Source organism: Prosthecobacter sp., from assembly GCF_020439865.1.
Lineage (GTDB): Bacteria > Verrucomicrobiota > Verrucomicrobiia > Verrucomicrobiales > Verrucomicrobiaceae > Prosthecobacter.
Genome location: NZ_JAGRPF010000102.1, coordinates 1 through 57,671 on the forward strand (window position 1 = coordinate 1; position 57,671 = coordinate 57,671).

42 protein-coding genes and 1 tRNA gene (1 of these 43 running past the window's edge) are annotated in these 57,671 nt (G+C 59.3%); 21 read left to right on the forward strand and 22 right to left on the reverse strand.

The features are described from left to right. The 7 genes from KDL09_RS10805 to prmC form a co-directional block, all read right to left on the reverse strand. Positions 1-391 (reverse strand): hypothetical protein (locus tag KDL09_RS10805; protein ID WP_294384668.1); only part of this gene is annotated, 391 nt, incomplete at its 3' end. Between the two features lie 143 nt (positions 392-534). Continuing rightward, on the reverse strand, positions 535-747 hold the full coding sequence (locus KDL09_RS10810) for a hypothetical protein (RefSeq protein WP_294384670.1): 213 nt from the start codon (positions 745-747) through the stop codon (positions 535-537). 306 nt (positions 748-1,053) lie between these two features. Then, positions 1,054-1,130 (reverse strand) — tRNA-Arg (locus KDL09_RS10815). Between the two features lie 88 nt (positions 1,131-1,218). Beyond that, entirely contained in the window at positions 1,219-2,664 is a 1,446-nt protein-coding gene (gene gatA / locus KDL09_RS10820; RefSeq protein WP_294384672.1) for an Asp-tRNA(Asn)/Glu-tRNA(Gln) amidotransferase subunit GatA, read from the reverse strand. A gap of 25 nt (positions 2,665-2,689) precedes the next feature. After that, complete coding sequence (gene gatC, locus KDL09_RS10825; RefSeq protein WP_294384674.1) at positions 2,690-2,980, reverse strand: Asp-tRNA(Asn)/Glu-tRNA(Gln) amidotransferase subunit GatC; 291 nt, start codon at positions 2,978-2,980, stop codon at positions 2,690-2,692. 95 nt (positions 2,981-3,075) lie between these two features. Then, positions 3,076-3,498 carry an exosortase system-associated protein, TIGR04073 family gene (locus KDL09_RS10830; protein WP_294384675.1) on the reverse strand — a complete coding sequence of 141 codons (423 nt, stop codon included), beginning with the start codon at positions 3,496-3,498 and terminating at the stop codon, positions 3,076-3,078. 169 nt (positions 3,499-3,667) lie between these two features. Beyond that, positions 3,668-4,510, reverse strand: coding sequence for a peptide chain release factor N(5)-glutamine methyltransferase (prmC, locus tag KDL09_RS10835; protein WP_294384676.1), 843 nt, complete (start codon positions 4,508-4,510; stop codon positions 3,668-3,670). A 71-nt stretch (positions 4,511-4,581) separates the two neighbouring features. On the opposite strand from prmC, the gene KDL09_RS10840 reads away from it, so the two are divergent. Further along, positions 4,582-4,926 (forward strand): hypothetical protein, encoded by a 345-nt coding sequence (locus KDL09_RS10840; protein WP_294384678.1) that lies wholly within the window; start codon positions 4,582-4,584, stop codon positions 4,924-4,926. A 239-nt stretch (positions 4,927-5,165) separates the two neighbouring features. Here the strand turns inward: KDL09_RS10840 and KDL09_RS10845 are convergent, their stop codons facing one another. From KDL09_RS10845 to KDL09_RS10855, 3 genes are read right to left on the reverse strand one after another with little or no spacing between them, the layout of a single operon-like run. Then, complete coding sequence (locus tag KDL09_RS10845; RefSeq protein ID WP_294384679.1) at positions 5,166-6,401, reverse strand: 2-oxo acid dehydrogenase subunit E2; 1,236 nt, start codon at positions 6,399-6,401, stop codon at positions 5,166-5,168. A 38-nt stretch (positions 6,402-6,439) separates the two neighbouring features. Continuing rightward, positions 6,440-7,405 (reverse strand): alpha-ketoacid dehydrogenase subunit beta, encoded by a 966-nt coding sequence (locus KDL09_RS10850; RefSeq protein WP_294384680.1) that lies wholly within the window; start codon positions 7,403-7,405, stop codon positions 6,440-6,442. Beyond that, positions 7,402-8,448: a thiamine pyrophosphate-dependent dehydrogenase E1 component subunit alpha gene (locus KDL09_RS10855; protein WP_294384681.1), complete on the reverse strand. Its 1,047-nt coding sequence runs from the start codon at positions 8,446-8,448 to the stop codon at positions 7,402-7,404. Before KDL09_RS10855 ends, KDL09_RS10850 begins: the two co-directional genes overlap by 4 nt. Before the next feature lie 225 nt (positions 8,449-8,673). Here KDL09_RS10855 and KDL09_RS10860 point away from each other — a divergent pair, with 225 nt between their 5' ends. The 11 genes from KDL09_RS10860 (at position 8,674) to cimA (ending at position 18,483) form a co-directional block, all read left to right on the forward strand. Next, positions 8,674-9,234, forward strand: a complete 561-nt coding sequence (locus KDL09_RS10860; RefSeq protein WP_294384683.1) for a hypothetical protein — start codon at positions 8,674-8,676, stop codon at positions 9,232-9,234. A 48-nt stretch (positions 9,235-9,282) separates the two neighbouring features. Beyond that, positions 9,283-10,287, forward strand: a complete 1,005-nt coding sequence (gene rfaD, locus KDL09_RS10865; protein WP_294384685.1) for an ADP-glyceromanno-heptose 6-epimerase — start codon at positions 9,283-9,285, stop codon at positions 10,285-10,287. Positions 10,288-10,333: 46 nt separating this feature from the next. Then, positions 10,334-11,146 (forward strand): tryptophan synthase subunit alpha, encoded by an 813-nt coding sequence (gene trpA, locus KDL09_RS10870; protein ID WP_294384687.1) that lies wholly within the window; start codon positions 10,334-10,336, stop codon positions 11,144-11,146. Between the two features lie 8 nt (positions 11,147-11,154). Continuing rightward, on the forward strand, positions 11,155-11,967 hold the full coding sequence (gene dapF, locus KDL09_RS10875) for a diaminopimelate epimerase (protein ID WP_294384689.1): 813 nt from the start codon (positions 11,155-11,157) through the stop codon (positions 11,965-11,967). 28 nt (positions 11,968-11,995) lie between these two features. Further along, positions 11,996-12,877 (forward strand): 4-hydroxy-tetrahydrodipicolinate synthase, encoded by an 882-nt coding sequence (gene dapA, locus KDL09_RS10880; protein ID WP_294384690.1) that lies wholly within the window; start codon positions 11,996-11,998, stop codon positions 12,875-12,877. A gap of 9 nt (positions 12,878-12,886) precedes the next feature. Continuing rightward, positions 12,887-13,510 (forward strand): hypothetical protein, encoded by a 624-nt coding sequence (locus KDL09_RS10885; RefSeq protein WP_294384692.1) that lies wholly within the window; start codon positions 12,887-12,889, stop codon positions 13,508-13,510. Next, the gene (gene glp / locus KDL09_RS10890) at positions 13,507-14,703 is read left to right on the forward strand and encodes a gephyrin-like molybdotransferase Glp (RefSeq protein ID WP_294384694.1); all 1,197 of its coding nucleotides are present in this window, start codon (positions 13,507-13,509) and stop codon (positions 14,701-14,703) included. The genes KDL09_RS10885 and glp overlap by 4 nt, the downstream gene beginning before the upstream one ends. 47 nt (positions 14,704-14,750) lie before the next feature. Continuing rightward, complete coding sequence (locus tag KDL09_RS10895; protein ID WP_294384696.1) at positions 14,751-15,371, forward strand: hypothetical protein; 621 nt, start codon at positions 14,751-14,753, stop codon at positions 15,369-15,371. A gap of 47 nt (positions 15,372-15,418) precedes the next feature. Further along, positions 15,419-16,063, forward strand: a complete 645-nt coding sequence (locus KDL09_RS10900; RefSeq protein ID WP_294384698.1) for a sigma-70 family RNA polymerase sigma factor — start codon at positions 15,419-15,421, stop codon at positions 16,061-16,063. A gap of 45 nt (positions 16,064-16,108) precedes the next feature. Further along, positions 16,109-16,633 (forward strand): hypothetical protein, encoded by a 525-nt coding sequence (locus KDL09_RS10905; protein WP_294384699.1) that lies wholly within the window; start codon positions 16,109-16,111, stop codon positions 16,631-16,633. Positions 16,634-16,917: 284 nt separating this feature from the next. Next, the gene (gene cimA / locus KDL09_RS10910) at positions 16,918-18,483 is read left to right on the forward strand and encodes a citramalate synthase (protein ID WP_294384700.1); all 1,566 of its coding nucleotides are present in this window, start codon (positions 16,918-16,920) and stop codon (positions 18,481-18,483) included. Here the strand turns inward: cimA and KDL09_RS10915 are convergent. Then, positions 18,480-19,202 carry an RluA family pseudouridine synthase gene (locus KDL09_RS10915; RefSeq protein WP_294384701.1) on the reverse strand — a complete coding sequence of 241 codons (723 nt, stop codon included), beginning with the start codon at positions 19,200-19,202 and terminating at the stop codon, positions 18,480-18,482. The two genes, cimA and KDL09_RS10915, sit on opposite strands and share 4 nt — an antisense overlap. Before the next feature lie 14 nt (positions 19,203-19,216). Continuing rightward, positions 19,217-20,101: a dTDP-4-dehydrorhamnose reductase gene (rfbD, locus tag KDL09_RS10920; protein WP_294384702.1), complete on the reverse strand. Its 885-nt coding sequence runs from the start codon at positions 20,099-20,101 to the stop codon at positions 19,217-19,219. A 5-nt stretch (positions 20,102-20,106) separates the two neighbouring features. Between rfbD and KDL09_RS10925 the strand changes: the two genes are divergently transcribed. Then, positions 20,107-21,447 (forward strand): NAD(P)/FAD-dependent oxidoreductase, encoded by a 1,341-nt coding sequence (locus tag KDL09_RS10925; protein WP_294384704.1) that lies wholly within the window; start codon positions 20,107-20,109, stop codon positions 21,445-21,447. On the opposite strand, the gene KDL09_RS10930 is transcribed toward KDL09_RS10925, so the two are convergent. From KDL09_RS10930 to KDL09_RS10940, 3 genes are read right to left on the reverse strand one after another with little or no spacing between them, the layout of a single operon-like run. Then, a complete protein-coding gene (locus KDL09_RS10930) occupies positions 21,386-21,853 on the reverse strand; it encodes a hypothetical protein (protein ID WP_294384708.1) in 468 nt (155 codons plus the stop codon). The genes KDL09_RS10925 and KDL09_RS10930 overlap by 62 nt on opposite strands. Next, entirely contained in the window at positions 21,850-23,064 is a 1,215-nt protein-coding gene (locus tag KDL09_RS10935) for a DUF5009 domain-containing protein (protein ID WP_294384710.1), read from the reverse strand. Before KDL09_RS10935 ends, KDL09_RS10930 begins: the two co-directional genes overlap by 4 nt. A 58-nt stretch (positions 23,065-23,122) precedes the next feature. Beyond that, entirely contained in the window at positions 23,123-23,569 is a 447-nt protein-coding gene (locus KDL09_RS10940; RefSeq protein WP_294384711.1) for a hypothetical protein, read from the reverse strand. A gap of 113 nt (positions 23,570-23,682) precedes the next feature. Between KDL09_RS10940 and KDL09_RS10945 the strand changes: the two genes are divergently transcribed. The 3 genes from KDL09_RS10945 to rpsU all read left to right on the forward strand — a co-directional run bounded on the left by KDL09_RS10945 (position 23,683) and on the right by rpsU (position 25,911). Then, the gene (locus tag KDL09_RS10945) at positions 23,683-24,186 is read left to right on the forward strand and encodes an FHA domain-containing protein (protein ID WP_294384712.1); all 504 of its coding nucleotides are present in this window, start codon (positions 23,683-23,685) and stop codon (positions 24,184-24,186) included. A gap of 141 nt (positions 24,187-24,327) precedes the next feature. Further along, entirely contained in the window at positions 24,328-25,599 is a 1,272-nt protein-coding gene (locus KDL09_RS10950) for an adenylosuccinate synthase (RefSeq protein WP_294384714.1), read from the forward strand. A gap of 78 nt (positions 25,600-25,677) precedes the next feature. Beyond that, positions 25,678-25,911: a 30S ribosomal protein S21 gene (rpsU, locus tag KDL09_RS10955; protein WP_294384715.1), complete on the forward strand. Its 234-nt coding sequence runs from the start codon at positions 25,678-25,680 to the stop codon at positions 25,909-25,911. 62 nt (positions 25,912-25,973) lie between these two features. Here rpsU and KDL09_RS10960 read toward each other — a convergent pair whose 3' ends face one another. The 3 genes from KDL09_RS10960 to KDL09_RS10970 all read right to left on the reverse strand — a co-directional run bounded on the left by KDL09_RS10960 (position 25,974) and on the right by KDL09_RS10970 (position 33,057). Further along, on the reverse strand, positions 25,974-28,394 hold the full coding sequence (locus tag KDL09_RS10960; protein WP_294384716.1) for a heavy metal translocating P-type ATPase metal-binding domain-containing protein: 2,421 nt from the start codon (positions 28,392-28,394) through the stop codon (positions 25,974-25,976). Positions 28,395-28,465: 71 nt separating this feature from the next. Further along, positions 28,466-31,552, reverse strand: coding sequence for a PVC-type heme-binding CxxCH protein (locus KDL09_RS10965; protein WP_294384717.1), 3,087 nt, complete (start codon positions 31,550-31,552; stop codon positions 28,466-28,468). 80 nt (positions 31,553-31,632) lie between these two features. Next, positions 31,633-33,057 carry a LamG-like jellyroll fold domain-containing protein gene (locus tag KDL09_RS10970; RefSeq protein ID WP_294384719.1) on the reverse strand — a complete coding sequence of 475 codons (1,425 nt, stop codon included), beginning with the start codon at positions 33,055-33,057 and terminating at the stop codon, positions 31,633-31,635. A 131-nt stretch (positions 33,058-33,188) separates the two neighbouring features. Between KDL09_RS10970 and KDL09_RS10975 the strand changes: the two genes are divergently transcribed. Beyond that, positions 33,189-34,073, forward strand: coding sequence for a polyphosphate kinase 2 family protein (locus KDL09_RS10975; protein ID WP_294384720.1), 885 nt, complete (start codon positions 33,189-33,191; stop codon positions 34,071-34,073). A 54-nt stretch (positions 34,074-34,127) separates the two neighbouring features. Here KDL09_RS10975 and KDL09_RS10980 read toward each other — a convergent pair whose 3' ends face one another. Next, positions 34,128-37,067, reverse strand: coding sequence for a PVC-type heme-binding CxxCH protein (locus tag KDL09_RS10980; protein WP_294384721.1), 2,940 nt, complete (start codon positions 37,065-37,067; stop codon positions 34,128-34,130). Between the two features lie 91 nt (positions 37,068-37,158). On the opposite strand from KDL09_RS10980, the gene KDL09_RS10985 reads away from it, so the two are divergent. Beyond that, positions 37,159-37,692, forward strand: a complete 534-nt coding sequence (locus KDL09_RS10985) for a hypothetical protein (RefSeq protein ID WP_294384722.1) — start codon at positions 37,159-37,161, stop codon at positions 37,690-37,692. A gap of 10 nt (positions 37,693-37,702) precedes the next feature. On the opposite strand, the gene KDL09_RS10990 is transcribed toward KDL09_RS10985, so the two are convergent. Beyond that, entirely contained in the window at positions 37,703-39,097 is a 1,395-nt protein-coding gene (locus KDL09_RS10990) for a hypothetical protein (RefSeq protein ID WP_294384723.1), read from the reverse strand. Positions 39,098-39,137: 40 nt separating this feature from the next. Next, positions 39,138-40,562 (reverse strand): Gfo/Idh/MocA family oxidoreductase, encoded by a 1,425-nt coding sequence (locus KDL09_RS10995; protein WP_294384724.1) that lies wholly within the window; start codon positions 40,560-40,562, stop codon positions 39,138-39,140. Positions 40,563-40,662: 100 nt separating this feature from the next. On the opposite strand from KDL09_RS10995, the gene KDL09_RS11000 reads away from it, so the two are divergent. The 3 genes from KDL09_RS11000 to KDL09_RS11010 all read left to right on the forward strand — a co-directional run bounded on the left by KDL09_RS11000 (position 40,663) and on the right by KDL09_RS11010 (position 43,755). Beyond that, on the forward strand, positions 40,663-41,664 hold the full coding sequence (locus tag KDL09_RS11000; RefSeq protein ID WP_294384725.1) for an ABC transporter substrate-binding protein: 1,002 nt from the start codon (positions 40,663-40,665) through the stop codon (positions 41,662-41,664). 212 nt (positions 41,665-41,876) lie between these two features. Continuing rightward, entirely contained in the window at positions 41,877-43,127 is a 1,251-nt protein-coding gene (locus KDL09_RS11005) for a histidine kinase (protein ID WP_294384726.1), read from the forward strand. Then, on the forward strand, positions 43,078-43,755 hold the full coding sequence (locus tag KDL09_RS11010; RefSeq protein WP_294384727.1) for a response regulator transcription factor: 678 nt from the start codon (positions 43,078-43,080) through the stop codon (positions 43,753-43,755). Before KDL09_RS11005 ends, KDL09_RS11010 begins: the two co-directional genes overlap by 50 nt. A gap of 93 nt (positions 43,756-43,848) precedes the next feature. On the opposite strand, the gene KDL09_RS11015 is transcribed toward KDL09_RS11010, so the two are convergent. Then, positions 43,849-57,671: the 3' portion of an autotransporter-associated beta strand repeat-containing protein gene (locus KDL09_RS11015; RefSeq protein WP_294384728.1), read on the reverse strand. Its footprint extends 6,148 nt past the window's final position; only the last 13,823 of its 19,971 coding nucleotides appear in the window; its start codon lies beyond the right edge, outside the window; the stop codon is at positions 43,849-43,851.

A 57,671-nucleotide genomic window follows, 5' to 3' on the forward strand; every position in this document is an offset into this window, starting at 1 on the left:
AGAGCTGCTGGGACAGGTCCTCGACCTCCTGCTTGTCGATCTTGTGATCGCTGATGATGCGCAGGATGAAGCCGCGCTGACCGTCGGTGCAGTTCCAGCGCTCGGCGGCAGGATGCGGCGTGTAACCACCTCGCGTGCCATTGCCGTTGGAGCGTGGTTGGGCGCGGCCGTTGTGGTGAACACTGCCGTTCCCGTTGGAACCGGGGATGAACCCGGCGTGCTGGATTTCCTGGTCGACGGACTGCTGCAAAAGCCCGTAAAGCTTCTGCACTTCGGCTTCGACCTGGCTGATGTCATTGAGTTCGACCTCGACCGAGGCGCTGAAGCTGTGGCTGCTGTACTGCGGCAGCCCGAGTTTTTTGCTGTAGTTGGCGCTGAGTTTGATGGCCATGATGATGTCCTCCTTGGATGGATGAGTTGGGTTATGGGTGGTGTTGAAGAAGCCGTCACGACGCCCGGACACAAAAACACCCGGCCCCTCGAAGGAGGGACCGGGTGTGATGCGGACGGGAATGCGGTGACAGCGTGGTGCGGCTAGCCCTTGCTGGCTGCCTGCGGTGTGTTGCCCTGAGCCGGGATGTTCATCTGCTTGGTGGCAATGCTCCAGCTCTCCGTGTCACGCAGACAGGAGGTGAGCAGTTCGTTGACCAGCGTGGTCATGGGACGACGCAGGCGCCGGCCTTCATGATAAAGCGCGCAGATGATAACCCGGTCGATGCAGGGCGAATAATGGGTTCGCCGTGGCATGGTGGGTGATGAGCAAGCCGGAGATAAGCCCCCGGTCGCTCATGTATTTATAACGCGGAGGAGGGGGGAATTGCAGACGCTCGCCCAGCCACATCGTGATGACACGAGTAACTGGAACTCAATGTGATACTGCGTTCCCGGTTAATGCAATTGCACCGTCCAAATGTGGAACCAAAGCCCACGCTCAGTTTTAACCCGAGTCACTTGGTCCAAGGCCGCCCAATGATAAACTCAAAAAGTGTCCGAATAGTGTCCGAGTCGGATTTTGACTCCATCCACCAAAATTCCTAACTCATTGATTATGGGTGGCGCACCCGTCAGGATTCGAACCTGAAACCTTCTGATCCGTAGTCAGATGCTCTAATCCGTTGAGCTACGGGTGCGTTTGGCCTTTGCCAGTCACGCTGTCTCTGAAACAGCGGGCCACGAGACTAGACCAGCGATGAGTTTTGTCAAACTCCGTGGAGCATTTTATTCTACCACCAAGGAGCCAATTTTACACGACTGTTCGTAGGCGTGCGCCACGCGCAGCACGCTGGCTTCATCAAGCGCCTTGCCAACGATTTGCAGGCCGACGGGAAGCGCTTTCCCCTCCACCTCGACCTTGCCACAAGGAACACTGATGCCCGGCAGGCCGGCCAGGTTGACAGGAATCGTGAACACATCCTCGAGATAGGCCGCAAGGGGATTGTCTTTGAGTTCGCCCAGTTTATGAGCGGGCGTGGGGCTGGTGGGCGAAATGATCACATCAACCTTTTTAAAGGCTTTCTCGAAATCATTTCGAATCAACGTGCGGGCCTTCTGAGCGCGGATGTAATAGGCGTCGTAGTATCCGGAACTGAGCATGTAGGTCCCCAATAGGATACGCCTCTTCACCTCCGGCCCGAAACCTTCCGCACGTGAACGCGTGTATTGCTCCATCAGGTCCCCTGCACTGCCGCTGCGGTGACCGTAGCGTACCCCATCGAATCGGGCGAGGTTGGCGGAAGCCTCCGCGGGCGCCAGCACATAGTACGTCGCCACACCAAGCTCAGTGTGAGGCAGACTGATCTCTTCAACAACAGCCCCCAAGGACTCGAGCTGTCGGATCGCAGCCTGAACATTAGCAGCCACACCTTCATGGATGCCCTTGATGTAATATTCCTTGGGCAGGCCGATGCGCAGCCCTTTGATGTCCTGACCGATTGCCTCTGTGAAATCAGGCACCTCGACATTCAATGACGTGGAGTCGTGCGAATCGTATCCACAAAGATGATTCAGCAGCAACGCAGCATCCTCCACGGTTTTGGTTACCGGACCGATTTGATCGAGCGATGAGGCGAATGCGACGAGCCCGAAACGCGAGACCCGGCCATAGGTGGGCTTGATTCCCACGCAGCCGCACAAAGCCGCAGGCTGACGAATGGAACCGCCGGTGTCCGAGCCCAAGGCCGCGATGGCGAGATCTCCCGCAACCGCAGCCGCACTGCCGCCGCTGGATCCTCCTGGCACGCGGGCGAGATCGTGTGGATTACGAGTCGTGCCGAGCGCTGAGTTCTCCGTGCTCGATCCCATGGCAAACTCATCCATGTTCAAACGGCCGAACGGAATCCCTCCGGCAGTTCTAAGGCGCTGAATCGCGCCCGCATCATACGGAGCGACGTAGTTCTCGTTCAGAATTCGTGAGCCGCAGGTGCAGGGCTGTCCGATCACATTCATGTTGTCCTTCACCGCGATCGGAATCCCCCCCAACGGCTTCGATGTATCTACACGATCCGCTTCCGCGAGCGCCGTTTCCACATCCCACGACAGATAGGCTCCGAGGTCGGGATTGCGGGATTCGATGGCTCTGGCGACATCCAAAACAATGTCCCGCGGCGTGATCTCGCCGGAAGAGATCGATTTACGCAACGCGGTGAGGGAAGAAGAGGCAAGCATACGACTATAGGCTGCTGTGAAGCGGTTATTCGATCACCTTCGGAATCTGGAACTGGTCCTTGATCCGTTTTGGTGCGTTGCCGAGAGCCGCATCCTGGCTTAAGCCCGTTCTAGGTTCGTCCGCACGCAGAACATCGTAGACTGGCATCGCATGAGCCGTCGGTTCCACGCCGTCCAGATCGTAGCGCGTCAGAGTGTCGATATACGAGAGAATGCCATCGAGCTGGGCCCCATAATGGCCAGCCTCCTCTTCGGTAAGGTCGAGGCGAGCCAGCTTCGCTACGTGATAAATGTCGATCTGATGAGCTTCAGGCATGATCAAAGCCGCCTTTCTTGCCAGCGGGTGGCGTGCTTTGCAAACAAAAGGCGCAGACTGTTTCCAGTCTGCGCCTCGAAATCCCTCAGGGAGAATTACCAGCCCTGTGAACTTGATGAGTATGGCATTTCCGAACGGAACCCGAATTCTGGGGCAAATTCGGTGTATCCCCACCAGTTGTCCAACGCCTCCTTGTGGTGGTACGGCGCGCGATAAGTGCGCTTCCAGCTCGGCACTGGGAAAGTGATGGTTTCATAGAAACCGAAACCTGCTCGGATCAGAGTGCGCTTCGTTCCCTCCACCAAGAAGTCAGAGGCCGCAGCGATGGCCCCCTCCGACTTGTTGGTCTTGCGCCATGCAGAGGGGTATTCCAACCACCCAAACATCAAGTTGCCCACACCACGACTCAGCTTGCGGCTCCAAGTGTTGTGGTGCCCAGGGGGAGACTGGATGTCCCCAAAAACGGTGCTCGAGAGACCCAGAGAGGTGATGGCCAAGATTAGAAACAGTTTTTTCATGTGACTTTGATATGATTAACAAAACTCGGTGCCGTTTGGCAACCATTATATTGAGCTTTTTGGAGCCGGATATCGTCACACCACGTTCCCTCCCAGTAAAGCGGGCGCACATTTTCCTCGTTTGCGAGGCAATCGCATTAACAAACCGGGGCTGTCCTTTTGAGAACCATCACTCAAAGGCGGACGCCTGGGCAAAGACAAAACGATGGATGCCAGGCAGGTCTGGAGCACTGCAAGCATTGCCGTAGCCGAGTTCCAAGCAACGTCCGACCACGGTGGCACCTTGGTCATGTCCTACTTCAAGGGCCACGAAAGCATTTGCACTCAGGTAAGCCAAAGCGTCGGAAAGGAAACACTCGACGATGCGGAGGCCGTCGGTGCCTCCATCGAGAGCGAGGACAGGGTCCCGTTTGACCTCGGGGCTGAGAGTCTGAATTTCAGCGGTGGGGATATAGGGAAGGTTGGCAACAATTAGATCAAAGGTGCCGGTGACTTTTTCGAAGAGGTCGCTGCGCAAGAGCTTGACGTTGGCGCTGAGGCGCGAAGCGTTGAGGCGAGCGAGATCGAGAGCGTCCTCGCTGATGTCGGCAAGGACGACCTCGCTATTCGGCCAAGCTTTGGCGAGGCTGAGGCCGATACAGCCGGAGCCGGTGGCCATGTCGAGCACCCGTGCCGGGGGCTTGGCGAGTTTTTTGAGAACGAGTTCGACGAGTGTTTCGGTTTCGGGACGCGGGATCAGGGCGCGGTGGTCACTGACAAACTCATGACCACAGAACTCAACGGTGCCGAGCAGGTGCTGAAGCGGCTCCCCTTCCCCACGGCGGCGCAGGAGATCTCGAAGAGCAACGAGGTCGGCCTCGGGAACAGTTTCACTGAAGCGGAGGTAAAGATCGAGACGACGGCAGCCTAAGACGTGGGCGAGGAGGTGCTCCATGTTCAGCCGGGCTTCATCGATCTTTTTCTTCTCCAGGTAGGCGGTGCCGGATTGGAGGATTTCGAGAAGGGGCTTCATGAGGAGTAACGACTGCTGGACCACTAATGGGACGATGACGCATCAATCAAACCGGATTCGGTGATGAGTTGATGAACCCGCTGATCATGGGATTCGGCAGGGATCTGGTCAATGATCTGACAGTCGAAAGCAACCGCGACGCACTGGGCACGAAAGGTCGGGTGAGCGAGCAAACGGTCGTAATAGCCACCACCACGACCGAGACGCACGCCGTCTCGGGTAAAGGCGAGACCGGGAACGAGGACGACGTCGAGCGCGGTGATGTCGAGGGCCGGACAGTGATCTCTGGGCTCCCATACATTCATATGGCCACGCTGAAGATCATCAGGCGCGTGAACCTGCCGAGGCTGGAGAAAATGCTGTTCGATGTGGAAAAAACAGGCCCCAGCCCCCACTGCGTCGAGCTCGGGCAATAGATGCGAAACGAGATCTGGTTCATTTTTCAGACCGCCGAACAGGGCGACGTGACATCCCGCGTTCAGACGAACGTTTCCTTCGAGATGGTGCAGAATGTGTGCGGCGATTCGCCGGCTGGCCTCAGTCATGAACGCGGGACTGAGGGCACGAAGTCGCTCGCGCATGTGCTGCCGAAGCGTGGATTTGTCGTGCATGCGCTTCTGGGATTGAAGCGGACAGGGGTGTCCGCGCAGTCTGCTCAGAGCAGTTCGGGTTTTTGCAGAAGTTCGGCGACGCGTTTGAGGAGACGACCGGCGCCGCCGCCATCGAGAACGCGGTGGTCGAAGCTGAGAGTAAGTTCGGCTTCGGTAACGGGGATGAACTGCTTCACTTCGTCGCTCCAATGCGGCACTTTGCTGCCCGCTCCGAGGCCAAGAACGAGGTTCTGCTCGGGCAACGGAATGGGCGTGGCCCAGACGATGCCGAAGGTGCCGAAGTTGGTGACCGTGGCGATGCCGGGGCGATTGACATCGTTGGGAAGACGCCGCGCGCGCGCCTGCTCGACGAGCTTGTTGTAAGTGGGCACCAATTTGACGAGAGGGGTCTTTTCGACCTCTCGTAGCGTGGGCACCATGACGCCATCATCGACTTCGACAGCGAATCCGATGTCGATGGCCAGCGGGTGAACAATGCGGTTACCGACCAAGCGTCCCGCAAAGGCGGTGTTTTCGGCGAGAGCCAGTGCTAACGCCCGAATGGCATAGAGAGCAGGACCGGGTTTGGGATCGGCTTTTTTGCGGTGCGCGAGCAATGCATCCAGCATCACGGGACTGCCGACAGTTGCAAGTGGACGAGTCCAACTGCGACGCATGGAATCCGCAACGGCGATGCGCATCGGCGATGCGGGGGTCATGCGATGCTGCTCCAACGCGCGAAGGAAGGCCTCAAAATCTTCGACCGTGACACGACCTCCCGCACCAGTGCCGGGGACGCCGGCAAGGTCAGACGCATTGAGGCCGAGTTCGAGCATACGGGCACGCATGCGCGGGGAAATGTAGCTGGCACCCGTAGCACCGGCCGGCACTGGCAACCCCCCGACAACAGGCTCGACGGTGGGCTGACGCGTGGAGATAACGTCATTGTCGTCGATCTTGAAATGAAGGTTTTCGACCTGCGCGTTGCCTGTTCTGGGCGCGGCGGAGGCTTCTGGCTTCTGTGCTTCGGCACCAAGCCCCAGGGATTGTGCGTTTTCCTCGGTAACCTCAAAGGCGGCGAGTGTGGAACCCACCGCGTAGCTGGTCTGCGTGGTCGCCACGATGTGCCCGATGGTTCCAGCACAGGGCGCTGTGACGGCCATGGCAGCCTTGTTGGTCTCGACCTCAAAAAGGTCAGAACCAGCCTCCACCGCCTGTCCGGGTTTGACCAGGATGCGAAGAATCGTGGCTTCGGCGATGGACTCGCCGAGCTGGGGCATCAGGATGGGGATGGTGCGCATCTCGAGAAGGTTGAGTGACGGTATGACGAATGCCAATTCTAATAGCGCAGCAGGCGTCGAAGAGCGGCGGCAATGGTGGAGGTGGTGGGCCGATGCGATTTCCAAAGATTGGGATGATACGGGATCGGCGTGTCCTTTGAGTTCAAACGCATCGGCGGAGCGTCAAGCAAATGGAAGCCCTCGCTGGTGACTCGAGCAATGACTTCAGCGGTGACACCGCCCCAAGGGAAGGCCTCCCCGAGCGCAAGCAGCCGACCGGTGCGAGCGACGGAGGCCAGGATGGTGTCGGTGTCCATCGGCTTCACGGAGCGCAGATCGACGACCTCGATTTGATATCCGTCGAGCTGCAGTTCCTCGGCGGCACGCAGTGCCTCATGCACCATGGCGCTGTAGGTGACGATGGTGGCATGACGTCCCGGACGTGCAATGCGCGCCTTCCCGATGGGCAGCTCACGATCGCCGATCTGCTCGGCCTTGAGGTGGTAGTAGAGGAACTTGTGCTCGCAGTAAATGACAGGATCGTTGAGCTTGACGCTGTCGAGCAGCATCCAGTAGGCATCCTCGACTGTGGCCGGCGCAACAATGACCAGACCAGGATAATGCGAGTAGATGGCCTCCATCGACTGGCTGTGAAACGGTCCGCTGCCGGCCGTGCCACCGGAAGGCATTCGGATCGTGATGGGACACGGGACATTGGTGCGCCAATAGAGCGTCGCCGCCTGGTTGACGATTTGATTGAAGCCGACCGACGAGAAGTCGGCGAACTGCATTTCGATGATGGGACGCGCCCCTTCCACGGCGGCCCCGATGGCCATGCCGACCATGGCGTCCTCGCTGATAGGGGCGTCAAAGACGCGGTTGGGAAACTCCTTGCTGAGATTCTTCGTGGCCTTGAACGCACCGCCAAAGGTGGCGATGTCCTGGCCGTAAAGGAAGACCGAGGGGTCATGGCGCAGGGCTTCGTATTGCGCCTCACGAATGGCTTCGAGATAGGTAATGCTCATGCCTCGTGCTGCCCCTCCACGAGATCGGCACAGGAAAGGGCCTGCCATTTTTCTTTGAAAGGGTCAGGCGTGGGTTCTTTGGACACTTTGGAGATGGTTAGATCAACGGTTCGACGCACTTCCTCATTAAAATCACGCAGTTCAGCCGAAGACATCCAGCCGTGATCGCGGGCGAAATCTTCCGCCACCTGAAGGCAGTCGCGTGCAGACGGATCCCGGCGTTTTTGATCGGGAATGTAGGAGGCGTCGTCATGCTCGCCATGACCTGCCAGGCGCAGCAGCGTACCAACGATCATCTGGGGACCGCCGCCGGAACGGGCCTGAGCGACGGCGGCACGGAATGCCTTGAGACAGGAAGCCAGGTCCGTGGCATCCACGACCATGCCGCTGACACCGTAGCCGACCGCACGATCCACCAGGTTTTCACAGGCATACTGGCGCGTATTCGGCGTGGAGTAGGCGTATTGATTGTTCGCCACGCTGACGACGATCGGCAGTTTTTCCACCGCCGCCATGTTCAGAGCTTCGTGAAAAGCACCGGTGGAAGTGCCACCGTCTCCGATGCTGGTGGCACCAATGCTGTCCCCCAACGTTCCGGCCAGTCGACGGGCAAAAAGTCCGCCAGCCACCACCGACAGCAAACTGCCCAAATGGCTGATCATGGCCAGGAGCCCTTCTTTGGGGCGTCCGCGATGAATGTTCCCGTCACGACCGCGCATCGGACCTGTGACAGCCCCAAGGTAGGTCCGAACACAATCGAGAATGGGTTCGCCAAAAGCAATGCGCCCGGCCTGATCACGAATGAGGGGACCGTAAATATCCTTCCCCTTCCGAAGCTGCACTCCGAGCGCCGCACTGAACGCCTCCTGCCCTTTTCCGAGATAGACGCCGCCGACGATGCGCCCCCCGGCCCGGTAGAGCGATCCCAATTTCTCCTCCAACACTCGTGCCAGCAGCATGTGCTGATAGCAGAGAAGGAATTGATCGCGAAAATCGGCCGTCAGGTCGGTTTCGACGCAGTTGATCGGTGAAGCAAGTGCCACGAGGCACATTTGGTAATCAAGGGCTACAGATTCGTCAACAGCGTCGCCAACAGGTTTACTTAAAACTCACAGAATTACTGGAGCAGATGGCACTCCTCTCGCTTGAGTCCAAGAGACTTTTTTGAGTTTAGGAGTGACAAAGTGTGTATTATTTGAATAAATTGTTTTGAAATTTCAATAATGTTGTGTAAATATAATAAACAAAGCTGAAATTTTTAGAATTCCATGGAATCACTTCTTGCCACAGCCGCTGCTGATCCTGCGTTCTCAAACTTCCAGGTGCAAAGTTATGGGAGTTTGCTGCTGCCCGACCATCCGATTCGTTTCGGATTCCAAGTCGACATTGTTCCGGATCAATGCCCATCCAGCATCTTGTTTGGCCTCATCAGTCGCGATCCTGTCAACGGAGGCAAGGCAAAAACCTCCGGGTTTGCCGTGCGTGTTGATTTGGAAATGCGTGAGGTCTGGGATGTTCTGAACGGCAGTGGTCTCGTCGGCTGGGTGGAACATCCAGATGGGCTTGCAGGCTTCACGGACGAAGAGCCTCTGCTGCTCGGATGGGAGATCGAATATCATGGTCAAGCATTGATCCCCAAGCTTGTAGTGGCAGATCAACAGTGGCTCTACCCTGCTATCCAGTGTCCTCATCCTGTGGTCATGGAAACTGTGATCGGCTGGCAGGGTGAATGGGGAAACGATCCACGAAACACCTTCCTGCACCCGGCCCTATGGCGCGAGCACCTGCCGGTGTTCAACACTCAGGAGCCTGAGGCCATCGCGGCATAGCCAAGCTCCGGCTTGAATCCGGTCGTATTTCCCGTTACCAACGGGGACATGAACAACACGGAAAGTCGCATCCTCATCACCGGCGGAGCCGGATTCATCGGCAGCGCCCTCGTCTGGGAACTGAACCGCCGCGGCTGCGAAAACATCGTCGTCTGCGACCGCCTGAGCACCGATGAAAAGTGGAAGAACCTCGTCCCACTCAAGTTCGCCGACTACATCGATGGCAACGACCTTCTGCAGAACGTCCTGCACGCGCCCGCCAGGCTCGGTCGATTTGATCTGATCCTGCATCTCGGCGCCTGCTCAGCCACCACCGAGCGCGATGCGGACTACCTCATGCGGAACAACTTCGAGTTCACGAAGCAGCTTTGCCAGTGGGCCCTGCGGGACGGAACGCGCTTTGTTTACGCCTCATCCGCAGCGACTTACGGCGATGGCGCGCACGGCATGAACGATCAGGACCCGGACATCCACAAGCTACGCCCGCTGAACATGTACGGCTACTCGAAGCACCTTTTCGATCTCCACGCCAAACGCGAAGGCTGGCTGCCGAACATCGTCGGCCTCAAGTATTTCAACGTCTACGGCCCCAACGAAGACCACAAGGCCGACATGCGCAGCCTAGTCCACAAAGCCTGCGGCCAGATCCTCGCCACGGACAAGGTGCAGCTCTTCAAATCCCACCGCCCCGACTACAGGCACGGCGAGCAGATGCGCGACTTCCTCTACGTGAAGGACGCCATCCGCATGACCCTCCACCTCGCGGAGACCGGTAGCGCCAGCGGCCTTTTCAACCTCGGTTCAGGCGAGGCTCACACGTGGATCGAACTTGCCACCGCGATCTTCACCGCGCTCGGCAAGAAGCCGAACATCGAGTTCATCGACATGCCGGATCACCTGCAGTCGAAGTATCAGTACTACACCTGCGCCGACATCGCGAAGCTCCGCGCCTCCGGGTTCACCCAGGAAATCACCCCGCTCACTGAGGCGGTGCGCGATTATGTGCAGGGCTATCTCGTGCCCGACAAGCGGCTCGGGGATGAGGTGGCGTAAGGCGGGATTTGCAAAGGTGGCCGCTTCAGGCTAAACACCCCGCCCCATGTCCGCCCCCACCAACCGCATCGACGCCCGTTTTGCCGCCCTTCGTGACGCGAAGAAGAAGGCCTTCGTCGCCTATGTCTGCGCCGGCGATCCCACACTCGATGCCACCATCGACATTGTGCTCGGCCTCGAACGTGCCGGGGTGGACATCGTCGAGCTCGGTGTCCCCTTCTCCGATCCGCTGGCCGATGGCGTGGTGAATCAGATGGCCGCCGACCGTGCTCTGAAGGCCGGTGCCACGACTCCCGGTGTGCTGGAGATGATCCGCCAACTGCGCACGAAGTCGCAGGTGCCGATCGTGCTCTTCACCTACCTGAATCCCATCTACACCTACGGCTACGAGCGCTTCCATCAGGACGCGGCGGCCGCCGGGGCCGATGGTGTGCTCGTGCTCGACCTGCCGCCGGATGAAGCGGCCCAAAACGCCGAGCTGAAGCCCGCACCCGAGTTGCGCCACATCCAGCTCATCGCTCCCACATCGCCTGCCGAGCGCATCGCCAGCATTGCTAAGTCAGCTGAAGGTTTTGTTTATTATGTGAGCCGCCTCGGCGTCACCGGAGCCCAAGCGGAGATCGCCACCGGCATCGCCGAGCAGGTCGCCGTTATCAAAGCGGCCACCGACGTACCCGTGTGCGTCGGCTTCGGCGTCTCGAACCCCGAACAGGCCGCCACCATCGCCAGCAAGGCCGATGGCGTCGTCGTCGGCAGCGCCATCGTAAAACTCATCGAGCAAAACGGCTCCTCATCGGACTGCGCCGCGAAGGTTGAGGCCTTTGTGAAGCCGCTCGTCGATGCCGTCCACGCCCTCTGATTTCCCCCATGACTCTGCAATTCACCAAAATGAACGGCGCCGGCAATGACTTCGTCATGCTGGACAATCGTGACCTCAAGCTCGCTCTCTCCAAGGAGCAGATCGAAAAGCTCTGCGACCGCCATCGCGGCATCGGTGCCGACGGACTGCTCTGCGTCGAACCCGCGACCGAAGGCGGCGACTTCAAAATGCGCTACTACAACGCCGACGGCGGCGAGGCCGAGATGTGCGGCAACGGCGCGCGCTGCTTCGGACGTTTTGTCAATCGTCTGCACGATGACAAGCTGACGAAGATCAACTTCGAAACCCTTGCCGGCATGATCTCCGCCGAGTTCGAGGGCGATCAGGTGCGCATCAACATGAGCGCCCCGCACAATCTTCACCTGTCCCAGCTTCTCACCGTGGCTGGCGCCGGATTGACCGTGCACAGCATCAACACGGGCGTGCCGCATGCCGTGGTCTTCGTCGATGATCTCGAGGATGTCCCCGTCCGTGAATGGGGCGCCGGACTGCGCTACCACGATGCCTTCAGGCCGAAAGGCACGAACGCCAATTTCGCCAAGGTGATCGCACCGGGCAGCATCGCCATCCGCACCTACGAGCGCGGGGTCGAGGACGAAACCCTCGCCTGCGGCACCGGCATGGTCGCCTGCGCACTGATTCATCACGAACTCACCGGAGTCCCCGGTCCCGTCAGTGTCCTCGTCAAAGGCGGCGACACGCTCAAAGTCGGATTTGAGGAACCCTCCCGCAGCGAATACACCAACGTCACGCTCTTCGGCCCCGCAGATTTCGTTTTCCAAGGCACCGTTCAACTCTAAGCTCCGCGCCCTTCGCCCTACGCTTCCCATGTTCGCAGGAACCCACACCGCCATCGTCACCCCTTTCAAAAACGGCCAGATTGATGAGGCCGCGCTCAAATCGCTGATCGATTTCCAGTTCGACAACGGCGTGACCGGCATCGTGCCCTGCGGCACCACGGGAGAGTCGCCCACGCTCGACCACGACGAACACGAGCGCGTCATCAAGCTCAGCGTTGAATTCGCCAAGGGCCGCGGCGGCGTCATGGCCGGCACGGGATCAAATTCCACACGCGAGGCCATCGAACTCACGCAGGAAGCCGAAGCCGCCGGTGCGACCGCATCGCTGCAGGTCGCGCCTTATTACAACAAGCCGACTCCCGAAGGCCTGTATCAACACTTCAAGGCCATCGCCGACAACACCAAACTCCCGATCATGCTTTACAGCATCCCGGGACGCTGCGGCATCGACATCGGGCTCGATGTGCTCGTGCGCCTCGCCGAGAGCTGCCCGAACATCCGCGCCATCAAGGAAGCCGGCGGCAATCCGGAGCGTGTGAGCCAGATGAAGCAGATCCTTCCGGCGGACTTCGAAATCCTCTCCGGCGACGACGGCCTCACCCTGCCCTTCATGTCCGTCGGCGGCTGCGGCATCGTCAGCGTCGCGTCGAATCTCATTCCGAAGCCAATCAGCGAGATGGTGCAACTCGCGCTCAAAGGCGACTACGCCTCCGCGTTGACCATCCACACGAAGTACTACCCGCTCTTCGCCGCCTTCCTGAAACTGGCCACCAATCCCATCCCGATCAAAACCGCGATGGCGCTGGCAGGTCATTGCAGCGATGAACTGCGCCTGCCTCTCGTCGGCATGGAAAAGACCAAGATTGATGAACTGACCGCCACGCTGAAGAAGCTAGGCATCATCAGCTAGAAGCTGGACATGACGGTCCCGATGCGCATCAATGGAGGCATGCGCATTATTCGCATCATCTGCATTCTGCCGCTGCTGGGGCTCTCTGCCTGCACCTATCTAGCGAACAAGGCGGCTGGCCTGCGTTCCTCGTCGAAAAAAAGCCCGGCCGACAATCGCATCCGCGAGGCCAAAGTGATCGGCGTGATCGAACTGGTGAATCCGGAGCAGAACTACGTGCTCATCAACTGCGAGCAGCGGCTGAACATTCCCGTGGGCACTGAGATTGTTACCCAAGGAATCGGAAGCTCCCGGGCGAAGCTCAAGGTCACCCCTGAACGCAAAGGCAACTACATCACCGCGGACATCACGGAAGGCACACCTCAACTGCACGACCTCGTCTTGTATAAGGTCGTGCCGGGAGAAGTCCCCGCCCCTCCACCTGTCACCACCACCGCCAGCGGGGCCGTGGTGCCTCTGACACCGATCATGCAGGCGGACGTGATCCCACCGCTGGACGCCCCCTTCCAACCGATGGCACCAGCCCAACCGGCTCCCTCACCAACACCAGTGCCTGTGCAGCCTCAGCCAGCACCGCCTCCAGAAGCCGAACCCACCGCCGATCCCAGCAAGCTGCCTCCTGTCATCCGATGATCTCCGAAAGCGAAGCGCTGGCGCGCGTTCTGGCGGCCGTGGCATCACTCAAAATAGAAACCGAGACCTTGCTCGCGGCACACGACCGTTTTGCCGCACAGGATGTGACCGCAACCGTGCCGATCCCCGCATTCGATCAGTCGTCCATGGACGGCTACGCTCTGATCGCTTCTGAGAGCACCGACAAGGCCCCGCTGCGTGTCACGGGTGAGCAACCTGCAGGACTGGACCTCGGACTTGAAGTCAAAAAAGGCTGCGCCATTCGCATTTTTACCGGCGCACCGATTCCCAAAGGAGCGGATGCGGTAATCATGCAGGAGGATGTGAAGCGTGACGGCGATCAAATCGTCTGCACGGAGCCTGTGGTTGTCGGAGAAAACATTCGACGTGCGGGAGCGGACCTGTGCCAGGGGCAGTTTGTGATGCGTGTTGGTGACAAATTCACCCCCGGGCGGATGGCCTTGCTGGCCTCTCAAGGACTCGAAAGCATCTATGTTCATACGCTGCCACGTGTCGCCGTGTTAAGCACGGGCGACGAGCTGGTCTCCCCCGGCCAAGGACCGCTGCAAGCCGGACAAATCTACAACACGAACGGCCTGATGTTGCGCGGCATGCTGTCGCGCCTGGGAATTCGCCACAGCAGTCATGTCCATTGCCGCGATGATTTGCAGGCCACCATCGAAACACTCGACAGGTTAATGGACGCAAACGACGTCGTACTAATCAGCGGCGGCGTTTCCGTCGGAGATCACGATCAGATCAAGCCCGCGCTCAAGCAACTCGGTGTCGAACCGGACCTGTGGCGCGTTCGAGTGAAGCCGGGCAAGCCGTTCCTCTTTGCGTCACGACAAAAGCCTCACACCACCCATGTCTTCGGGCTGCCTGGCAATCCAGTTTCGTCATTCGTGACCTTCCTTTTGTTTGTGCGACCTGCGCTGCTCAAGATGATGGGCGCCTCCAAATCCCAACTCATGCCGCGCTTGATTCCTGCGACGGCTGGAACTGCGCTCGAAAATCCCGGGGACAGGCCGCACTATCTGCGTGGCACGCTCACCGACGGCCGGTTCATGCCTTTTGGCCTCCAGCAGAGCCATGCGCTCCTTTCCTTGAGCCGTTCGGATGCCCTCGTGAGATTGGAGGCCGGGCAAAGCCTGCAAGTGGGCGATGCCACGCAGGCGTGGTTGCTGGATTGATTGGTTGCGCGCAACGCACGGCTATCCATTCTGCGCATTCATCAATCATGGAACACGTTCTCGTCATCACCCGCCAGCTCTTCGATCAACTCGGCAGCTTTCAAGGCTTTCAAGCCGACACTCCGCGCTACTTGCATGCAATGCTGGCTCCAGGTGCCAATCATTTCATGGAGCGCCCGGCAGCGGAGAAAGATCCCTCACACAAGCAACTCATCCCCTACACCATTTTTCATCACGCAGGCCGCTATCTGAGCTATACCCGAGGAGGAAGTTCTGGGGAAAAACGACTCGTGGCCAAACGCTCCATTGGCATCGGAGGACATATCAATCCTGTGGACGCCGGGCAGGACGGCCTCGGTGAAACGATGTACTACAACGGCGTCGAACGTGAGATGGCCGAGGAACTCGTCATCGGAGGCACTCACACGCAGAAGGTCATCGGACTCATCAATGATGACGCGACCGAAGTTGGCAGCGTTCATCTTGGCGTTGTGCACTTCTTTGATCTCAGCAGCGATGATGTGCAGTCCAACGAAGACGCCATTCAGGACCTTCGATTCCACACTCTGGAAGAACTGCATGCCATGCACGACCAGTTGGAAACGTGGTCACAAATCTGCGTGGCTCATCTCTGGAGTGTTCAAAAGAAATTGAAATCATCCGCGTAGGAAGAAATGCTTGTCTCTTCGCGCAACGAGTGTTTTTCTTCTTCTAAATGCAAGAATCATCCCTCAGCGCCCCGGCGGCCCCCATCGCTTCGCTGAACGAACCTGCACCCAGCAGCAGCGCGGCCGAAGACCGCATCCTTGTGGACAAAGCCCAGGCGGGAGACACGGGTGCGTTCGATGAACTTGTGCGCAAGTACACCCCGAAGCTCTACGGCCTGATCTACAATATGACCTCGAACCGCGAGGACACCGCCGATCTGCTGCAAGACGTTTTTGCGAAGGCCTACCGCTCCATCAAGCGCTTCATGGGCAAGTCCTCGTTCTACACCTGGATCTATTCGATCTCAGTGAACATGACTTTGAACTTTCTTAAGAAACGAGGAAGGCATCATAAGGTCAGTCTTGACGATGTAGATACCGGAATTGAGAACGACCCGGACTTCATCCGGGTGACCACCGCCAATACGGGCACGCTACGTGAAGTGAACATCCATGAGCTGCAAAAAAGGTTGAACGCAGCCATGATGAAGCTGTCGGAAGATCACCGCACGGTGGTGACTTTGTACGATGTACAGGGGCTCCAGCATGCCGAAATCAGCAAGATATTAGGAGTCTCGGAAGGGACCGTCAGATCACGATTGTTTTACGCACATCGCCTGCTCCAGACATATCTTGAAGATTTCGTGAAATAACCTTGGTCCATGAACGAATTTAGCAAACACGATCCCCAGCACGCCATGAGTGAGTTTGAAAGCATCCAGCGGTTGATTCGATTGAAGCGGTTCGAACAGCCAGGGGAAGGATTCACTGAAGACTTTCTTCGTCAGTTTCATCAGAGGCAGAGAGCGGAGATGCTCAAACAGTCATCTCTCGAACTGTTTTGGGAACGTGCAACCACCTGCTGGGACAACCTGTTTGTGCCTAAGTGGGGAATGGTGGCGGCGGCCGCATGCGTTTGCGCCATGAGCCTCTGGATGTTGTCCCGGCCTGTCCCGGAATCGACACCCGCTGTCACCTCAGTTCCTGCCGTCGCTGAAAAGCCCTTCCTGCTCAAAATGGATCTCAGCGATCTCCCCATGGCACGCATGGCCGAACATGACGACGCCACGATTACAGACATGCTTCTCCGCAAGCATTTGGAGGTGCGGCCGGTCCTTGAGGGAAATGTCTCGCCGCTGCCGGTCAATGGTTGGCAGACGCCTACGCTCCAAAACGCCTTCCCCGCCATTCATGACGGAGTCGAAGGTGGCTTGGGCAAGTAACAGGTCGAAAGACCGGAGCGACCGCAGCGCCAAAACTTCCCTTTGCCTTCAGGGCAGGCCGCGCTTAAACCTTGCGCTGCTCATGGGAAACCGCCCTGACATTCGCCGAATTATCCGAATTAGCTTCGGACTCACCTGCGCCTGACGCTGCCTGGAGGGTCCGTTTTCTCTTGCCCACGCTTCAAGCGCTCCCGGCAACCGGCGTCCCGGAGCTTCTGGCAAACGCCAGCCCGGACCGTTTTCTCATTGCGAACCCCTTTCAATCTCTCCATTTCCACATTCACATGTCTCCAGTTACCATCTATGACACCACCCTGCGTGACGGCACCCAGGGCACCGGCATCTCTTTCAGCACCCTCGACAAAATCCGCGTCGCCGAGAAACTCGACGAATTTGGCGTGCATTACATCGAAGGCGGCTGGCCCGGGTCCAATCCCAAAGATGCCGCCTTCTTCGAAGAAGCCTCCAAGCGCTCATGGAAAAATGCGAAGATCACCGCCTTTGGGATGACACGCCGCGGCAAGATGAAGGTGGAAGACGACCCGCAGGTCCAAATGCTGCTCGACGCCAAAACTCCTGCTGTGACTGTGGTCGGCAAAACTTGGGCGCTGCATGTCACCGAGGTCTTCCAGGTCACTCTTGAGGAAAACCTGGCAATGATCGCCGACACGGTGGCTTACTTGAAGAAGCACGGACGCGAGGTGCTCTACGATGCGGAACACTTTTTCGACAGCTTCAAAGACGACCCAGAATACTCGCTCAAGACCATCAAGGCCGCGTCTGACGCCGGCGCGGATCTGGTGGTGCTTTGCGAGACAAACGGCGGTGCGCTGCCGGAATTCGTCGAAGAGGTCACCCGCAAGGCGATCGCTCATCTCGGCAAACCCGTGGGCATCCACACGCATAACGATGGTGGCGTCGGTGTGGCCAATGCATTGGCCGCCGTGCGGGCAGGAGCCTGCCAGGTGCAAGGCACCATCAACGGCTACGGCGAGCGTGTTGGAAACTGCAACCTCGTCACCGTGATGCCGAATTTGCAGATCAAGATGGGCATCCCACTCGGCATCGACCTCACGCGCCTGCGTGATCTCGCACATTTCGTCGACGAACTCGCCAACGTGACGCATGACATCCGTGCACCCTACGTCGGGCTTGCCGCGTTCACGCACAAAGGCGGCCTTCATGTGCATGCGGTGCAGAAGCTCTCCCGCACCTATGAACACATCGATCCGGCACTCGTCGGAAACGAACGCATCATCACCATCTCCGACATGTCCGGCCAGTCGAACGTGCTCGTGAAGGCTGAGGGCATGGGCTTCAGGTTCGCCAAAGGCGCTCCCGAGGTGCAGAATATCCTTTCTGAGGTCAAAAGGCTCGAAAGCGAAGGCTACGAGTTCGAGGCCGCCGAGGCTTCGTTCGAAATGCTTATCCGCAAGCAACTCGGTCAATACACCCCCTTCTTCAATCTCATCGAATACCACTCGACCCACCGCTTCCACGGCGGTGAGCACGGTTTCGAGACCTGCGAGGCCACCATCAAGATCGAGGTGGGCAGCGACCGAGTTTATACCGTCGATGAAGGCGACGGACCGGTGAACGCGCTCGACAATGCGTTGCGCAAGGCCCTTCTTCCCTTCTTCCCTGCGCTCAAGGACATGCGCCTCGCCGACTACAAGGTTCGCATCATTGACGGTGGCACAGGTACCGCAGCAAAGACACGCGTGCTGATCACCAGCACCGACGGCGAGGACGACTGGAGCACCGTGGGAGTGAGCTGCAACATCATCGACGCAAGCTGGAAGGCCCTTGTCGATGGCATCGAGTACTTCCTGCTCAAACGCGCCGCTTAAGGCGCCTTCAGCCCAGCTGCCTCCAGCACGGCAATCAAGTCGGGAGGCGGCGGTGCTTTCACGCTCAGCATCTGGCCTGAGGCCGGATGTTTGAGCCGCAGTTCGTGTGCATGGAGGAAGAGCCTCTTCGCTCCCAGGCTCTGACGCAGCTTGCGATTGAGGTCGAAGGATCCGTAAACGTCGTCTCCGACAAGCGGGAGACGGCGTGAGGCAGCCTGAACGCGGATCTGATGGGTTTTGCCTGTGATAAGCTCGATTTGAACGAGTGAGAGGCGATGAACTGCGGAATGCTCGATCAAACGGTAGTGAGCCTCGGCATTGGGACGCGGACCATGCCGCACACTGGTGCGCACCTGATGGCGTTCGTGTGATGTGATGAGGTGGTCCAGCCAAACTCCCTCGCTCTTCAGCCCGCCGCCAATGCAAAGCGCCAGATAAGTTTTCCGCACCTGCTCGGCCTCAAATGACTCACGGCAAGCCGCCGCCGTCCTCTCATCCTTGGCTCCGAGCAAAACGCCCGAAGTGTCCTGATCGAGACGGTGGATCAGCCACACGTTGCCTCCGGGCGTTTTGAAGGAGCGCCGATCATGATCATAGCTTCCTTCAAATGCAGCCATCTGCGGCTTTCCCGCCTTTGAATTCGGATGCGAAAGCACGCCGTGAGGCTTGTTCACCACGATGAGAAAACGATCCTCATGAAGGACTTCACAATGGGTCATGGCGGAGGCGGAAATCATTTGGGATGATATTTCTCCACCAAATAGTCTTCCAGTGCATCATGCCAGTTTCGAATTGCCCCTCCCAGCAGGTTCTGCAGTTTCGCATGGCTCATCACAGTCATCAAAGGCCGTTGCGCTTTAAACTGCGTGAGGCTGTCGAGCTTGATCGGCTTTACTTGGGTGGTCTTCACCGGAAGGCCCAGCCTGTGAGCGATTTCCAGTGCGGCTTCCGCCCATGAATGCCAGGATGCCCTCCCCGAGTTGCAGAAATGCATGACGCCGCCTAGCCCAGCATGGTCGTCAATCAGGCGCTCAATCCAGACCGCGATGTCCGTGTTGCTGGTAGGAACGGAGACTTTGTCAGCCACAGCACTGAGTTCATCTGTCTGCAGCGCACGCTGGATGACATTGTCAGGATGGCTCGGCTTGTCTGGACCAAACAACCACGAAACGCGAGCGACGAGCGCCGAAGGACAGGCTCTGAGCACCGCCAACTCACCCTCCCTTTTTGTGCGACCATAGACATTGATCGGAGCAGTCTCGTCCTCCTCCCGCCAAGGCTCATACTGCTGCCCGCTGAAGACGTAGTCGGTGCTGAAGTGAATCATGCGTGCGCCTCGCGCCTCACAGCACTCGGCGATAACCTTCGGCGCTGTCACATTTGCCAGACCGGCCTTTTCCGGATGAACTTCGCAGGCATCCGGACTCGTCATCCCGGCGGCATTGAGCAGGACATCGAAGTCCTGTGCAGCCAGTCTTTCAGGAATGATCTCCGGCTTCTCAAAATCCATGTCAGCGCGCCCCCAGATGGTGGTCGAGTAGCGCGGCGAAAAGTGACGGAACAGCGCACGCCCCAGACCGCCAGTGGCGCCAAGAATGAGGATGCGAGGGGATGGCATGAGGCATGCTTGCCACGCCTCATGCGCTTGCAAAGGCAAAAGGCATGCCCAAAGATGGGCGCACGACTGTTTGGATGAGTGATACGCAGCCCAGGATTGTGATTGTCGGCGCCGGCCTTGCGGGCTTGGCGTGTGCCCGTGTACTGGCGGCTGCGGGCCGTCCGTTTACGATCCTCGAAGCTTCCAACGCTGTCGGCGGTCGTGTGCGCACCGACCTCGTCGACGGATTTTTGCTCGACCGGGGCTTCCAGGTTTTCCTCCCCGCCTACCAGGAAGCCAGGCGGGTGCTGGATTATGAAGCGCTCGACCTGCGGCCGATCTACCGCGGCGCGGACGTCTTCGTCAAAAACCGCTTTCATCGCATGGCCGACCCGTTGGCCCACCCTCTGACGGCGGCAAAAAACTTCCGGGATGAAATCGTCACCCTGCGGGACAAATGGACCATGCTTTTGCTGAGAAAAGAGGTCTTTGGCCTGCGGGCTCCACCGCGTGACGTTGCCGACATGGAGACCGACGACTACCTCCGTGACTTTGGATTCTCCGAAAGCATGATCGACCGCTTCTTCAGACCGTTTTTCGGCGGTGTGTTTTTGGAAAAAGATCTGCGCACCAGCGCACGCATGCTGCTCTTTTTGTTTTCGATGTTTGACCGGGGAAGCAGCGCACTCCCGGCACGAGGCATGCAGTCGATACCAGATCAGCTTGCGATGGCTCTGCCCCCCGGCAGCCTGCGGCTGAATGCACCCGTTTCCTCGGTGCGCGCCGGTGAGGTCACCCTGGACACCGGCGAAGTGCTGCACGCAGATCATGTCATCGTCGCAGCAAGCGAGGAGGTGGCACGCCGTCTTCTACCGCCGACGGATGCCGCACCGCTGCTGCCCAGCCGCTCGGCCACCTGCATGTACTTCGCCTCCAACGAGGCGCCTTCGACGGAACCGATCCTGCATTTGGACGGTGATGGGCGTGGTCCCGTGAACAACATGACCGTTCTCTCGCACATCTCGCCATACTATGCCCCGCCCGGGCAGCATCTCATTTCAACATCCATCATCGGAGCTCCATCAAGCACCGAACTGGAGCAGGTGGTGCGCGAGCAGATGCGAAAGTGGTTCGGTGAAGCGGCAGTCTCCCAGTGGAGGCACCTTCGCACTTATCAGATAAGGCATGCGCAGCCGGAGGGCCGACAGCTAAGGCTGGGCAGCGGCCCGCTGTCTGCCGTAATCGAGCCCGGGCTGTACCGCTGTGGTGACTGGTGTGAAGATGTCTCGATCAACGGGGCTCTTCTCAGCGGCCGTCGATGTGGAGAGGCGGTAATGAAAGCGTTGGGAGAACCGAGCCCGGATTGACTGAACCCGGGTTGCCCTCCGAGGGCATCACAAAAGGATTGATCGTGGCCGGCGCATTGTTGAGGCGGACCTCCACCTTGGTGACACCGAACTTTTCCGGATTCTTTTCAGCAATCGTCCTCAGTTCCTGAGCCACGCCTTCCACGTCGCTACGGTTCTTGAGGTCTTTGATGATCAACGTCGTGAATCCCGCTCCCGCCTGTACATCGATCTTGCTGGCAGGCACACCCATCTTCAGGTGAATCAGTTCCTCCCAAGCGCTGGCATGCCGCAAATCAGGCAGCAGGACGAGCCCGGCCTTATGCAGTCTCTCCTCCTCCTTCAAATCGCGGGCAGGAAGTTCCGGTTTGCTCTGACAGGCGACGAGACCGGCGGCGATGAGGATGAGAGCGAGTCTTGAGATCACAGTTTGAGGAAGGCTCTTTGCTTATACAGCCACCAACAAATCAACCAAAGCACAAAAAGCACGCCGCAACGTTCGATGACAGGCGTCCAATAGGTCGGAAAGGCCGCGTCTGGGAGATGCTTGTGCAAATTATCCCGAATCCATCCGGCACACAGGCTGTGCAACAGGTAAATCGTGATGCTGTTCATGCCGACGACCACCAACGGAAACACCAACCGCCGCATGCCGACGATCTCCACCAGCCAGTAAAAGATCGAAAGCAGGATGAGCACCCAGCCACCGCTCAGGATGGCCCACGAGGGCGTCCAGATGCGCTTCACCACCGGCAGCACCGTGTACTGCTCGAACTGAGTCCCGACCACGGGAAGCACCTTTAGATCGAGTCCCGTGCCCACCAGCACCAGCACGATGCCTGTGATCAGCAACGACAGACACCTGCGCTTTTCCGTCTGCAGGCTGCGCATGAGATAGTGGCCTGTCAATGCACCACCAAGCATCGTCGCAAGGGCAGGAACAAAGTTCAGTGTCTGGTAGCCGCCAGGGTTGTACTCAAACGGCTTTGCCTGCGGCAGCAGGTTCAAAAACCAACGATCAAATGCTGCGGCGGCATTGGTGTGAATGTTCCAGTGAGCGGAAAATCCCGGCAGGATCGCGTGCTCGGTTCCCTTCATGCCCGCAATGGCCGCCAGATCCTGCGCCGAGGGCAGTGGATGATTGATGAAGAACCACGAGTACCCGACCAGGATCAGAATGATCCCCGACACCACGAATTCCCAGCCCAGACGCGAGAGTAGAAAAAGAAAGAAGTAACCGAGACCGATCTGTGCAAGCACATTGGTGAATAAGAACACGGTGTGCTTGTCGCCTGCATGCGTAGCCAGCATCACCGCCAGCGCCACCAGCAGGATCGAGCGCGAGAGCGCATGCCAGGCCATGCCGAAGAACGACTGCCCGTGCTCACGTCTCTTTGCATACGAAAGCGGCACTGCGACACCGACCATGAACATGAAACTCGGCTGGATCAGATCCCACAGCGAGCAGCCCTGCCAGGCCTGATGCTCGAACTGCGGTCGGACGAATTCCCACCACGACCCCGGATTCGCAGATGCCATCTGCACGATGCCGAAGCCCGATGAGGCCATCAGCAGCATGATGAAACCTCGAAACGCATCGAGGGACAGAAGTCGGTTGTCGGTGGTGGTTGGGTTCATGGCGAAAACCAGAACGCCAGTCACCGAGCCCTGCTATCGGAGACCAGTGAGGTATTGGTCAGGCGGCCTTGAGCACTTCATGGGTGTGAATCGCTGGATTCACGATGTCCCGCACAAACTGCGACGGCTCGGCTCCTTCTCCGAAGACATAAACCCGGGTGCGCAGCGTGAGTTTTTGAATCTCAAACCCGGGATTCGACATGCCGCGGTAATAGTTGAGGATCATCTCCTTCTCCAAGTCCAATGCCGCACCCTTCATCCCGTATTCGAGGACGAAGGAAGCCTTTTCAAACGCGGGCTGACCGCCCACACGGGCCTCCTGGCTGATCGGATCGATCAAAACCTTCTCAACAAAGGCCTTCAGCGCAATCTCATCCCCTTCGAACTCGATCTTATACACACGGCCTTCGCGATATTTCAGCGGCAGGGGGTGCGGAGCGTAAAGCAGCTTGTGGCAGTCACTGTCGGTGTCGAACTTGCCTAGGATTTCAAAGATTTGGGTCATGGGAAATGGTTGCCAGCTTTCCTAGCGAGAACGTCCGCCAGCGCAAGCCCGCAGCCACCTGCCGTGAAGTCCCTCTTGCCACCCCTGTCCCGGCCTGCTAGAACTTCGCCGTTATGCCGCGTATTCAATTCACCACTCCCGAAGGGGCCTCCGGCACCCTCGACCTCGACGCTGAACGCATGACCTTGGGTCGTGCTGATGACAACCAGCTCATCATCACTGATGATTCGGTTTCCAGCCATCATGGCGAGATCGCGTTCGATGGCGCCTCTTGGACGCTGACCGACCTCGGTTCCACCAATGGCACCAAGGTTGGAGGAGCCCGTGTTGAGAGCGTCGCCCTTGCCCCGGGAGCTGTTTTCCAGCTCGGCAACGTGAACTGTGTATTCGTTGGCGATGGTGAGGACGAGGCCGTTTACAGCGCCCCGACCATGACGGTTTCCACCCCTTCCAGCGGCTACGGCAGCCATCCTTATGACAGGAGCCTGCGCAGAGGCTTCGGTCCGAAGGTGAAGGAAAAAAGTTCCGGTGGGGGCCTGCTCATCCTTCTCGGCGTTCTCGGCCTCGCGGCCTGCGGAACCGCCGCCTATTTCGCAATGCAAATGGGAGCATCTTAAGCCTGCACATCGCACGCGTTTGCGGCCCCGGCTCCTGGTTGGAGCACGTCAGTGGTCTTCATGACTGCGACGGCACGGCTTGCGCGTCCTTAAACCACCCTCTGCGGCTCCCCCGTGCCGCCATCCCAAGAAAAAGAATCCATGTCTAACACAATCATTGTAGGCGCCCAGTGGGGCGATGAAGGTAAAGGAAAAATCGTCGATTACCTCACGGAGAACACCGACGTCGTCGTGCGTGCCGCCGGTGGCAACAACGCCGGCCACACGGTCATCAGCAACGGCACGAAGTACATCCTGCACCTCATTCCCTCCGGGATCCTCTGGAAGGGCAAAATCTGCGTCATCGGCAACGGAGTCGTCATGGATCCGATCGGCCTGCTTGAGGAAATGGCCAAACTGCGCGGCCAGGGTGTCAATATCACGCCGGAAAACCTGCTCATCAGCGAGACCGCCCATCTGGTCATGCCTTACCATCGCGGCCTAGACAAGGCCCGCGAAGCCAAGCGTGGCGACAAAAAGATCGGCACCACCGGTCGTGGCATCGGCCCTGCTTATGCCGACAAGGTCGAACGCGACGGTCTCCGGACCATCCTGATGACGCAGCCTGAGATTTTCGAGGAGGAACTCCGCGACCGCCTTGCCCGCCACAACGCCACGTTTGCCGAACTCGGCGTGGACCTCGTCCCCGTCGAAGAGACCGTCAAGGTCATGCTCGAAGCGGCCAAAACGCTGGCCCCGCACATCACCAACACCACAGTGTACCTGCACGAGGCGATCAAGGCCGGCAAAAACCTCCTCTTTGAAGGCGCCCAGGGCACCTATCTCGACATCGACCACGGCACCTATCCTTTCGTCACCTCGTCGAACACCACCGCCGGTGGTGCCTGCACTGGTTCTGGCGTCCCTCCACGCATGATCGACAAGGTCGTCGCCGTCGGTAAGGCCTACACCACCCGAGTCGGTTCCGGCCCGTTCGTCACCGAGAACGATGACATTGGCGACATGCTTCACAACATGGGCCGCGAGTTCGGCGCCACCACCGGTCGTGCCCGCCGCTGCGGCTGGCTGGATGCCGTCCTCGTTCGCTACGCCGTCATGCTCAACGGAGCCGACGAACTCGCCATCACCAATCTCGACGGCCTCGATGGTCTCGACACCTTGCAGATCTGCACCGCCTACAAACTGCGCGGCAAGACCTTGAACTACCCGCCGAGCACCGCCGCCGACATCGCCGCCTGTGAGCCGGTTTACGAAACCCATCAGGGCTGGAAACAGGACCTCAGCGGCATCAAAAAGTTCGCCGACCTTCCCGAACTGGCCAAGGCCTACCTCAAGCGCCTCGAAGAGCTCACCGGAGCCCGCGTCAGCCTCGTCGGCGTCGGTCCTGACCGCGAGCAGACGCTCGTCGCCTGACCCGCAAACCGCCTACATTCCATTTGACGGGAGCGTTCATTCCCCTACTCTTCCGGCCCTTTTCCCACCCACCCCGCTATGACCGAAATTCAGATCCGCAAAGGCGAGCCCGTTGACCGCGCTCTTAAACGCCTCAAGACCCGCCTCGAAATGGACGGCATCCTCGAAGAAGTCCGTCGTCTTCGTGCTCATGAGACCCCGAAGGAGCGCACCAAGCGCAAAGCCCGTGCCGCCGCCAAGCGTGGCAAGATCCGTTTCCGCTTCACCCTTCCCAAAGCCCCCGGCGCTCCGGAGTCCACTCCTGCCGCTTAAGTCGGCGCAGGGAAAAGCAGTTTCAAAGGGCGGCTTTCGAGCCGCCCTTTTTTGTGCCCGCATCAGGCGTGGGCCGCCACACCTTCTGGTTCTCTCGCTCCTGATGGAAGAGGGCTGCGGTGAGGGGCAGTTTGATCGCCAATGGAGCGCCTGAATGTGAACGCCACCAGCGACAGGGTGCAGACAGAACTCAGCGGCATCAAAATCGCCGCCGCCAGCGGACTCAGATGCCCCGTGAACCCGATCACAGCCGTGGCGATGTTGTAAGTCACCGAAAACGCAAACACTCGTCGCGTCGCCAAGCGGTGCAGTCTCGCCACGTTCATGAGTCCGCTCACAAAGCGCAGGCTGTGCCCGAGGAAAAAGAAATCCGCTTTCTGCTCTAGAAAACTGCGTCCCGTCACCGGACTTCCTGCGCACAACGCCTCATCAAAGGCGAGGCTGTCGTTTGCGCCATCGCCCACGTAGAGCGTGTCATCACGATTCCGCCCGCGCAGCCACTGTGCCTTCGCCTCCGGTGTGAGTTCGGCCATCCAGCACAAATCCGGCAGCTCAAGCTTGTGCGCAATCTCAGCCACCTTGGCCGCACGGTCGCCACTGAGCACACAGACCTCAATTCGACGCTCATGCAGATGACGCACCTCCTGCACCGACTCTGCGCGCAGTTCATCACGAAACCGAAACGCCGCCAGCACCGCGCCATCACGCATCAGCACCGCATCACCGGCAATCGCACCCTCCGGCCGGCCCAATCGCCATTCGTGACCGCCTGTATCGTTGAATGACAGCCCGTGCCCAACAGCTTCCTTCACGGCGCCGCTCATCATCTTTGAATCGCCCTCAAACGCGACCGCATCATACAAGCTGCGGCTCACCGGATGCAGATTGCCCGTCACCAGATGACGCAACGCCGCGCGCGATTCAACATCCAGCGCTCGCAACACTTCGGGATTCTCCAAAACCGGATTCTCCAGCGTCAATGTGCCGGTTTTATCAAACACTACGCGCTTCACGCGCATCAGCCGTTTCCACAGCCCCAGCGCGCGAACAAACACGCCGAGCTTCTCAGCACGCGATGCCGCCATCTCCTCCGCCAGCGGCACCGCCACGCCCAACGCGCACGGACACGACACCACGAAGATCGAAATCATCACCTGCAGCGCCTTCACCACACCAGCGCCCTGGCTCCACCACCAGATCGCGCCCGCGAATCCCGTGACCACGACAGCCACCAGATACGCACGCAGGATCTTCTCCAACCGCACATCTCGAAACTCCGCCTCACGCCGCGCATCCAGCAGACGCCGCAGCGTCGAATCCTCCCACGTCTCCACCGCTTCCACCGTCAGCGACTGCATACCGATGTTCAGCGCTCCGGAAGGCAGCAACTGCCCTTCCTCTCGCGCCTGCGCCTCGCTCTCACCGTTGATCCACTCCAGGCTCACCGACGCATCCTCGCTGATCAGCTTGCTCGCCACTGGCACGGTCTGTCCCGATTTCACGACAAACCGCACGCCCTGTTTGAGCGATGCCACAGGCTGCATCTCTTCCATGCCCACATCATTGAGCACATTCACCGTCTCCGAAATCGACGTATCGCGCATCAGGCGCCTGCGGTTGCGATCCACCGCCGCCTGCTGCGCCCAGCGGCCTGCGAGCATCAGGAAGATGAAGATCGCTACGAAATCAAAATACTTCAGCCCCTCGACGCCAGCGATCCAGCCGCCCATCGATCCCAAATACGCCGCCGACACGCCCAACGCGATCGGCGTGTCGATGTGCAGCACACCTGCACGCAGGCTGCGCCATGCACGCTCAATGAAATAACTGCCGCCCACCGCCATCGCCAGCGTCGCGGAAAAGGCGGCGATGAGATCAAACCAGTGCGCGAAGGCGAAATCTGGCGGCATACCGAAATACGCCGGCAGCGAGAACGCCATCGCATTCATCGCAAACGCCCCGCACACGCCCATGCGCCGGGCGAGACCCGAAGACTCCTTCTTTTCACCGCCCTGCACTGGCGGGCCGAGCAGATAGCCAAAGCTCTGCAAATCACGCGCCACGGCGACTGCATCGAATTGCCCGCGCTGCCACGTCAGGCGCACCTCGCCATGCACCACGTCCACATTGATCCGCAACGCGCCCGCATGACGCGCAAACACACGCTCGATCAACCATACGCAACCCACGCACGACAGCCCCTGCACCGCCAGCCGTAATTCGACCGCATCCGATTCGCTCGCACCTTCCGCCTCCGTGCTCAGCAGCGTCAGCCATTCGTAATCGCGTTCACGCAAGGCCTGCGGCGCCACCGGCGGCAATGCCGTGCTGCCTTTGAGATCATAGAAATGGTCCAGCCCTTCCTGATGCAGCAAATCGTGCACGTAGCTGCAACCCGCGCAGCAAAACCCATCTTCACGTCCTGCCGGAACCGGCGAGCCGCAGTGGGTGCACAATGATGGATCATGATGCGCGTTCATCATGAAGGCACTATTGCCAGAAACACCTCCGGCACTCGGCAGCCCTTGGCATTGAGAGCGCCATCCTTGCGCGCCTACCGTCCCAGCCCCGCCAAATACGCCACCAAATCCCGCAGTTCCTCCCGCGTCATGTTCATGATCAGCCCCTCCGGCATCAGCGACCCCGCCTCCTGCTTCTCGGCGATCTGCCCTGCCGTAAACCGGCTCGTCTGACCGCTCGCCAGCTCCCGCAACTGCAGTTCCCCGCCTGCCTCGCTCACTTTGTAGCCTTGCAGCTTGCGACCGTCCTTCAGCGTCAACGTCGTCGCCACATAGCCCTCTTTAATTTGCCGGTTCGGCCACACCACGGCCTCGATCAACAACTCCACCGGCACGCCACGGCCCACCGCGTCGAGCTCCGGTCCCACCACGCCGCCCTGCCCGCCGATCTTGTGACAGGCGGTGCATCCCGACAGCGGCGCATTGAAAACAGTCTTTCCCTTCGCAACGTCGCCGCTGCTTTTTACTTCTGCCGCCAAAGCATTCACCCAGGCCGCGTCGTAGGCTAGCACGGTGTTCTTCACGCCGAGGATCTTGCCAAACGCCGTCGTCAGCACCGCATCGCCGCGTCCTGCGGCGGTCAGAGTCGTCATCGCCAGCTTCGCCGCCTCGGCCGAGCACGGCATCTGCTCCAGACTCTCTGCCAAAGCCGTCACCGCCGTGTCGCGCGCCAGCAATGGCGACAACCACGCGCGCATCGCATCTGCATCCAGGATGCTCCCCAGCGCTTCCGCGGCGATCTGTCCCGCCACCACCGGTTTTTTCTCCACCAAAGCCGCCAGCGCCGCCGTGCGCACATTCCACGGCTGCTTGGTATCCTTCGCAAAGTTCTCAAATGTCTCCATGGGTTCGCCCAGACGCGACAACGCCGTCAAAGCCGGAGCACGGACGCCTTCGTCCGCTTTCAAAAGCTCTCGCATCACTCCTTCCGCACTCTTCACACGCCACGCACCCGCCAGCACGCACGCCGATGCCTTCTGCGCCGAGCTACCGCTCTTCAGCAACTCCAAAACCATCGCCTCCGTGCCTTCCGGCATCTTTCCCGCACGCTGTGATGCCATCGCGGCGAGTTCATCCAGCATCGCAGGATCCTTCATGCCCAGTTTGAGCACCATCAAGAGATCGTCCGGCTTTCCTTTGCGAACCATTGCCACCATCAAGGCACGTCGTGTCTCCGCCTCCATCGCCTCACCCTTCTCCGTCAGCATCGTGCGCACCACGCCCAGCAACTCCGCACTGCCTTCCTTCTCCACGAGAAATGCCAGATGCTTCGGCGGAAGCTCCTGCAGGATCGCATACGGCGGCTTCTTCCAATGCGGCGCTGTCGCATGCACCGCCAGCCACAACGCCCGCTCAATGAAACTGTCCATTGGTTTGTCGAGCACCTTCAACGCCACCTTGATGGCTTCGGGAGATTGCACTTTGGCTGCTGCAACGACGGCTTCGAGGCGAACGAGAGGAGCGTCGTCTTCGACAGCTTTTACCAACCAAGGAATCGGATCGAACACCTCCTGGAATTTGTTCATTCCAGCGAAATGCCCGAGTGTGTGCACAGTATAGGCACGTATTTCAGGTGTGTCGCTATGCAACGGCGGCGCCCAAGAGCAGAAGTCAGGAAGCTCAAGCCACTCAAATGCTTGGTGTAGCCTCCAGAGGATGTGTTGTTTTTTCGCCACATTGGTCTCGTTGCGCAATCGTTCTGCCCATTCAGCCAGGACCTTTCCAAACTCACTCATGCCATCGCCTTTCGGGAAATACGCCTCCAGCCATTGAGTCCCCAGCAGCCTTCCTGCTTGATATTGTGTCCATCGGTCCCCTTCATCCCAGCGCTCAAACAAATCAGCTATCTGGGATTGCTGGTTAAGTTGACTCCATTCAGCAAGCTTCCTTCCCTTCGCGAGCACCCGCCAGATCCGCCCATGTTTCGCATCCCGATTCGGATGCCGAAAGCTCGCCTGATAGTGGCCAATGATCGGATCATACCAGTCGGCGATGTAGAGCGCGCCTTCGGGTCCAAAGCGAATGTCAATCGGCCGGAAGGCCACGTTGTCGCTCGTGATCAAGGGCGGCTGCTCCACGGCCTCCATGCCGCTGGTGAATTCCTTGTCAGGCACGAGTTTGTAGCGATACACCGCATTCTCAAAGAAGCCGCCGCTGATGATCTCCTCCTGCATCGACTCCGGCCAGTGCGCATTGCCCACGATGTCGATCCCGCAGAACTTCCGCAGGCCGCTCGTCTTGATGATCTGGCCGCTGTAGGGCAATTGGAAACGCTCCAGCACGAAATGCGGCACCCCATGCACCTGCGTGCCTTTCTGCTCGCGATTTTCCTCCGCGTCCTCGATGAGCGAGGTGCTCACCTCCATCGGTCGCGCCCAGAACATGCCCGCGGCGCCCGCCACCATGATCGGCTGCCCCCATTTCGTGAAGGCAGTGCCCCACGCATTCAACGGCATGCCCGTCGGATATGGATTCAGCCGTCCGCTCTTCGGGTAGTAATGCCAGAATCCCGCACCGTAGAGCGTCTTCGTGCCGTGCACCGTCGTCACACGCGAATAGCAGTGCAGCCCTTGATGCATCACCAGCGCGCCGTCCGGCGCCCAAATGAAACTGTTCAGGCACTGATGCGTGTCACCCGTGCCAAAGCCGCTGAACACCACCTCGCGACGATCCACTCGATCATCACCATCGTCATCGTGCATCAGCCACAGCTTCTCGCCCTCGCCGACATACACCGAGTGACCATTCGGCGATTTCACACCCGGATCACGCGGCGCCAGTTCCATGCCCATCGGCTGACTCAATCCACCGGCAAAGACCGTGCTCTTGTCCGCCCGTCCATCGTGATCCGTGTCTTCGAGAATGATGATCTTGTCATCCGAAACGGTGCCTGGCTTCGGTTGCGGATAGTCGCTTGTCTGCAGCACCCACAAACGCCCGCGTTCATCCCAGCGAATCGCGATCGGGTTTGGAATCCCGTCTGCCTCGCTCGCAAACAGGTTCACCTCAAATCCATCCAGAACCTTGAACGACTTCAACTCAGCCTCTGGCGAATGATCTGCCGGCGGTTCGCCAACCGAGATGCCTTTTTTCTGTTCTGGCTGCGCGAAAGCGATGCTCATGAAGAGGACCGCGGGCACTCCTGCCCGCAACAGAGCGCATGTGACAGCGGACAAAAGTGTCCGCGCTCCCCTCATGGACTTCACGGAAGCTTTCCTCCCAATTCGTTGGCCAGTTTCCATATCTCGTTCTCCTTCGCTTCAATCAGCGGTTTGTACTGCTCCACCTCACCCGGAAACCAGCGCTGTGTCGGATCCACGTGATCGCGACTACTCGGTTGTGCCGTGCGGTCCCCGTGCAGGAATGCCCAGTTGGCTGGACGCCAGTAGCGATGCCACAGCGTGTTCTTCTCACCGATCAGCGCCTTCAACCGACCGTCAGTTTTTTTCGGGTCACCATCCCACATTTTCGCGATCCCCATCCCCCACTGCGCCGCCCCTGCCGAAGTCAGATTCAGCCCGTCGCGTGTCGCTCCCGGTTTTATTTCGCCTTTCTGCGCGACGAATAATGCGCCATGCGCCTTCGCCACCTCAGCCATCACGGCCGCATACTTCTTCAGCGTCGCGTTGTGCTTTGAGAGCTCGCCTTCGAATGCCAGCGGTTCCATCAACACCAGCCGTGGTGTCACTTCCGCGCACACCTTCACCATCTTCTCCAGCGCCCCACGAAACTCGGGAATTCCATCCTCACCACGCTCGAAGCACTCCTGACGTCCGAACATCAGCATCACCGCCGTCGCCCCCGTGCGTTCGATCTGCTGTTTCAGGCCGCCGAAGTTCATCGGACGATCCTGACGAAACACCGTGTCCGCCTCCCACGCGAGATTCCGTACCTTCACGCGGCTGCCCGGAAACTGCGTCATGAGCAACGCCTCCATCGTCCCATCCTCCATCACCGCCTCAGCCTCCGTCCCGCCGAGCACTGCGATCACTTCTTCCGTCATCAGCTTCATCGATCCTGAGAACGGCACCAGTTTCGGCTTTAAACCCGCCATCGGCGGCATCGCAGCCAGTTCGAGAATCTCCGGACGATTCAGAGCACGATTGTAGAAGCGGAGGTTGGTGATCTGGCCTTTGCTCATCGTTCCAGACAACAAGAAAGCTGCTTCTCGCACCTCGATTCCTCCAAGAGGTTCCTTCCATGACAATTGTTCGACTCCGTTCAGCCACAATCCAGACTGAGCTTGTCGTGGGTCACGCTTCACGTTCAATGTCACATGTTCCCAGCGCCCGGCGGCATTCATGGCGGGCATCGCGAGCCAATCATCTGGTTTCCACGCGCATCGGAGAACAATGCCTCGTTGCGAGCCAACATCGAAGTGCATTTGCGCCCCTCCCTTGGACTCAAGCCACAACACATCTTTCACATGATCACCTCCAGGAAACGCGTCCAGCTTGATGGCAAACGCGACAGCGAAATTCTCCAGCATTATTCCATCCGCTGACTTCGGCAGCGCCAACGGATGATTCAGATCCAGCGGCATCACCTCATCCCATTTTGCGATGAGCCCTTGGTTCAGATCCACCACATCTCCCCCAACCTGCGCGACTGCGTTGCAGAGAAGCATGAGATGGGTGCCGAGAACTAACCGAAGGAACATGGAGCCGAAAAAACAGGCGGCATGGCCGCCTTCTTGCACTTCGTTCTGTTCATCGTCACGCATTGCTGTTAATGCTGTGATCATCCGACTTTCCCCGCATGAAACTCAAGCTCGATCTCGACGACTTTCGCGTGCCTGATGGCAAACCGTTTCGCATCAAAAAGGCGAAGACCAAGGTCAAAGACCTCTACAAGGACGACGCGCACTACGAATCGCTAATCGCCGAGTTCCGCACGGAGATCGACGACCTGCAGCAGAAGATGTATGCGCAGGACCGCCAGGGCCTGCTGCTGGTGTTCCAGGCGATGGACGCGGCCGGGAAGGACAGCACGATCAAGCACGTGATGAGCGGCGTCAACACGCAGGGCGTCGAGGTACATGCCTTCAAGCGGCCCACAGCCGCCGAGCTCGACCACGACTTCATGTGGCGCACCACGCGCGTGATGCCGCCGCGTGGGCGCATCGGCATCTTCAATCGCAGCTACTATGAAGAGGTGCTCGTCTGCCGTGTGCATCCGGAGATCGTGACCAAAATTCAGCGTCTGCCCGCTGCGACGACCAAGAACATCGACAAGCTGTTCGCCGACCGCCTCAAGGACATCCGCAACTTCGAGGCCTACTGCCATCGCAACGGCATTCTCATCCTCAAGTTCTTCCTCAACGTCTCAAAAGCAGAGCAGAAAAAGCGCTTTCTCGGCCGCATCAACACACCGAGCAAGAACTGGAAGTTTGAAGAAGGCGACGTGGGAGAGCGTGGTCACTGGAAGGAATACATGGCCGCCTACGAAGACGCCATCCGCACCACCGCCACCAAGGAATGCCCTTGGTACGTCGTGCCTGCCGATGACAAGAAGAACATGCGCCTCATCGTCAGCGCTGCGCTCCTCAAGGAGATGAAGAGCATGAAGTTGAAGTATCCCGAGCTGCCGCCGGAACAGTTGAAGCACCTCCAGGCGGCCAAAGAGATGCTGCTGGCGGAGTAAGGCGTAGCACGGGCTTTCCAGCCCGTGATTCAATCGCGGACAAGAATGTCCGTGTTACTTCAAGCTCCGCAGCCACGCGACGAGATCGAGCAACTCGCCCTCAGGCATCGTTTGATCGAGCCCTTGAGGCATCAGGCTGGTCGTCAGCGTGGTGTCGCCGGTGATGGCCTGATGCGGGATGGTCTTTTCCTGACCGGCAATGTCGATCACGAGCAGGCCTTCAGCAGTGTGGGATTTGATTACGCCGAGCGTTTGCTGGCCATCGCTGGTTTCGATGACATGAGCTTCGTAGTCGCGGGCGAGCGTATTGGAGGGAAAGAGGATGCTCTCGAGAAGATCTCGTTCCGTGCGGATAGCACCGATGTGGGAAAGGTCAGGCCCGAGGGCACGACCGGTGTCACCGATCTTGTGGCAGGCGATGCAGGTCCCCTTCCCTGTCCTGAAATATTGCTCGCCCTTCGCCGCGTTACCGCTGGCAACAACCTTGTCAGACATCGGTCCGAGTTGGCGCTTCTTCGTTTCGGTGGTGGCGATGGCGGTGTTGTAGGCAGGCAGGATGATCGTCTCAAAAATCTCCGGTGGCAGATCGGCCAGCGCGCTTCGATACAAGCTCTCCTGCTGGCTAGCGATGGCCGGATTCTTGGCGATCTCGCGGGCGATCATCGTGACAATTTCAACTTCCTTGTGGCGTCGAAGCAAAGGTAACAACGTTTTCAACTCTACCGGCCCCACGGTGGCGAACAGCGGTGCGACTTTTTCCATCTGCTCCTTTGGCATCGGCGCCGTCGCCAGCATGCCCGCGGCCTGAATTTTTGCCGCGGCACTCGATCCGGCATCGGCGAGCACATCTTTGACCATGTCGAAGGTCTCGCCGGTGAGTTTGACCGAGTTGGCAGAATCGAGCGCCTTCAAACGGATGGAGAGCGGACGCTTCGTGTCATTCGCTATTGCTTGGAGCGCAGGGTCAAAATGCGGCGACTTCAGTTTCTTGATCGCATCGAGAAGAAGGGGCGAGGGCGACCTCAAGGCAAGTAGTCTGTCGAATGAAGGCAGCCAAGTGTCATCGCACACGGCTGCTGATTGCGAGGCAAGAACTCGAAGAACGCACTCCAAAACAGGCTGACGATCGTCGCTGAGCATCGATTCAACCGTCTTCTGGCCTTCTTTTGTGTGAAGGGTTCCAGGAAGTAATCTTTCGATCTGCGCAATGTCCTTTAGAAGGATATTCTTTTCGATCCAACGAGTAACGTCTGGATTGTCACGGCTTGCCTTCCGCCGAGGCGCGATTTTGCGCTTCAGCCCTTCGAGGCAATCTTTGGCAATTTCATGATCACGCACTGCGAAAGAAACAGCAGCCTCGACAAGGGCTTTGTCACTCGACGCCGACAGATGCACAATCACTTCCGAGTATCCCTTGAGTGATTTCACATTTGCCAAGGAAGCTTTGAGAGCCCTCGCCATGAACTCATGCCCAAGTTCATTGTGTCGGGCCAGCGCAGTGCCAAGAAACTCCCCTTCCTGCCCAGGTTGAATGGACCTTGAACAGGCATAAATCACCGCATGCTCCAAAGAGGGATCAAGACTTGAAGCGAGCTGCTTGAGCCAATCCTCCCTTGAAAGCGCGACACTGTTCGTCCGGGCAAGCTCTTCCAACGCTTGGCGCCTCTCGTGCATGTTTTTCGACTTCAATGCAGCTCCAAGTAATTGGATGTCATTTTTGCGAACGGGGGCGTCCGCGCTAGTGGAGGCGAGTGGCACAGCCCGAGGCTTCTTCTGCTTGATTCGATACACAGCACCCAGCAAATCCGACTTCGCCATCAAACTGCTCGGGCAGCCGATGCGGAACCAGCCGCCGGTGTCGATGAGGAGGATGGAGCCGTCACGCGGATCCTCCATCACATCAGTGAGATGGATGTCGGGGTTGTGGAGCTTAAGGAATTCGTTTTCGACGGCCTTGTAGGTGCTGCCGCTGGGCGTGAGTTCCATGCGGACGAGGCGCTGGGTGTTGAAATGGGTCACCATGAACTGCTCGGCGTCCTTGTTGCGGGCAGGAGTGCCCGCGTTCCCTTCATAAGCGTGCCAAAAGCAACTGCCGCTGACGGCGACGTGGCCGAAGTTGTACATGACGGGCATGGTTTCGAGCGTGCGCGGAAGATGCGCGATGGCTTTGAGCTGGTCGCTGCGCTCATAGACGCCTCCGTACAGCCAGTGGACGATGGTGTCGCCGCGTGGCTGGGTGTAGTACAGGTTCTGCACGCCGATGATGTCGCCGCTGCGGGTGAAATCGACTTCGACGGGGTTGTCACCGCAACCGAGTGAATGCCAGGCGACATCGCTGCCGTCCGGTTTGCAGCTCCAGATGCCGCAGGCGAGCGATTCATCGACCAGCGTCCCGTCCTTCTGCGCGACTTTGTGTCCTTTGCGGCCATGGCACCAGTAGAGGCGGCCGTTCGGATGCAGGAACGGACCGTGCACGTCGGCGGCATTGCCGGTGTACTCGAAGCCACCGACGATCATCTCGCGCTGATTGGCGACGCCGTCGTTGTCGGTGTCGGTAAGTTTCCACAATCCGGGAGGAGAGCAGACGTAGAGGCTGCCGTTCAACCAGCATGCGCCCTGCGGGAAGGTCATCTTGTCCGCGAAGACCGTGCTCTTGTCGAAGGTACCGTCCTTGTCAGTGTCCTCGAGCATGAGGACGCGGTTCGGCGGATTCTCCTCAAGCTGCTTTTTGTTCCAGTTCACGCCGACACCGTCGCCGACGAACAGACGGCTTTTGTCATCGAGACAGCCCATGATGGGATGCGTGACGAGCGGTGATGCCGCCACAAGCTCCAGCGTGTAGCCGTCCGGAAGATCGTGCTTGGGCAAGGGCTTCGATGCTTTTCCCGTCACGACGACCGGACGTTTGCCACTGTCAGGAATGGTGTTGCCCTTGTCCGGCGGCAGGTCGGCGGCGAATGCAGGAACGGCGAGGAGGAAGAGAAGACGACGCATGATCAGCAAAGTACGCCACAGACGGGCCGGATGTGTCGAATGGACGCTCAAGCCTGTTGACACTCCTGCCGGGGTCTGCCAGAAGCGGCGCATGGAATTTAATCCCTACGCGGCACCACAGTCCCGAGTCCTTCAGGTCACGCCCCAGGCGGAAATTGATCGCATGCAGCACATCAACACGGAGGCGACGATCAAATCCGTAGGGGTGCTGTATTATCTGGGCGCCCTTGCGTTGACGGTGGCGGGAGTGGCCGCTTTTACCGGCCGGGAGATCGAGGAAGGCGTACCACCCCAGTTGCTGGGCGCGATATTCGTTGCCATGGGAGCCGGACAAGGAGTCGTGGGCTACGGTTTGCGCGGGCTGCAGAGTTGGGCGCGCATCCCCACGGTCATTTTCTCCTGCATCGGACTGATCGGGTTTCCTCTGGGCACACTGATCAATGCCTACATTCTGGCGAAAGTGCTCGGGAAGCAGGGGAAGTTTGTGATGACGCCCGAGTACAAGGAAATCATTGCCGCGACCCCTCATGTGAAACGCAAAACTTCCATCGTGGTGTGGGTGCTGCTGATTCTGCTGCTTATCATCCTGATCGGCATCATTGCGGCGGTCACGATGGGCAAATGACGCCCACGGTTTACAAGCGCCGCACTTCCTGCACTTCGAGTCCGGTGAGCTTCCATTCACCCTTCGTGGGTGTGATGGTGACGCGGGCGTTGTAGATGTTCACGCGGGGATGGCTGTGCCCCCAGTGGCCGACAATGCCGCGCGCCATCCAGTTGCAATCGGCGATGAAGCCGTCGCCCTTGGAATCGGGCTCAACCTTGTCCACCGTGGCGGAGAACTCGGCGATGGTGACGCGCGTGCCTTCCCGTCCGTCGAGCGTGAGCGCCTGAATGGTTTCGAGGTAGAGCTTGCGAAGCAATTCACCATCGACGCTGCGGGCGAGCACGTCGTAAACATCGGACTCGATGTGGTGGTCGAAAGCGCGGTACACATTGCGCAGCAGAGGGGTGACGATCTTTTGAGCCTCCTCCGCCTTGGTAATCTCCGGAATGCCCGTGCCCGAGCTGATAGGAATGACGAGCAACTGGCTCATGAGAACGGCCCCGAGAAGCCAGACGGCGACATAGGGCATGCTGCCACCGGGGAGTTTGCGGTCTTTGACCTTGAGGAAGATGTAAAACACCAGACCTCCCAGCAGCCAGACGATTCCACCCAGTGGAAGACGAAACGGCGCCGGCACTTCAAACCTCGGCACCGCAGCGAGAGGAGCGGGACGCGGAAGACGACCCTGGTTGCGCCAGCGGTAGGTTTTGACCGCGGAGTGAATCTCGCCCGCTTCACTCAAGGAACCGAAGAACACTCGAATTGGCAGCTTGCTGGTGTCTTTGAACCAGCCCTTCCAGGTGACATTCAGTTCCTCAGGTCCTGGAGGAGTGGCAAATTCCCACATGAATCCCACCATCGCCTGATTCAACGCCACCTCCTCCCCCTCTTTCATGGGCAGGGTGTTTCCCGGCAGGCCTTTGATGACGGCAACGACTGGCTGCGGTACGGGAAGCACCTCATCACCGGCGCTGAGCGCACACCAGTCGGAGGCCCGCGACACCGCTCGTTCGATCAACTGCTTCTGCTGCTCCGCAGAAAGCACCTCGGGTGCAGATTCCTCCAGCGCCAACCATGCCACCATGGTGGCAGCATCAAAGAGCACCTCCAATCGCGTCTGATATGGCTCAACATAGAGATAGGCCTGCGCCAGCGGACCAGTGATGACGAGCGACTTGTTCGTCGGCAATGGCGGTGGGGCCGGAGACGCAGGCTTGGCAGCGGGCGCCACCGCCGACGGCTCCGCCTTGGCTGGCATCGCCTGCTGGGGAGGCCCCAAAGAAGGCAGCGTCTCCAAGGGTTTAAGCGGACCGATTTTGATCGTGTCCTGTGCCAGCCCGCACGCCGACGAAAGCAGTCCGCCAACGAGGATGATGGCGCAAACGCTCCTGCTCAAATTCGGCAAAAAGTGGCGTTTCAACATTCGACGGTGTTGGCGGATTGGGGAGATGGCTGACGGCTGATCAAAGTGCCCACGGCTTGCGCCACTCCTTGGACAGCAGTTTCGAAGCAGCCGCGTTGTCAGCGATCGTCTCGGTCTTCGGATCCCACTTCAGGCCGGTGCTGTCTGTGCGCAGGGCAATGTTCGCCAAATGCGCAACTGTGATGCTGCGATGCGACACCTCGATGGGAGTGGCAGTCGGTTTGCCGTCGTAGATATGGGTGAGGAAGTTGTCCGTGTGATCCTTGCTGTCGTAGAGATGGATTTCTTCCGGACGGGTTTTCTCGCGGAGGATTTCAGGGCTGCTGGCGGTGATCTTGCCGCGGTTCACGTAGATCCACTTGCCTTCATCGCCCTCAAACATCACACCGACGTGATCGAAGGGCTTCTTAGCATTCGGATTGGCCAGCACAGCCTCGACTTCGGGCATGAGCTTGTGATCCGGACTGGCGACGTGCATGATCACACCGTTTTCATACACACACTCAAAGGAGAACGCGGTGGCGGTGTTGTAGAGCGCTGCACGGTCCATCGTGCCACTGACGTTACGCAATTCGACCGGGCCGGTGAGCTGGGTGCCCATGCCCCACTGGGCGATGTCGATGTGATGCGCGCCAAAGTCGGTGATCATGCCGCCGGAGAAATTGAAATTGTGCCGCCAGTTCAGCGGCAGCAACGCAGGGCGGTAGTCGATTTGTTCGGCCGGCCCGAGCCACATCTCGTAGTCGAAATCAGCGGGAAGAGGAGCCGGATTGATCTGATCTGCCATGCCATTCCAATTCGAGTGTCCGCCCGGCAGCCCCACGCGCACGCGCCTGAGTTTGCCGACGCGTCCGTTCTGCGTCATTTCACAGGCGATGCGGAAGTACTGATCGCTGCGCTGCTGACTTCCCGTCTGCCAGGTCACTCCCGCCTTGGCCACTTCATCGCTCATGCGACGACCTTCGGCGACCGTGAGCGCGAGCGGCTTCTGACCATAGATGTGCTTGCCTTTGCGGGCGGCATAGATGGCCATGTAGGCGTGCCAGTGGTCCGGTGTGGATACCTGCACGGCATCCAGATCTTCTTTTTCCATCATCTCACGGAAGTCGGCGTAAGCAGCACAGGCTTTGACCGGTTTGTTGGCGGACTTGGAGTAATGTTCGTCGATGATCTTCTTCCCGGCTTCGCGTCCTCCGGTCTCCTTGCCGTCATAGCCATAGTGCCCGTACTCCTTCATCGGATCCGCCACGGCGATGACCTGGCACTTGTCATTGTTCAAGAAGGAAGGCGTCCAGTCACCCGCGATCGTTCCCCAGCCGATGGCACCCACGGTAATGCGTTCCGAAGGTGCCGGACGACCGCCTTTGCCGAGCGCGGTGGCGGGAATGATGGTGGGGAACCCCAGTGCGGCGGCGCTGGTGGTCAGAAATCTGCGACGAGAAATGGTGGATTGGTCCGAATTCATGCCGCAACCTAGCGGGCGCCTCTCGCGAGGCCAGAAAAGAAATGACAAAGAACCGGCCCAAATCACACGCAAAAGTGGACATGATGCCCCCAACGACTGCATGCTCAGACAGATGAATCATTCGAACGCATTTCTGAAGCGGCTCCTGATCCCGCTGTGTGCGACACTGCTGCTGGTTGCGGTGTTCTTTTACCCTGAAAAAGAGCAGGAACGCCGGCTGAGAGTGGCTCCAGGCATGTGGCCGGGAGCCGAGGCGCTGCTGCTGGCCAACGAGTTCAAGGCCCTCCCGTCCGATCAGTTTCAGATCATTGAGATTCCCTGGTCCTCGGCCGTGATACGCGCACTAGGAAGCGGAGCGGTCGATGTGGCGGTCACAACCTTGGACAACGTGCTGCGAATGCGGGAGGCCGGGCAGAAGGTGCGCGTGATTCTGGTGCTGGACCAGTCCTTCGGGGCCGATGCCATCGTGGCGGGCCGGAACTTCCCGGATTTACAGAGCCTGAAGGGGCGCAAGGTGGGAGTCGATCTCCGTGGTGTCGGTGCGTATCTGCTGATGAATGCGCTGGAGGCAGCCGGCATGAAATCAGCCGACATCATCATCGTTCCGCTGGTTCAGCCAGAAATGGAACTGGCCATGGAGGCCGGAGAGCTGGATGCCGCGGTGGTCTCTGAACCTTGGCTGACGAGTCTAAAACGCGCAGGCATGCACAGCATCTATGACTCAAAACAACTGGAAGCCCCGATTCTGCGGGTCTTGGTGGCCACGGAGAGGGCTTGTTCGTCCTCGCGCCAGTATCTGAAGACCCTTCTGAAAGCCCATTCAAACGCGGCAAACGAAATTCGTTCAGCCCCCCCCTTCAAAGGCCTTCAGTCCATCCTGCGTCGCGAGGGCCTGAGCGCTGAGGAGTTTTCTTCCTGCCTTGAGCGGCTGCACTTTTTGGACGTAGGAGAGAATGCAGAAATGCTGGAAGGCGACTCTCCCAAGCTCGCACGGCTGGCGGCTGAAATGGAAAAGCAAATGATCAAAACCGGTCTGCTCAAGACCCGAGCGGAAGATTCCACCTGGATCGACCCTGCTTTTTTCAAGGAGGCCTTCCGGTGAAAGTTCTGAAGTCCATCCAAAACCGCATCACGCTGATCGTCCTGCTGTTCGGACTGCTGATGATCTTCTTCAACAACTGGCGCAACCAGCGCTGGCTGTTGGAGCGACGGCTGAGCCGTCTGGAGGGAGAGGCCGCAGACACCGGCAGCCGTCTGGCCGGCCTGCTCCAGCACCTCTCCCGGCGACAGCAGGAACGTGCCGCTGATCTGGAGATGTCCTACGTCTCGCTGTCACCCGACGTGGAACTGGGACTGGTCTGCGACAAGCAGGGAGTCGTGAACTACTCAACACAATTGCAATGGCGGGGCATGAATGTGCAGAGCACCCCGCTGGGAGCCGCGTGGAAACACTTTGCCCATGTCCTCATGACCATGGAACCAGTGGCCGCATGGGATGGCGAGGAGAAGTCGAAGTTTGTGGTGATGTCGCCGTTCTTTGAGAGCTACGATCCTTCCAGCAAGGCCGTGGTCATCATTCGATACGACGCTACACTGGCTACAACGCAAGTGCGCGAAGATGCCTGGCATGAAACCCGGCGGCAAGCCGGCGTGCTGCTGGCCTTGTGCCTGCTGTTGTGGTTCGCCCTGGACGAGCTGGTGGCCAACCGGGTGCGCAAGGTCGTGGAGATTCTGCGTGCGGCGGCATCCAGAGAAGGCCCCCCAAAAGTGCTGGAGGGCGAGGACGAGCTGTCGATTATTTCCAAGGAGTTTGCCGGAGCGATGGAACAATTGCGAGTGGCGGAAAACCTGGTGCTGGATGGAGCCGAGCAAGAACGCCGAAAAATCGGCCGGGACCTGCATGACGATCTCTGCCAAAGGCTATCGGCCACCAAGATGAAGGCCGAGGTAATGCTGGGTGTCGTCGAGGGGCATGATGAGAAGAGCGCCCGTCTCGCACGTCAGGTGGCCGAGGAACTCGCAGAATCCACCGTCATCGCCCGCAGCATGGCCTGGGGCCTGTCGCCGGTGGGCATCGAACGCCACGGGCTGAAAGACGCCATGGAGAAGATGGTGCGGTTTGCAGAGAGGTCCTACCAGGTCAAATGCTCTCTGGACTGCGCGAACGTGAATGACTACCTCTCGGGGAGCGCCAATGAGCTGCTGTTCCGTATCGCGCAGGAACTGGTGATCAATGCCTGCAAGCATTCCAGCCCCAGCGTCATGAACGTGACCATCCGGATGGAGGGGGGGGAAGTGTTGCTGAGCGTGATTCACGATGGCAAAGCGTTCTCCGAACCGCCTCCAGGGAAAGAACGAGGAATGGGACTCCATCTCATGGGCCAGAGACTCCGCACCCTCTCGGCCACGCTGGAAAGGACGGTGGAAAAAGGAGAAAAGGATTTCTCGATTGCCACCGTCCGTATCCCGCCAAACATTCAGCAAACCGCCCCCCCTTTCTGCAGCACACCTTCCGATGAAAACCAGTCCTCAACAGAAAACCATTCGAGTAGCCATCGTGGATGATCACACCATGATGCGTGAAGGCTGGCGCCTTTTTATTGAGAACGCCCATGACCTGACTTTCGCCTGGATGGCCGGAGACGCCTCCGAAGCAATGCGCAGAGTGGATCAAGACACCCCGGACGTGCTGGTGGTGGACATCTCCCTGCCCGACCGTTCGGGGCTCGAACTGATCAAGGATCTGCGACTGCTGCGTCCCAAGCTTCCCATGATCGCTGTTTCGATGCATGATGAGAAACTCTATGCCCAGCGCGCCTTGAAAGCCGGGGCGCGGGGTTACGTCATGAAGAGCGCGCCACAGAAAGTGCTGGAAAACGCCCTTCACAGGGTCGCAGGCGGAGGAATCGCCGTCAGCGAAGAAATGTCCGAGGAGATTCTCAGAGCCTTCTCATCCGGCACCGCGAACGAAACCAAGGATTCCATTACTGAACTCAGTGACCGCGAGTTTGAAGTTTTCCGCCTCATGGGCCAGGGAAGGAACACGGGACAGATCGCGGAAACGCTGCGCATCAGCACCAAGACAGTGGACGTTCATAAAATGAACATCCGCGCCAAACTGGGGATCAACGGATCCAGCGAGCTCGCCTACTTTGCGATTCGCTGGACAGAGGGCCAGGTGGCAGGCTCCTAGCCCCCCCCCTACTCTCGGCCTCTCATCCGGCGGTGGCCAGGCATAGGTCCAAGGGACCACCACGCGGACGAGGGCTGCACCGGGCTCCTGCTTTCAGACAGTCCTCCGGCGACGGCGGCCGAACATGAGTCCCATGAGACCGAGCAGGAGGAGAACTGTGCGGGATGGCTCAGGGACTACGACGATGATGCCATACTGGCTGAAGGCACTGACGTCCCAGCCCAGACCAACCCCCAGGCCAAGCAGGTCCAGGTCTCCGGCCGACACATTGCTGCTGGCGTCATAGAAGGCGCTGGAGCCGGTGGTGAAGGTGCCCCCGATGTTGGTCATGGCCTGCCAGTCGATCAGATTGAACACCTGGCCGTAACTTGCTCCACTGAAACCAACATTGCTCACCACGATGGAGCCATCACCAAAGGTGGCAGAAGCGCGGGTTCCAACGCTGAGGCTCGAATTGGCTCCGGTGAGATTGAGGAAATCATGGTTCGTGGAACTCGTCGGCGCCACGTTCCAGATGGCCAGCGCCTCCAAGCCGTCTGCGCCTGCCGCCCCTCCGTTGTCCGCCACGCTGTTAAACAGGTCGGCAGCGGTGGCGTAGGTGCCACCGTTGAACTCATATTGACCGTTGATGAAGGTCACCGTCGTTCCGTTGGTCGGACTGGAAACTTCCATCTGGATCTGCGAACCGTTGCCCACGGTCAGGGCCGTGTCAGCAGCCGTGAGAGTCATGGTGCCGCTGGCATTCACTCCGTAATTGGCGCCCGTCCCTGTGCCTGTGCCAACGGCCAGAATGCCGATGCCGCAATCTCCATCACCAATCGTCACAGCGCCGCCGATGGTGCCATTGCCTGAGAGGACCGCCGCATCTGTCAGCGAGCCGAAATCTTTGCTCACTGTCACCGCACCGGTGCTAAGGCTGCCAGTGCTTCTGAGATTAAGTTCGCCATTGTTCACCGTGGTGTCACCCGTGTAGGTGTTGGCGGCGCTTAGAATCAACGCACGGGAACCTTCCTTGATGATACCACCGTTCTGGATGACGGTTTCGATAACAGCATCGTTCCGGCTGGGGTTTGTCTGCGTGGTCTGGACCGTGATCGTGCGGCTGGTGCCGCCAAGGTCGAGGATGCCGTCGGTGCTGCGGGTGGCGAGGCTGCCGGAGCCGGTGATCAGCATTTGATACTCCGTCGTGCTGCCGTCATTGACGCGGTTGTTGTTGAAGGTGATGTCACCCGCAACGGTCAACACTCCGGTCGCGCCCGTCCGCACTGTGGCCCCGCCGGTGGTCGCGGAACTCATCGTCAGGCCGCCAATTGTTTCATTGAAGTCATTGAGATCAAACCGGGCGTTGAAACCACTGGTCGCCGTCAGTTCGACACTGGCAGTATCGGCGATCTGATTGCTGGCGAGAAGTTTGACGGTTGCCACTGCCGTGCTGGTGCTGATGAGCACGCCGCCTGTGCCGAGAGCATTGCCCGTTGTGTTGTTCAACTCAACGGTGCCTGCTTTGACGGTGGTCAGACCAGTGTGAGTCGTGGCTGTAGTGCCAGCGAGCTGCAAAGTGCCGGTTCCCAGCTTGGTCAGGTCACCACTGCCGCTGATGGCGAGGTCGGTGGCGACCACGGAGAGCGCACCGGTATCGATGGTGCCTCCGCCACTGAGGATCACCAGGTCGCGGCCGCCAAGGTCGTCAGCGTAATCGCTGGCCAAACTCAGCGCGCCACCGGCAAGGGTGATGTCACCCTGGGTGCCTGCGCCGGTGCCGCCGATGTTGTCATTGTCATGAATGAGCAGCGTGCCTTCGTTGACCGTGGTGCCGCCGGTGTAGGTGTTCACAGCGGTGAACTCCAGCGTGCCGCGACCCGATTTGGTCACGGACGCACCCGTCGTGTTCAGCGGTGAGGCGACCGTGGCGGTGAGCGTTGCGGTGTTGGTTGCAGAGGACGGGTTGACCACAAAGAAAACGTACTCGCCGCCCGCCGTCTGGATGCCATCCACGAAACCACCGAGGATGACACTGTGCACGGTGCTGGCCGCAGCACCGGTGTTCTGGGTGAAGAGGAAGGTTCCGCTCGTGTTGGTCAGTGTGTTGCCGGCGCCGGCTCCAGTGACATTGATGGTTCCCGCGCCAGTGCTGTTCTTGTTGATGACAAGAGAGTTGACAGTCTGGGTGGTGAGTCCAGTGAGATCTGCAGACAGGTTTTCGCGGACGTTGTCTGTGGATCCACCGGCCCCCGAGAAGGTGCTGTATTCCGTCGTGAGGTCCAAAGGACGGATGCCGGCACCGCTGACATAGGTGACCAGCGAGTTGCCCATATGGGTGTCAGCAAGACCGCCCGTAAAAGTCTGGCCAATGGCCCATGGCACGATGCTGATCGTCTTGCTGGCGGCTGCGCCACCTCCTCCAACAAGAGTGTTGATAAACGCCGTTTGATTGCCTGCATTGGTAATCTCGAACTGTGCGCGCTGTGTGTTTGTGGTGCCCAGATTGGTTCCACGAACGTTAAGTGTGGCACTATTGCTCCGCAGCAGATTGGTCATCTGCAGATCCGGGTCGTCGTTGGCAGTCGTCGCCTCAAGCGTCACATAGCTTGCTCCCGATGCAGCAGTGACCACTCCAACAGCCTCACTGTTGGTGCTGTCCTGATCGGAACGGATGGCGAGCCCACGCGGGCGAGTTTCACCAGAGAATGATCCATCGGCGGAATTGAGCGTGATAGTCGCGGTGCCGAGAATGCGGTCGCCGGAACGGGTGCCCCCATTGTTGTCCAGAAGCAGATTACCACCCTTGTTGATGGTAAACGCCTTTGCGTTCGCCAGGCGGCCGTTGCCGCTCAACTGAAGGAGTCCCGAATTGATCACCACGCTGCCCGTGAAGGCCGTGGTCGTCGTCGCATTCATGTTAAAGTTGAAGGTTGAACCGTTCAGGGTGAACACGCTGTTCGTGCCACCAGTAAAGACGCCGGTGTAGGTCGTATTTGCGGTCTGATTGATCGTCAACTGGCCTGCGGTGCCGAGGATGATGGACACCGCCCCGCTCGTGGTGGCCAGATGGCCGACCGTTTCGCTGCTGCCGCTCGTAATTGCGAGCGTCGTTCCCGTGCGCATGAAGACACCTGCATTATCAGCGATCGCGTTGCCACCGCTGAGTTCAACGATGCCCTCGTTAATGTTCAACTGGCTGCCGTTGGCAATGAAGGAATTGTCGCCGGACAAGACAAGCCTGCCGATCCCGGTCTTGGTGATGCCGGCGCTGTTGACGATGTTCGAGTCGATAATGAGCGCACCGAGAGCGTTGTTCTGATGGACAATGATTTCCCCCAGCGGTCCGGACGCGCTCCCGAACAGTTCGCCGCCGACAATCTTCATGTCCACCGCACCCAGACCGGCATCGACCATGATGCCGCCGCTCGAAATCTGCAGCTGGTTATTGGCAGAAATGGTGAGCGTGGAGGCACTAGTGGAGGTGAAGGTGAGGCTGGAGATCGTGGTACAATCGGCAGGAAGGCCCGTGACGGCACCGTCAATGATGATGTCCTGACCGGAGATCCAAGCGCTCGGATCATTCTGCGTAACGAAGGTGGCCTGGACAATGTCACCACTGCCGTCGATGGCCGCGAAACGCTCGGTTCCCGCTCCGGTCTTCACGGTGGCGAAACCGAGGGTGCCGGCGGGGCTGGTGGAAGTGGCCTTGGCGTCAGTCGTTGAGTACTCGAAGGCTAGCACGCCACCCACCACCGAGCGTGTGAACGCACCGAGATTGAGAGTGAGGGTCTGTGCCAGGCCGTTGTTCAAAGCCAACGTCGTGATTCCGGGCAGAATGGTGGTGCTTGCGACACTTTGGACCGTAGCGGTCGAGGCATTGCCGTTGAGGGTCAGTGTTGCATCGGTGGTCACTCCTTGCAGCCCGAGATTCAGCACAGCACCGATCTTGCTGTTGTTGTTGGTCGTGTAATCCAGGATCAGGTTACCCTCGCGAATGTTGGTGTTGCCGGTCGAGGCAACATCACGATCACCTGAAAACGTGACCGTTTGAGAGTTCTGTTTGTAGATCTGACCGTTGCCCGCGAGGGTGATTCCCGCATCGATCGACCCGTTGCGCAAATCCTTGCTGCCCGCCGTGGTGATAATTCCGGTACCGGTGATGTTGCCGATGTTGGTGCCGTTCCCAAGGAGGAGGCCATTGGCGCCGATGCTGATGTTAGCGCTGACCAGGTTGAGCAGGCCCGCGGCCCCAGCACTGGCGGAGGCGCTGTTACCGATCAGAAGCTGATCTGTTCCGGTCCCGATGCCGCCGCTGGTGGTGACATTAATCTGGCCGCCGTTCTGAATGAAGATGTCGTCACCGGTATGGACCTGTGAGGTGGAACTGATGTTCACGATGGCGCTGCCTTGCACCCCGGTGCCGTCCACGACGACATCGTTCGATGCGTCGAGAGACTCACCCACGGTCGCATTGACAACGCCGGTGTTGATTTGAATCACGTCCGTGACCTCAATCTTCGCATTGATGGTCCACTCACCCGTGCTGCTGAAATTCACGTCCTTGGTGGTGCCGGTGCCATTCAGGATGCTGATGTTGCCGTTGATCACACCGCTGCCCGCCCCGTTGAAGGTGAGACTGTTGTTCGAGGTAATCGTATAGGTGCCATTCAGAGTGAGATCGGCCGCCGCATTCACCGAATCGCCCACCGTGATGGTGCTGTTGGCTCCCGAAGCATCAATGTTCACGCCGATCACCGCCGCACCGGGGTCATTGGTCGCATCATACACAATATTGCCAGGGAGAGTGATCAGGCCTTTGGTGACGGCCGAGTCCAGAAACTGCGCGATGCCGTTCACCCCGCCGCCCAGCGTCACATTGCCGACAACGGTGTAGTTCTTGCCGTTGAAGTCCATCGTGGCCGTCGTGTTGGCATTGGCGAAGACCGACAGATTCCCCGCAGGAGCAAAGGCGCTCGACGAACCGAGTTGCAACGTACCTTCACGCACGACGGTCGTGCCGGCGTAGGTCGCCGCACCGTCGATGATCTGGGTGCCGGCTCCCGTCTTCTCGAGATTGAAGTTGTTTTCGTTCGTCCCACCACCACCAAGGGCACCGGAGAATGTCGTTGAGCCGCTGGCAGGGCCGATGGACAGCGTTGAGATCGCTGCGTTGCCGCCGACGACCTTGCTGCCGGCGAAGGCACCATTGCTCAGGCCGCCGATGATCGCTTCGGTCGCAGCCGTGGTGTTGCCGACTTGCAGCGTGGCGGCCGTGGTGCCCGTACCGAGAACGACATTCAGGCCGGAGTTGAGGCTGCCCGTATCATCGAAGACGAGGATGCCGGTGTTCATCGCAAGCGTGCCGGTCATCGTTGCCGCCGTGCCTGAGAAGATCAGGCTGCCCGCGTTGGTCACCAAATCGTTGACCGTCAGTGTCCGGGTCGTGCCGGTGAGACCACCCGAGAGGGTCAGTGTGCGGGCGGTGTCCTCGATGTTCCAAGATTGATCCTGCAGCAGCGCCACGATCGCGCTGATGCCCACATTGCCGACACCAGTCTCGAGCGTGATACCAGTTGTAGGTGAACCGGTGTTACCCAGGATGCTCAATGTGTTTATGCCGTTGGAACTGCCAATCGTCGTTGCTGCGTTGCCGGTATGGAAGATCAGCTCCTTGATCGTCATGTTGGCACCAAGCGTCGTGTTAAAGTTCGCCGCACCTGTCGCACTGAAATGGACGATCGAACCCGAGTCCGGTGCCACCTGGGTGTCGATTCCCGATGACGCATCCGTATCCCAATTCGACGTTCCAGAAAGCGTCGCGGCCCAAGCCCCCAGACCGAGGCCCGAAAGATCGCCCTTCCACCAGGCATCCGTCGCGGCAGTGGCGGCGGTCGGAGTGAGCACCAACTGGTCCGCGCCACCACCACCGACGCCACTGTCAAGACGCAGCGTGTAGGTGAAGGCACCACCGTTGAAGACGTAGGGGTTGAGGTCGAACGAGCCAGAGGCTGAGATCGAGGCAGCATCCACGCCGTTGATCAAAACATAGTCCTGACCGGCGGTTGGAGTGCCGTTCACATAGACGGCAGTGGTCATTGTGCCATTGACCGTGAGGGTCTGACCTGTGGCGATGTTGAGCTGTGTATTAAAAAGTCCGTCAATGCCAAAGCCGAGCGCGCCGCCAGTGCTGGATCCGACGGTAACGCGGTTTCCAGTTCCCGAGAATCCATAGACCTGGTTGGCCACATTGCTCGTGCCCGTCAGAGCAAACTGAGCACCGTCGGCGACGGACAGGCTTGTGGTCGTCGTCGGGAACGCTCCCGTGCTGCCCATGAAGAGCTTGCCACCGCTCACCGTGGTTGTGCCGACGTAGGTGCTCGTGCCTGAGCCATTGATGACCAAGGAGAGCGGACCGTCCTTCACGAGGTTGAAATTACCCTCGTTTGCGCCAGCGCCGCCGATGTTGCCTGCGAAGGTCGAGATCGCGGACAGATTGAATGTCAGCGTGGACATGGCGGCATTGCCGGAGACGATCTGATTGGCGGTGCCCGTCCCTGCCGAGGCCAGCGAGGTGAAGGTGAGATCGAGCGGGGCTGAACTGTCGCCGATCTGGAGGATGCCCGATGTGCTGCCACCACCCATGATGAGGCTCTGGCTGGTGCCGAGGGGACTGCTGCCGCCGACGGAAAGCGCGATGAGCCGCCCGTTCCGCACCGTCGTGCTGCCGTTATAAGCATTCAGACCACCGAGCGTGAGAGTGCCCGTTCCAGCCTTCACGAAGTTCAGCGTGGACCCTGCTGCATTGGCGATCACACCACCGAAGACCGTGCTCGTGTTGTTCGCACCTGCGGTGAAGGTGATCGTCCCGCTGGTGGCTCCGGTGTAAATCACACCACCCTGCGTCGCGCTGTTGCCGGCGAGCGAACCCACCGTCACCACGGAGCCTCCATTTGTAATGTCGACGAGACCTCCCTCATTCACGGTCAGTGCCGTGCCCGTGGGCACCGCATCCACCGTTCCATACCTCAGGATGCCATCGTTGACGGTGGTCGCACCAGTGTAGGCGTTGCTGTTGTTCCCGAGCACGAGAATGCCGTCCCCTGCCTTGGTGATTGAACCGGAGCCTGTGATGATGCCGCCAAGAGTCAGGCTCTTGGTGGCCATATCCACCGTGATCGTGTGGTTGCCGGCAGCCAGCGTAGTCGACCCGTTCAGAGTCAGGTTGAACACGTCGCTCAATGAGAAATTGCCGCTGATGGTGAAGTCGTTGGCAATGACGCGGTTGTCGGCCGTCGAAGAGAGGAAGGTGTTGTTCCCGATCGTCAGATTGCCGCTGGAAAGGGCGCTGTTGTTGCCCAGCAAAAGACCGCCGGCCTGAAGGTCAAAGTTGCCGGTCCAGGCATTGGCTCCGCTGAGACGCAGGACGCCGCCGCCAGCCTTGATGATGTCCTCACCTTCGATGGAGGCATTGATGATCAAATTCGGCAGGATGGGATTGAGAACCGTGGAGTTCCACTCCACCGGATTGACGGTGATGGTGGTCGTGGCCGAACCGAGAGCCAGCTTGCCGTTGACAGTGGAGGTGGCATTGGAGCTGACATTCTGACCGCTGGCGGTGATGCTGCTGCCAGTAACCGTCAGGGTGCCCACGCCCGTGGTGACCTGTGGTGTGGTGCCACCATGATTGTTGAAGACCAGGTTGGCCACCGTCTGGTTGTTGCCGTTGAGGTCGAGTATGGCGCCGCCCATGATCGTGACGGTCGCCGCCTCATTGATCTGGCTGTCGAATTCAAGGAACACGGTCGAAGTCCGGTCGTTGTAGAGGCTGCCCGCGTTGCTGCTGTAGCCACCTGTGATCGTAAGATCCCCCGGAACGGCAAAGGTCGTGGTGCCGTCTGCCGATCCGTTGTTCAGCCTGACCTGGCCGGCATTGACAAAGGTGCCCCCAGTATAGGTGTTGGAACCATTGATGAAGAGGTCATTGGTTGTCAGGAGCGTGCCCCTGCCAACAGTGGCGTCGATCACGAGCGTGACGGAGCCGCCAGCGGCGTTGTCCACGATGTTGGCACCAATGCGCACGTCGGCGTTGCCGGTGTTGTCGGCCTGCCCGTTGAACCAGGAGAGAGCATGGAGGTAAAGATCAGCGGGAGCAGCCGTAGTTCCGGCAGTCAGATTGCCATTCAACACGGCGATGTTGTTAAACAGGGCCGTTGTGGCGACAGGTGAAAGGATCAGGCCGCCGCTTGCCAAGGTCAGCGTGTTGCCACCCAAGTCGAGGGTGCTGTCGTCCGTAGACGTGGTCGGAGCCTGGATGTTGAGGCTGTTCACCGTGCGGTTCGCCGTCAGAGTCGTGATCAGCCCCCCGTTGGGAAGGACGATGCGGATGTTGTCCGTGGCGAGGCCTTCATCAAGGACGTTCGGCGAGTAACCGGCGAACCCCTGCGTGTTCAAGCCGCCGACCCCTTGTCCAGGAATGTAGCTGGCGAACTCACGCTCAAAGATAGCCCAGCCACCAATGAGATTGTTCGAGAGTCCATCGCCGAGGTTGGTCGTGGCCACGCCGTTGAGCGTGTTGATGAAGAGACGCTCGTCGTCGTTGGGTGTGGCGTCGATGTTCAGGAATCTGACCGTCGCATGGGAACCTGCGGCGCGGTCAAGGCTGAGGAAGGTGGCGTCGGTCTGATTCACGGCAGAGCCGCCTTCAGCGAAGTCGATGATGCTGTTGCCCTCCCCAAGCGTCACGGCACCAAAGGTCTCGGTCGTGTAAACAGCCGGAACGCTGCGGAGCTGAAGCATCGATCCGCGCAGACTGATGGTCGCGGCGTCATTGATGCGATCCGTCAGGTTGCCGGGTTCCGTGGAATTGGCACTGGCGGTGATCAGCAGGGTGGCGTTGGTGAGTTCGATCGAGGTCGTGGCGCTCAGGCGCCCACCATTGTTAAGAATGACGCGACCTCCGTTGAAGAGTGTCGGACCCGCGTAGGTCTGATCGGCATAAAGGTTCCAATCATTGGTCGTGTTTGCCGCATTGGAGCGCACCACGGCGATGTCTCCCTGAATGGAACCGGCGAAAATGGAGGACGATCCAGCCATGGCAAGCGTCGCCTGGGTGCCGGAAGAATTGATGACCGTGCCGCCGCCGATATGGGCGTCGTTACGCGCGAGGACCGCACTCTGGCGCGATTCCAGGATGTTGACCTGCTGCACCGTGCCATTGAGGTCGAGGATACCGCCTTCGTTCACCCACATGTTCCTTCCGGGCAGGATGGTCTGATCGCCACCGCCGAGTTTAAGGATGCCGTCATTGACCATGACGGTGCTGTGATTGGTGTTCCCCGCCGCAAGGGTGAGCGTGCCGGGCCCCGATTTGGTCAGCGCACCGGTCGTACCGGCAATCGGGATGGTGAGGATGAGATCACCGACGGTATGGATGTCCAGTTCACGGTTGCTCGTCGTGGTGAGATAGCTCACTCCGGAGAAGCCGGTGATGCCGGTGTTGCCCGCCAGCACAATCATGCCGCCGCTGTCCAAGGTGAGCGGCACGTAGTTGAGCGAGACACCACCGCCTGCATCGAGCCGCAGCGAGTTGATCGTGGTCAGACTGCTGAGCGTCTCATTGGTCGTGAGGTTGACGTTGTCATTGACCGTGAGGGTGGAGGACTGCTCACCGGCAGTGAGCGGACGCAGGATGTTGGTGCCTGTGTTGGCCCCGGCGGCGGCTGAGTCAGCAGTGAGGAAGAAGGTGCCTTCGCCCGTGAGGCTGGTATCACCGTAGGCCCAAGGCAGGATCGATTTGTTGGTGCTGCCGGTTCCGCCGGTCTGGCCGATGAAGACATAGGCCCCGCCTTTGATCGTGGCGACGCCAGCCCCTGCGGCGTCACCCAGATTGTCACCTCGGACAATCAAGGTCGCCTGCGCCGAGCGGGCGACGGTTCCGGTGGTGAAGTCGAGTTGCTGGGCGGCATCCGCATCGAAGGTGAGATAGGACGTGCCTTCGCGAAGGGTGAAGGTTCCAACCGTTTCGGAGGTGGCTGCACCAGAGTCGCCGATGATGGTCAGGTCAGCGCCGGAGATATTAATGTTGCGACCGCTGAGGCGGTTATTGACCGGAGTGCCCGAGTTGTTCAAAACGAGAACGCCAGTCGGGTTCAGATAGACCGTCCCAGGTGCGCTGATCGTGGAGGCACCGATGGTGCCCGCGCCATTGATCGAGAGCGTGCCGCTCTTGATCACCACCTGCTGGGAGTTGAAGGCATTGGCCACCTGAATGTTCAACGTGCCCGAGCCGAATTTCGTAAGCGTGCCCACCCCGTTGGCACCCGTGCGCGTGATCCCAGTCGTGGTGAGATTGATCGTGCCCTCCCCCCCGAAACCGATCCAGTTGTCGCGATTGCTGCCACCTGTTCCCAAGCCGAGGACAATGCCGCCCTCAACGTTCAGAGTGGAACCCAAGTCTGCCGTGAGCGTGCCCGAACGGGAATTGCTGTCCGTCGTGGTTGTGTCGATGGTGATCGCACCGGTGAGGGTGTTGACTCCCCCGGTGCTGTGAATGGCGCCACTTGAATTGGGACCGTTGCTTGAAGAGTTGTTTGTCGAAGCGATTCGGATGTCATCCGCCACGGTGACGCCACCGGGCAGTTCGAGGGAGGCGCCAACGTTGTTGATAATGAGCTTGCCGGTCGTGGTGCCCAGAGCAGCTCCGTCGGTGATACGCAGGACGCCCTGTCCGATGGTCAGGTCGCCATCCCAACCTGCCTGAGCCTGGGTCAGCACCAAGGTGCCCAGGTCGTTTTTGCGAAGGGCATTCGTGGCAGTGGCGAATGTGAACGCGTTGTTGAGCGTGAAAACATTGGCACCCGTCACGTCGATGCCGCTGCTTGCCGCGTTGAGGTTGATGATGCGGCTGGTCGCAAAAGTGCCGGAAATTCGGAGACCTTCAGCGAGACTGTTCGATCCGATCTGAATGATGTTGGCGAAATCGCCAAACGCGGTGTTCGAGGCCGCCTCCACGGTGCCATTGGTGATGTCGATGGTGCCAATGAAGCTGTTTAAAGCATTGCCCAGAACGAGGGTGCCGTTGCCACTCTTTGTGAGATCCGTGCTACCGCTGAGAACGCCGGACAAGATGAGGCCCGCCGGCTGGAGTGAAGTATTGGCGTTGTTGACGGTCCAATTGTTGCCCGATGCCAGCGCAATGTTGTTCGGAATGTCGAGGCCGTAGTTGTTGTTGTTGGTGAGGGTAATGCCATTGGGCAGGACCGACGAAGTAAGGCCCGTGAGAGCGAGGGTCTTGAAGGTCGCCGTGGGGAAGTAGTAGCCGGAACCCGCACGACCGATGGTCAGCGAAAGGTTGGCGCCGTTCACCGGCTCGAAGGTGACCGTGCCAAGATTGATCGTTTCAACTCGGCTCGTGCCATCGCCATCATGGAAAAGCGTGAACACATTGCCATTGGTCAGCCCTTCCAGGTTGATGTTGGCGGTGTTGCTGATCCCGGTGATGTTGAGACCGATGATGTTGCCAGGGCCGGCTTTTGTGATGGTGTTCACTCCGGCGACTCCACCAATGTCGGTGACCGATCCAATGCCGGTGATGGCGCCGCCGAGCACGACGTTCAAATAAGGCGTGACGACATTCGCCACGAGACCTCCAACGCCGAGTGTGCCGAACGTCAGGTTGCCATTCAGAGTCATCGTGTCCGTGCTGGTTCCGATATTGTTGAACACCGGGTTGACCGTTGTGGATGTCCAGTTAAATGCGTTGCCGACTGTGCGGCTGCTGTCATCGACAAAGAGCGTGGTGCCTGCAGCCATGGTAACATCCCCACGTCCGAGCGGGCCCGAAACCAGAGTGTTGGCCACCGTACCACTGCTGTTTGCGCCGAGCACAATGCCGCCGCCGGTGACATTGATGCCGCCGGTGAAGGTGCTCTGGCCGCTGAACTCCACCAATCCCGCACCCGACTTGGTGATGCTGGAGCCGATTCCGCTGATCACCGAAGAGATTTCCAATGAACGATGGATGCCCGTATAAACCGTGCCGTCGATGTTCGGAGCTTCGACGCTGATGGTGTTCACTCCGCTGCTGATGGCGAGCGTGCCGCCGCTGATGATTGGTGTGGTGAGCGCGTTGTTGGTGGTGACCGTTACCGGCGCTGAGGACGTCAGCGTCAGCACACTGCCCGTCGGGATGCTCACCGTCGGGTTGCCGGTGCCCGCAGTGTTGTCGAAGGTGATGCTATTGAGCGTATTGTCCAGCAACGAGCCTCCCGCGAGCGTGAGAGTGGAACTGCCGGTGAGCGTCACATCGTTCGACGAATCAATCTGGCCGTTGTTGGCCACCATCGTGACCGTTGCATTGTTGATCTGCAGGCCGCCGGCGGGAATAACGGTGGTGAACAGGCCGCCTTCCAGACGCAGCGTGCCCTGCGCCACCGTGGTGCCACCCGTGTAGGTGTTTGCGTTGGTCAGCGTGAGCGTGGCAGCTCCTGATTTGACCAGCGCGGTGGCACCCTGGATGACGGAATTGATCGTGATCGTGTTCTGGTTGTTGTAAACGATGAGCTCGCTCACTCCACTGGTGATCACGCCTGGCACCAACAAGGTACCGATAGTGGTCGAGTTGTTGTTGTTGCTGCGCAGGATGCCTCCGAGTTCGAGATGCAGGACATCGGTCGAGTTGGTGAACTCGAGGTCATTGGTGAAGCCCCCCATGAAGCGAAGAAGGCCGGTGGTGGTCGTGCCGGCGGAGAGCGTCGTGGTCAATGCCGCGGCGGAACCCATGCCGAGGTTGGTGATGTTGCCGCTGCCGAAGCCGGCGTCATAGCCGACGAAACCGCCGTAGCCGACCCAGCCGACGCCGTTCGTCTGATTGTAGGCGGCGTAGTCGCTGGTATTGCCGATCGCCCACGCACCAAGCGCTCCATTGGCCACGGTGGTCAGCGGCGTGGTGATGATGAGCTTGGCATTGGTGCCTTCGGAACCCAGGTTCGTTCCGGTGAAATTGATGGTGGTTCCCGCACTGCGGGTCAGGCTGGCGATGGTGAGCTGCGCAGTGGCGATGGCTCCCGACCCGACGCCGCCAGTGTTGACCGTGATCGTGTTTGCACCTTTAAAGACACTCACCGCGCCGAGGGTCTCCGTCGTCATGTCCTGCACTTTGCCGTCGAAACGAATCGTGCCGTCGCGCAGCGTGATCGCGCTGGCGTCGTTGATGCGGTCGGAGACGGACGTCTGGAGACTGCTGTTGTTGTTGAGATACAGTGTCGCGTTGCGGATCGTGATCGCCGAGGTGTTCAGAATCGTCGCGTCGTTCTCGAGCGTCAGCGTGCCGCCCATCAACGTGGTCGAGCCGGTGTAGGTCTGCGGCCCTTCGAAGGTGAGCGTGTTGCCACCAATGCGCGCCAAACTCACCTGCCCGGTGATCTCCGTCGCGAAAGTCGTGCTGCCGCCGTTCATGTTCGTCACGAGCAAGGCCGCCCCGCCCGTGGACGTGATGGTGCCGCCCGTGCCCGGCAGCACGCCGGGATCGGTCAGTTGCGCGACGAACTGCACGTTGCCGTTGAGGTCGAGCGTGGACCCGGCGTTCATGTTGAGAAGCTGGTTCGGGAACATCGCGTTCAGCCCGACATTCAGCTTGAGCGTCCCATTGAGAAGGTTGGTCGTGCTCGTGATGAAGGTCGGCGTGTTAAGGTTGAGCGTACCGCCCTGCGCCTTGGCCCATCCAGACGTGCCGAGCAACGTGCTGTTCACGTCCAGCGCCGTCCCGGTCGCGACCTGAATATGGCCTGTGAGCGCGGCAAACTGAACAAGGCTCACATTGAGTGAATTGTTTCCACCGGTGTTCAGGATCGCCGCCGCGCTCAGCGTCAGCGTCCGGTCTGCTCCACTGAGGCTGATCCCGGTGCCGTTGAGTTTGATCGCATTGACGGTCTTGT

What these genes read in the sequence shown, in the direction of transcription:
- KDL09_RS10830 (WP_294384675.1), bottom strand. Translation starts at nt 3,498, where the DNA reads ATGAAAAAACTGTTTCTAATCTTGGCCATCACCTCTCTGGGTCTCTCG.
- KDL09_RS10860 (WP_294384683.1), top strand. Translation starts at nt 8,674, where the DNA reads ATGGAATCACTTCTTGCCACAGCCGCTGCTGATCCTGCGTTCTCAAAC.
- trpA (WP_294384687.1), top strand. Translation starts at nt 10,334, where the DNA reads ATGTCCGCCCCCACCAACCGCATCGACGCCCGTTTTGCCGCCCTTCGT.
- KDL09_RS10940 (WP_294384711.1), bottom strand. Translation starts at nt 23,569, where the DNA reads ATGACCCAAATCTTTGAAATCCTAGGCAAGTTCGACACCGACAGTGAC.
- gatC (WP_294384674.1), bottom strand. Translation starts at nt 2,980, where the DNA reads ATGCCTGAAGCTCATCAGATCGACATTTATCACGTAGCGAAGCTGGCT.
- rpsU (WP_294384715.1), top strand. Translation starts at nt 25,678, where the DNA reads ATGACCGAAATTCAGATCCGCAAAGGCGAGCCCGTTGACCGCGCTCTT.
- KDL09_RS10965 (WP_294384717.1), bottom strand. Translation starts at nt 31,552, where the DNA reads ATGAGCATCGCTTTCGCGCAGCCAGAACAGAAAAAAGGCATCTCGGTT.
- KDL09_RS10960 (WP_294384716.1), bottom strand. Translation starts at nt 28,394, where the DNA reads ATGATGAACGCGCATCATGATCCATCATTGTGCACCCACTGCGGCTCG.
- KDL09_RS10980 (WP_294384721.1), bottom strand. Translation starts at nt 37,067, where the DNA reads ATGCGTCGTCTTCTCTTCCTCCTCGCCGTTCCTGCATTCGCCGCCGAC.
- KDL09_RS11005 (WP_294384726.1), top strand. Translation starts at nt 41,877, where the DNA reads ATGTCCTACGTCTCGCTGTCACCCGACGTGGAACTGGGACTGGTCTGC.
- gatA (WP_294384672.1), bottom strand. Translation starts at nt 2,664, where the DNA reads ATGCTTGCCTCTTCTTCCCTCACCGCGTTGCGTAAATCGATCTCTTCC.
- dapA (WP_294384690.1), top strand. Translation starts at nt 11,996, where the DNA reads ATGTTCGCAGGAACCCACACCGCCATCGTCACCCCTTTCAAAAACGGC.
- dapF (WP_294384689.1), top strand. Translation starts at nt 11,155, where the DNA reads ATGACTCTGCAATTCACCAAAATGAACGGCGCCGGCAATGACTTCGTC.
- KDL09_RS10985 (WP_294384722.1), top strand. Translation starts at nt 37,159, where the DNA reads ATGGAATTTAATCCCTACGCGGCACCACAGTCCCGAGTCCTTCAGGTC.
- KDL09_RS10915 (WP_294384701.1), bottom strand. Translation starts at nt 19,202, where the DNA reads ATGACCCATTGTGAAGTCCTTCATGAGGATCGTTTTCTCATCGTGGTG.
- rfbD (WP_294384702.1), bottom strand. Translation starts at nt 20,101, where the DNA reads ATGCCATCCCCTCGCATCCTCATTCTTGGCGCCACTGGCGGTCTGGGG.
- KDL09_RS10950 (WP_294384714.1), top strand. Translation starts at nt 24,328, where the DNA reads ATGTCTAACACAATCATTGTAGGCGCCCAGTGGGGCGATGAAGGTAAA.
- glp (WP_294384694.1), top strand. Translation starts at nt 13,507, where the DNA reads ATGATCTCCGAAAGCGAAGCGCTGGCGCGCGTTCTGGCGGCCGTGGCA.
- KDL09_RS10850 (WP_294384680.1), bottom strand. Translation starts at nt 7,405, where the DNA reads ATGAGCATTACCTATCTCGAAGCCATTCGTGAGGCGCAATACGAAGCC.
- KDL09_RS10925 (WP_294384704.1), top strand. Translation starts at nt 20,107, where the DNA reads ATGCTTGCCACGCCTCATGCGCTTGCAAAGGCAAAAGGCATGCCCAAA.
- KDL09_RS10900 (WP_294384698.1), top strand. Translation starts at nt 15,419, where the DNA reads ATGCAAGAATCATCCCTCAGCGCCCCGGCGGCCCCCATCGCTTCGCTG.
- KDL09_RS10990 (WP_294384723.1), bottom strand. Translation starts at nt 39,097, where the DNA reads ATGTTGAAACGCCACTTTTTGCCGAATTTGAGCAGGAGCGTTTGCGCC.
- KDL09_RS10845 (WP_294384679.1), bottom strand. Translation starts at nt 6,401, where the DNA reads ATGCGCACCATCCCCATCCTGATGCCCCAGCTCGGCGAGTCCATCGCC.
- prmC (WP_294384676.1), bottom strand. Translation starts at nt 4,510, where the DNA reads ATGAAGCCCCTTCTCGAAATCCTCCAATCCGGCACCGCCTACCTGGAG.
- cimA (WP_294384700.1), top strand. Translation starts at nt 16,918, where the DNA reads ATGTCTCCAGTTACCATCTATGACACCACCCTGCGTGACGGCACCCAG.
- KDL09_RS10935 (WP_294384710.1), bottom strand. Translation starts at nt 23,064, where the DNA reads ATGAACCCAACCACCACCGACAACCGACTTCTGTCCCTCGATGCGTTT.
- KDL09_RS10970 (WP_294384719.1), bottom strand. Translation starts at nt 33,057, where the DNA reads ATGCTTCTCTGCAACGCAGTCGCGCAGGTTGGGGGAGATGTGGTGGAT.
- KDL09_RS10895 (WP_294384696.1), top strand. Translation starts at nt 14,751, where the DNA reads ATGGAACACGTTCTCGTCATCACCCGCCAGCTCTTCGATCAACTCGGC.
- KDL09_RS11000 (WP_294384725.1), top strand. Translation starts at nt 40,663, where the DNA reads ATGCTCAGACAGATGAATCATTCGAACGCATTTCTGAAGCGGCTCCTG.
- rfaD (WP_294384685.1), top strand. Translation starts at nt 9,283, where the DNA reads ATGAACAACACGGAAAGTCGCATCCTCATCACCGGCGGAGCCGGATTC.
- KDL09_RS10995 (WP_294384724.1), bottom strand. Translation starts at nt 40,562, where the DNA reads ATGAATTCGGACCAATCCACCATTTCTCGTCGCAGATTTCTGACCACC.
- KDL09_RS10885 (WP_294384692.1), top strand. Translation starts at nt 12,887, where the DNA reads ATGACGGTCCCGATGCGCATCAATGGAGGCATGCGCATTATTCGCATC.
- KDL09_RS10945 (WP_294384712.1), top strand. Translation starts at nt 23,683, where the DNA reads ATGCCGCGTATTCAATTCACCACTCCCGAAGGGGCCTCCGGCACCCTC.
- KDL09_RS10840 (WP_294384678.1), top strand. Translation starts at nt 4,582, where the DNA reads ATGAACCCGCTGATCATGGGATTCGGCAGGGATCTGGTCAATGATCTG.
- KDL09_RS10905 (WP_294384699.1), top strand. Translation starts at nt 16,109, where the DNA reads ATGAGTGAGTTTGAAAGCATCCAGCGGTTGATTCGATTGAAGCGGTTC.
- KDL09_RS10810 (WP_294384670.1), bottom strand. Translation starts at nt 747, where the DNA reads ATGCCACGGCGAACCCATTATTCGCCCTGCATCGACCGGGTTATCATC.
- KDL09_RS10975 (WP_294384720.1), top strand. Translation starts at nt 33,189, where the DNA reads ATGAAACTCAAGCTCGATCTCGACGACTTTCGCGTGCCTGATGGCAAA.
- KDL09_RS11010 (WP_294384727.1), top strand. Translation starts at nt 43,078, where the DNA reads ATGAAAACCAGTCCTCAACAGAAAACCATTCGAGTAGCCATCGTGGAT.